This is a genomic window from Pseudomonas sp. TMW22089 (assembly GCF_022496645.1).
GTDB lineage: Bacteria > Pseudomonadota > Gammaproteobacteria > Pseudomonadales > Pseudomonadaceae > Aquipseudomonas > Aquipseudomonas paraversuta.
In genome coordinates this window covers 1-56,625 of sequence record NZ_SCFG01000020.1, presented here as the reverse complement: position 1 = coordinate 56,625, position 56,625 = coordinate 1, and the positions used below count along the sequence as shown (strand labels likewise).

Below are 56,625 nucleotides of genomic sequence, written 5' to 3'. Positions count from 1 at the left end.
CCTGACAGCGGCGTGCCGCAGCAGGTGTGCACAGGATGCAGCTGAACGTGGAATAGCCCCATCAGACGATTCCTGTTCGTCGTTTCAAGCGTGGTCCAGGGCGGGAAAAGTGCTGTTTTTTGTAGCTCTCAAAGTGCGTAGATACCTTGGCAGCTAGTGGGCTTGCCAGGCTCCATCCAGCTGAATGACGGCGCTGAATAATGAAGCAAGCAAAGGTACGTCTCGGTGCACTGGCATTGAGTTCATTGCGACTGAACAAGCTGTTGCTCCTGCTGACCGGACTTGCCCTGTTGCTGGTGGGCATGAGTTATTGGGCCGTTAACCGTTTGTTGATGGAGGAACGCGAAAAGACCGAATTCCACTTCGCACGGTTGATTGAAAGTATTCATGAACACGAAGACTTTTTACGCATTGGCGCTGAAAGTTATGACCACGCCAGTGGCAACTTTTCGATGGACAACAAGCCGCGCTCGCACATTGAATTGATGCGTCAGGACAACGAGGTTTTATTTCAAAACCGGGACACGGCCAAGTCCCTGCCGTTTACCGTCAGTCAGCGCGACACGTTCAGCCTGGATGATATGCAGGGGGTTTATTCGTTTGGCGTACAGTTGACCGATCTGTTCACGGCTTACTGGTCCGATTCTTATTATTCGGCACCGCAAGTGTTTGTCTTTTCACCCACCGCCCAGTTTTCCATTGCCGTCCCCGGTATTGATGGCACCCGCCAGTACCCGCTGTTGTTCAAGGATAATTTCTTTGCAGTGACCAAGCGTTTGTACGACGCGTTTTTGCCCCGGCGTCAGGCGCTCAACAGTGATCAAGTGTTGTGGATGAAAGCTCCGCTCGAGCTCATTCAGAAGCGCAAATACATAGTGGGCGCTATCAAGGTCAATCTTCCCCAGCGCTTTATGCAGGCGGCTAACGAGGGGAGTTCGGTGATTCTCAGCGCCTTGCTTGATGTCAGCGATGTGAGTGACCTTGAACGCTTGTTGATGCGCCCCACCAACAGTCGCCTGACCCTGATCTCCCCTGCTGGCGACGTGTTGTTGGGTGATGCTCGGAATGTCGAAGAGCTGGCGCCCGGGCTGAGTTTTACCCGTGACGGTCTGCGCTTCAAATTGACCTCAGGCGGGGCCGACCCCTGGATCGGCCTGTACGCCATCACGTATCAGAACTTCTTTGGCTATGCGAAATGGCCCTTGATGGGCGCGGCGGGCCTGTTTGGGTTGTTCGTCCTGATTGGCTGGCGCGTCAACCGCTGGTATCGGGTGCGGATCATCGAGCCTGCTCAGCGCTCCAGCCAGTCCCTGGCTGAAAGTGAAGAGTTCAATCGGGTCATGCTCGATAACGCGCCCGTTGGCCTGTGCGTGGTAGAGCGTGCAACCGGCGTCATATTGCTGGAGAACCAGCGCGCGCAGCAGTGGCAGGGCACACCTGAACTGATTGCCTTGTTGAAGCGTGATTACGCCGAACGCGAGCCGGGTGAGGTCCAGCTTGAAGTGGCCGGGCGTTATCTGCAGGCCTGTTTTGCATTCGCCCGCTACAAGGGCAGGGATGTGGTGCTGTGCGGTTTCAATGACATTACCCGGCATGTGGATGACGCCAATCTGATGGAGCAGGCAAGGCTCGCGGCCGATGAAGCCAGCAAGGCCAAGACCCTGTTTCTGGCCACCATGAGCCATGAAATCCGCACCCCTCTGTACGGGGTGCTGGGCAATCTGGAGCTACTGGAACTCACGCCTCTGAATGAGCGCCAGCACGAGTACCTGAAAACCATTCAACGCTCATCCGCCGTTCTGTTTCAGTTGATCAGCGATGTACTGGATGTATCCAAGATCGAGTCGGGGCAAATGGCGGTACAAGCCCAAGCCTTTTGCCCGCTGGATTTACTTGAAGATTGCGTACGCAGTTACTCGGCGGCAGCGAGCAATAAAGGCTTGAAGCTGTTCGCCTGTGCGGACGCAAACTTGCCGCCACTGGTATGCGGGGATGCAGTGCGTATCCGGCAAATCATTAATAACTTGCTGAGTAACGCGATCAAGTTCACCGATTCAGGCCGGGTTGTTCTCAGGCTCAAAGTGACCGGCATTGAACCGGACCATGTGTCGCTGCAGTGGCAGGTTTCTGATACCGGTATCGGTATCAGCGAGCAGCAACTGACCCGCCTGTTCAAGCCTTTTTCCCAGGTCGGTGGCAGCGAGCGGGCAGGCGGGGCAGGGCTGGGTTTGTCCATCTGCTCGCGGTTGAGTGAAATGATGGGCGCCAACTTGCGGGTGGTCAGTGAGCCGGGACTTGGTAGCAGCTTCTCATTACAGATGTCCTTGCCCGTCATTGCCGGCGCGCTGCTCAACAGTGCAGACATTGATCTGCGCAATGTGAATATCCATGTCCGTGCGCCGCTCAAGGATATCGGCCAGAGCCTGGTTGACTGGTTGTGTGCATGGGGCGCGCGGGCGCAGTTATTGCCGGTCTCGGAAGCTGAAGACCGGGATGCCATCCTGCTGGATATCGTCACGGGTTCCACGCAATCGCAACAAGCTGCGGGTGAGCGCGTCATTGCGACTGCGTCGGGCCGCAGCCAGGCGCAAAGGACGGCTCGGGGATGGGAGGTCAATGCGTATGACATCCGGGCGATTGCCAGAACCTTGATGCAGGTGGCGCAGGGAACTGCACCGCAGCTGAGCGCCAATGTGCCGCAGCCGCAGGCAAGTCTGGAGTTGAATGTGTTGGTGGCCGAGGACAATCCGGTCAACCGCGAAATCCTCAAGGAGCAGCTTGAAGCCCTGGGTGTTCGAGTGACATTGGCAGAGGATGGCGAGCAAGCCTTGGTGCGCTGGAGCGAAGGCTCGTTCGATCTGGTGATCACCGATGTGAACATGCCCAGGCTCGACGGTTATCAGTTGACCCGGCGCTTGCGTGAGCTTGATCCGGCTGTACCGATTATCGGTGTGACCGCCAATGCCATGCGTGAGGAGGGTGAACACTGTCTGGAAGTCGGGATGAATGCATGGCTGGTCAAACCCTTGAGCCTGAGCACCTTGCGCCAGACCCTGTGCGCTTATTGCCCGCAGACAACGCAGGCCCCTGCGCCCGTGCTGGAATCCGCCGCCAGGGCTGAACCCGCAGACGACCTTGAAGGCTGGATTACGCTTTCGCCGGCCATGCATCGCCTGTTTATCAGCACCCTGCAGGAGGACCTGACCCAGGCCGGGCTGGCGCTGCAGCAAGGCGACAGCGCGACACTGGTCAGTTATGTGCATCGAATCAATGGTTCATTTGCCACGGTCTGCGCGGTCAATCTGGCGGCAGCATGCAATGAGTGTGAAATCGCCTTGCTGCGTGAGTCCTTGAACCCTGAGTCAGCAGTGGCGATCAAGGCATTGCTTAACCGCCTGCACGGCGTGGTGGCGAGGATGGTTGAAGGGGAGCTGTACCCTGAAGGTTAGCGATGCAGGCTGAGAGCGGGTTCGGCCCGCTCGCTACAAACGCAGCTTGCGACGGATTCTTTCCACCCGGTCACTGTTAGGGCCCGCCAGCTCCTGGCGCTCGCGCAGGGTTGCAATGTAACTCTCGCGGGTTCGCAGGATATGGCGGCTGAGCAGGGTCGCCAGCGCGCCATGCTTGCCCGCCTCGGCGAGCTCGATCATCTGCCGGTGATCGTTGAACGAACGGTCCGGCTCATGCCGGGCGCGCCGGGCCAGATGCGTGCGCAAGGCCGCGACACGGCCCAGGTTGCGTTCGTAGGCGTCCACCAGATAACGGTTGGCGCTGAACTTGAAAAAACTCAAGTGGAACTCGGTGTCGGCAGCGCCGTAGGCCAGCCTGTCATCCTGCTCCAGCGCCATGATCATCTGTGCCAGGGCATCGCGCAGTGCCTGCAGGGTGGCCTCGGGGTTACGCTCAAGCGCACGACGCGAGGCTTCGACCTCCAGGGTCACACGGTGCTCGCAGAGCTCGACTATGTCGTCTTCGGTCGGGCTGAACACGTAGCTGCCGGATTTGGCCACCACGTTCACCAGGCCCTCGGTCTGCAACAGCGCCAGGGCTTCGCGAACCGGCGTGCGGCTGACCTCGAAGGCGGCGGCCAGACTTTCTTCGGACAGCGCCTCGCCCAGGTCGAAACGCGCCGAGACAATGGCTTCACGGATCTCATTGGCCAGACGCATGGCGAGGGACTTTTCTACGGATTTGCTCATCGGATCTACGCAGGTTTTGTTCGCCGAGCCATGGCTCAAGGCTGTGTGGGGCATCATGATAACGGAACATCAGCTTTAAACTTGTATACTAGTTGTTGTACCTTAGATTCGTCCCCCAACAATAATATGGACGTTTCAATGGCCACTTCCCAAGCGCTTCAGTCATCTTCTTTGCCCACCTTGCTCGATGCCTTGCGCGAGCTGCTCGGTGAGCGTTTAAGCACCAGCCGTGCCGAGTGCGAGCAGCACGGCCGTGGTGAGTCTTACCACCCGACCTTGCCGCCGGACGCGGTGTGCTATGCCGAGTCCACAGCCGAGGTCGCAGCCATCGTCAAGCTTTGTGCCGCGCAGCGGGTGCCGATCATCGCCTTTGGTGGCGGTACTTCACTGGAAGGGCATGTGGGCGCCACCCGGGGCGGGGTTTGTATAGACCTGAGCCGCATGCAGCGGATCATTACCGTGCGTCCTGATGATCTGGATGTGACCGTCGAAGCGGGCGTCACGCGCATGCAGCTCAATGCCGAACTGCGCACCACCGGGCTGTTCTTTCCGGTCGACCCCGGAGGCGAAAGCACCCTGGGCGGCATGGCGGCAACCCGCGCATCAGGGACCAATGCCGTGCGCTACGGCACCATGCGCGAGAACGTATTGAACCTCACCGTAGTACTCGCCGATGGCCAGGTGATAAAGACCGGTGGCCGCGCGCGCAAGTCGGCAGCAGGCTACGACCTCACCCGCTTGTTTGTCGGTTCGGAAGGCACGCTGGGGATCATCACCGAAGTCACTCTGCGGCTTTACGGCATTCCGGAAACGACGTCAGCGGCCGTCTGTACCTTCCCCACGATCGCGGCGGCGGTGAGTTCGGTGGTCTCCATCATTCAGTACGGCATCCCGGTGTCGCGCGTTGAGCTGCTGGATGCGCGCACGGTGCAGGCGGTCAATCGCTTTTCGAAGATGGCGCTGGCCGAAACGCCGACCCTGTTTTTCGAGTTCGCCGGTACCCCGGCCAGTGTGGCGGAGCAGGTAGAGCTGACTCGCGAGATTGTCCAAAGCAATGGTGCGCTGGGGTTTGAGGCAGCAGCGGATGCCGATGCGCGCAATGGCCTGTGGCGTGCCCGGCACAATGTGCACTATGCGATGCAGTCCATGCGGCCAAATGCCCGGATCTGGAGTACTGACGTGTGTGTACCGATTTCGGCGCTGACCCGATGCATTACCGAAACCGCCGAAGATGTCGCCAGGGTCTCTTTTTTCGTCGGAGTGGTGGGGCATGTGGGGGATGGCAACTTCCACCTGGGGCTGGTGGTCGATCCGGATAACGAGGCAGAAATGGCCGAGGCCGAAGCGCTCAATGAGCGTGTGGTGGAGCGCGCCATTGCATTGGAGGGTACGTGCACCGGTGAACACGGCATTGGTTCGGGGAAGATCAAGTACATGGACCTGGAGCACGGAGCGGCAGTCGGTGTCATGCGCCTGATCAAACAGGCACTGGACCCGCTCGGCCTGATGAACCCGGGCAAAGTCTTGCCTGAGGCTTGATGCTGGAATTTCAGGCCAGCCACTTCAGTGCTGTGGATGATGGTGCCGAAAGGGGAGCAGGCGTGGCGTTTTCCGGTTTGCAAGAGCGAGGGCAAAACCAATACCCCAGACACAAGAAAGCCCGCACTAGGCGGGCTTCTTGTTGGTTCGATTTCATCTTGCGATGAGCCTGAACCGGTGTTTGGTGGCTACACAGGGACTTGAACCCCGGACCCCAGCATTATGAATGCTATGCTCTAACCAACTGAGCTATGTAGCCAATGGTGCGCATTATTCCCTCGTACTGGACATGTGTCAAGCAAATATCTGAAATTTTTCTCTGTGCTATCAATTGCTTAAGGATTTCATGCCTGGAATGGAAATCTTCTGTAAAAAAATGGCACATTGACGCACCTGCAAGTGCACATTCACCTGTTGTCCGGAAACTAAAATGTCCCTTAGCAACGCTCAAACAAAAACAACCGAGTCCCCCTCTGTCCCGCAATCCAGCCCCTTAGTCATGCGCATCATCGGTGCCGTGGCGCTGGCGCATCTGATCAATGACCTGATCCAGGCGGTACTGCCGTCGATCTACCCGATGCTCAAGGCCAAATATGACCTGACATTTACCCAGATCGGTCTGATTACCCTGACGTTCCAGCTCACCGCTTCGCTGTTGCAGCCCTGGGTCGGTTATTACACCGACCGTCATCCCAATCCGCTGCTGCTGCCCGCGGGCATGGTGTGCACCCTGATCGGGATTTTGATGCTGTCCCAGGTTGGCAGTTTTCCGCTGATCCTGGTCGCAGCGGCTTTGGTCGGTGTCGGTTCGTCAACCTTCCACCCCGAAGCGTCCCGGGTAGCGCGACTGGCATCAGGCGGGCGCTATGGTCTGGCGCAATCGACTTTTCAGGTCGGCGGTAATGCCGGCTCTGCCTTCGGTCCGCTGCTGGCGGCGGCGATCATCATTCCTTTTGGTCAGGGCAATGTGGCCTGGTTCGGCCTGTTTGCGCTGTTCGCCGTAGGGCTGCTGTACGTCATCAGTCGCTGGTACCGCAATCACTTGAACCTGTTCAAGCTCAAAGCCGGTCAGAAGGCCACCCACGGCCTGTCAAAGCAGCGTGTCATCGGTGCGCTGGTGGTATTGGGTCTGCTGGTGTTCTCCAAGTACTTCTACATGGCGAGCCTGACCAGCTATTACACCTTCTTCCTGATTGAAAAGTTCGGCGTATCGATTGCCAACTCGCAGATGTATTTGTTCCTGTTTCTCGGAGCGGTTGCGGCGGGTACGTTCTTCGGCGGCCCCATTGGTGACAAGATCGGCCGCAAGGCGGTGATCTGGTTCTCGATTCTGGGTGTGGCGCCGTTCACCTTGCTGCTGCCCTATGCCGACCTGTTCTGGACCAGCGTCCTGAGCGTCATTATCGGCTTTATTCTGGCTTCGGCCTTTTCAGCCATTGTGGTGTACGCGCAGGAACTGGTGCCGGGCAACGTGGGGATGATCGCCGGCATCTTCTTCGGCCTGATGTTCGGCTTTGGCGGCATTGGTGCGGCATTGCTCGGCCATCTGGCTGACATTCACGGCATCGAATACGTTTACACGCTGTGTTCATACCTGCCGCTGTTCGGAGTGCTGGCGATCCTGTTGCCACGAACCAAAAAAGTTTGATCAGTGGCAGCCAGGGGTCATCGAGTATTTTCGATGACCCTTTTTTCGTCTGTTTGCGTGGTAAAGCCAAACGTCAGCAGGGCACTTTCAACGGTGCTCATGTGCTGTAAGCACAGTTGCCACGGTGCGGAAACCGCATCGGCCAGCTGATCTTTGGACACCGCCACCAACTCTGGCCGCTCATCATCCCTGGCGATGGATGCACATCCTGCGGCGACGTTGCTCAGCCGCTCATGCAGCGAGGCCGGTGGTGGCCCTTGCTCCTTGCGCAAGGCATCGGCAAAGGCTTCGGCGAACAGCAGGGAGCTGGCGTACAGGCGCACGGCGTGACGTTCGTAACGCCCGGCAATGTCCTTTACCTCACGGGATACAAAGCGCCCGCGCAGCGTCCAGCGCGCGGTGTTGCGAGCCATGCTGATACCGTTTTCCAGGGCAATCAGGCTGTCGTGAGCGCGAGAGAAGATCTGCACCGCACTTTGAGCCTTGGCCGCGTCCTTTGCTTCGAGGGCCTGAAGACTTTTGCTGAAGCCCGAGGCGAGTTTTTCCAGCAGGTCTTTTGCCGAGCTATCAATGATTCCGATGGGGTTGGGCGTAAGCAATATCTGGCTGAAGATCAAGCCCACGGACGCCCCGACCACCACATCCAGCATGCGCACAAAGCCTGCGCTTTCAGGGCCGACGGCCAGCATCAATACTGCAGAGACCCCGGCTTGAATCGGCACCACGGGGCCCTGGCCGTAAAGGGCTGCAATGGCGATAGCAAAGAACGTGGCAAAGCCGATTCGCAGCAAGGGGTAGGAGTCCGGCAGCCACAGGGCGGCCTCGCCCACGATAATCCCGGTGGCTACCCCCAGCATCAAACCCAAGGCTTGCTTGCCATGGCTGGGCAGGCCGGGGGCCAGGCAGACGACGGCGCTGATGGCGGCAAACACCGGGTGCACATGGCCAAAGAAATATTTGGCGAGAATCCAGGCCAGTGCAGCCGCGATGGCCGATGCCAGAGCGTCGCGCCAACCTGAGGCCCAACGTGTTTTGACTTTGTCTGCAATGGAGTCTGCATAGTTACTGAGGGATTTGGCACTGGGGATCATCGATGCTCCCGATCTTGGTGAAGGATGGCATTAACCATAGACCCTTACTGCCCGGCAGAGTGCGGGAGGGCGCCTGAACAAACCCGGGACCAAAAAAAACCGCGCCTGGGCGCGGTCTTTTTATACGTGTGGTGTTTTACACGTTGAAGCGGAAGTGCAATACGTCGCCGTCTTTAACGATGTATTCCTTGCCTTCCAGACGCCATTTACCGGCTTCTTTCGCACCGGCTTCACCGTTGAACTTGATGAAGTCGTCGTAGGCGATGACTTCGGCACGGATGAAGCCTTTTTCGAAGTCGGTATGGATCACGCCGGCAGCCTGCGGAGCGGTAGCGCCCACTTTCACGGTCCAGGCGCGTACTTCCTGTACACCGGCAGTGAAGTAGGTTTGCAGGTTAAGCATTTCGTAACCGGCACGGATCACGCGGTTCAGGCCCGGCTCTTCAAGACCCAGGGCTTCAAGGAACATGTCCTTTTCTTCGCCGTCATCGAGCTCGGCAATCTCGGCTTCGATCTTGTTGCAGACCGGAACCACGATCGCGCCTTCTTCTTCGGCAATGGCCAGCACTACGTCGAGCAACGGGTTGTTTTCGAAGCCGTCTTCAGCCACGTTGGCGATGTACATCACCGGCTTGGTGGTCAGAAGGTGGAAGCCTTTGATGATTTGTTTCTCATCGGCGTCCATGTTCTTGATCAGGCTGCGTGCCGGCTTGCCCAGGGTGAAGTGGGCAATCAGCTGCTCCAGCAGGGCTTTTTGAGCGACTGCGTCCTTGTCACCGCCTTTGGCGTTGCGCGCGACTTTCTGCAGTTGCTTTTCGCAGCTGTCGAGGTCGGCGAAGATCAGCTCAAGGTCGATGATTTCGATGTCACGCTTGGGGTCAACGCTGTTGGAAACGTGGATCACGTTTTCGTCTTCAAAACAGCGGACCACGTGAGCGATGGCATCGGTTTCACGGATGTTGGCCAAAAACTTGTTGCCCAGGCCTTCGCCTTTCGACGCGCCGGCCACCAGGCCTGCGATATCGACGAACTCCATGGTGGTGGGCAGTACGCGCTGGGGTTTGACGATGGCAGCCAGTGCCTCCAGGCGTGGGTCGGGCATCGGCACGATACCGGTGTTCGGTTCGATCGTGCAGAAGGGGAAGTTCTCGGCCGCAATACCAGACTTGGTCAGGGCGTTGAACAGGGTGGACTTGCCGACGTTAGGCAAGCCGACGATGCCGCAGTTAAATCCCATGGTGTTTCCCCTCGGATAAAGAGTCAGGCCTTCTGGCTGTGCAGGTTTTTCATCGCACGGTTCCATTCCCCGGCGAGGATATCCGGCAGCACGCCGAGGGCAAAATCGATGCTGGCGTCCAGTTTTTCCTGTTCGGCGCGAGGCGCTCGACCCAGAACAAAATTGGACACCATGCTGGCGACGCCTGGGTGGCCAATGCCGAGCCGCAGACGGTAGAAATTATTGTTGTTTCCCAGTTGCGCAATGATGTCGCGCAGTCCGTTATGACCTCCATGGCCGCCGCCCAGTTTGAGCTTGGCAACGCCGGGTGGGAGATCGAGTTCGTCGTGGGCCACCAATATGGATTCAGGCGCAATGCGGTAGAAACCGGCAAGCGCCGCAACGGCCTGGCCGCTTCGGTTCATATAGGTGGTGGGAATCAACAGACGAACATCCTGACCCTGGTGGCTGAAACGCCCGGTCAGGCCAAAATACTTGCGGTCCGCAACGAGGTTGACCCCGTTTGCCGACGCGAGACGCTCAACAAAAAGGGCCCCTGCGTTATGCCGGGTCTGTTCGTATTCGGTGCCTGGATTTCCCAGGCCAACGATCAGTTTTATGGCGGTCACGACAAGGGCCCTTCTATGGAGTTGTGGATAACATCGCCACTGACAGTCAGCGGCGAAAGCGGACAAAAAAGCGGGTTTACATGAGTAAACTTCGCGATCTTGTCCGCTTTACTCGCTGCGTGTTAGCTCGCGATGTTTCTCATAACTCCAACGACAGAGTAATGAATTACTCTGCGTCTGCTTCTGGTGCAACGCGTGGCGCGTGAACGTTGGCTACTGCCAGGTCGTTACCGTGAGCCAGAGCTACGAACTCAACGCCTTTAGGGGCGGTGATGTCAGACAGGTGAATGATCGAGCCGACTTCGGCGTTAGCCAGGTCAACTTCGATGAATTCAGGCAGGTCTTTTGGCAGGCAGCTAACTTCGATTTCAGCAACAACGTGCGAGATCTCGCCGCCTTTCTTGATCGGAGCAGCTTCACCGATGAAGTGAACCGGTACGATTGCAGTCAGCTTCTGACCAGCAATAACGCGTACGAAGTCAGCGTGCATCACGTGGCCTTTAGCCGGGTGACGCTGCAGAGCTTTGATGATTACGTTTTGCTTGACGCCGCCAACGGTCAGTTCGATAACGTGGCTGTAAGCAGCTTCGTTTTCGAGCAGTTTGGCAACTTCTTTAGCCAGCATGCTGATGGATTCAGGGGCTTTTTCGCCACCGTAAACTACAGCTGGAACCAGGCTTGCGAGACGACGCAGGCGGCGGCTCGCACCTTTCCCCAGGTCGGAACGCACTTCAGCATTCAGAGTAAAATCGTTCATGTTGTATCTCCAAAATAACCACATCCGGCCTAGCGTTTGCGACCAGCGCTATGGACGGTATGGGCAAAAAAGCCCCGCCCCAACAGGCTGCTGGGGCGGGGCGCTTTTCGTCAGCGGGATGTCAGAGAAGGGCAGGGCCCTTATCGGAACATCGCACTGATCGATTCTTCGTTGCTGATGCGGCGAACCGCTTCAGCCACAACCGGTGCGATATCCAGTTGACGGATACGCGTACAGGCTTGTGCGGCAGCGGATAGCGGAATGGTGTTAGTCACCACCAGCTCATCCAGCATGGAATTTTCGATATTCTCAATTGCCCGACCCGACAGCACAGGGTGTGTGCAGTAGGCGAACACTTTGGAAGCGCCATGCTCTTTCAAGGCTTTAGCCGCATGGCACAGAGTGCCGGCGGTATCGACCATGTCATCAACCAAAATACAGGTACGCCCTTCGACATCACCAATGATATGCATCACTTCCGAGTGATTGGCTTTCTCACGGCGTTTGTCTATGATACCCAGATCGACGCCCAGGGATTTGGCAACAGCACGTGCACGCACGACGCCGCCGATATCCGGGGACACAATCATAAGGTTTTCAAAGCGCTGATCTTCGATGTCATCCACCAGAACTGGGGAGCCATAGATGTTATCTACAGGAATATCGAAGAAACCCTGAATCTGGTCAGCATGCAAATCAACCGTGAGAACACGATCGATGCCGACTACGGTAAGCATGTCAGCGACAACTTTTGCGCTGATAGCCACACGTGCGGAACGCGGACGGCGATCCTGACGGGCATAACCAAAGTAAGGAATAACAGCAGTAATACGAGTAGCTGAGGAGCGGCGGAAGGCATCAGCCATCACGACGAGTTCCATCAGGTTATCGTTGGTCGGAGCACAAGTCGGCTGAATGATGAAAACGTCTTTACCGCGGACATTTTCATTAATCTCAGCGGTAATTTCGCCGTCAGAAAATTTTCCGACAGAGATGTCACCGAGTGGGATATGCAGCTGACGTACGACACGCCGAGCCAGATCGGGGTTAGCGTTCCCCGTAAAGACCATCATCTTGGACACGCGCAGTACCTGAAGGCTGAGGGTAACCTGGATGAGTATAAGAAATGGCAGGGGCGGCTGGATTCGAACCAACGCATGGCAGGATCAAAACCTGCTGCCTTACCGCTTGGCGACGCCCCTGTATCTGTTGCTACGAGTACCGTGTACCCGTTTCCTTTGCCAGATCTTGTAGCTTGCGATGCAACATCGAAACGTTGCTTCCTTTTGCTACAAACCCTGTAAGGGTGTCTGTCAGAAGGTGCAGCACTTTATCAGCATCTGCTTCGTTTGGGAAGGCCCCAAATATACAACTTCCAGTTCCAGTTAATTTTGCTTCGGTATATTTACCTAGCAAATTCAAAGCGTTACGTACTTCTGGATAACGCTCCTTAACTACTGCTTCGCAGTCGTTTCGGCTGTTTCCCTTGGGAACGGGGCGCACTTTAATGGGCAAAGAGTCACGTGTCAACAAAGGATCTGAAAATATTTCTGCAGTACTTACAGATACTTGCGGGACAAGTACTAAATACCAGGGTTCTTCCGGATCAACTGGTGTAAGAATTTCGCCAACACCTTCAGCGAAAGCGGCGTGGCCGCGTACGAAAACCGGGACGTCAGCCCCCAGGCTCAGGCCCAGTGCTGCAAGTCGATCGAGGCTCCAGTCCAGTTGCCAAAGATGATTGAGTCCCAGCAACGTGGTTGCCGCATTTGAACTGCCGCCTCCGATGCCGCCGCCCATGGGCAAGACTTTTTTGATCCAGATGTCTATTCCCAGGGAGCAGCCGGATTGTTCCTGAAGTTTTTTTGCCGCCTTCACGATCAGGTTTGCATCGTGCGGGACTCCGGGAAAATCGGTGTGCAGGCAGATAACGCCATCATCACGTACTGAAAACGTCATTTCATCGCCGTAGTCGAGGAATTGAAACAGCGTTTGCAGTTCGTGATAGCCATCTTCGCGACGGCCGAGAATGTGCAGCATCAAATTCAGTTTCGCCGGGGAGGGCAAAACCAGAGCATCTTTTTGCATGTCATTGACCTAACTGACGGGGTTGCCAATCTTTAACCACTAGGGTGACGTCCAGATCCGGGCCATGCAGCTTGACCCGCTCGGGCAGCCAGAAGCCGTTCTGTTCGACGTAGCTTAAATATTCGATTTTCCAGCCATCCTGCTCCAGATTCGCCAGGCGGCTATCGGCATTCAGGGTCACGCGACTTTTGCTGTCCGGTGCTGGCAAGCCGCGCACCCACCACACCAGATGTGATACCGGCAGGCTCCAGCCCAACTGTTCGCCCAGCAATTCTTCGGGCGAAGTCGCTTCATAGCGGCCCTGATTGGCGACTTCCAGACTGACCTTTCCGGGACGACCGGTCAGGCGGGCAGCGCCCCGGCCCAGCGGGCCCGACAGGCGAATATCGTAATAGTCCTGACGTTGCAGCCAGAACAGCGTGGCGCTGCCTGAATCCTTTGGTGCGCGAATTCCGACCTTGCCGTTGATTTGCCAGCCGTCGAGTTGGGTCAGTTGCTGTTTATGTTCTGACCACAGGGCCGGGCTGCCGTGGCCCTCAACCGATTCACGGGCGCCAAAACCCGCGCAGCCGGCGAGGAGGGCAATCAGGCCAAAGACAATCAGGTGACGCAGATGACGAAATAACATGATTTAAAGACTCTCCGATCCGGTCAGGCGCAACACGGTCTTGCGCAGGATTGGGCTTTCAGGATTTTCTTTAAGGAACTTGCTCCAGATCTGCTTGGCCTCGCGCTGTTTGCCATTGGCCCACAGAACTTCGCCCAGATGCGCAGCCACTTCCTGGTCCGGGAAGCGTTCGAGGGCCTGGCGCAGCAAACGTTCCGCCTCATCCAGATTACCCAGGCGGAAATTGACCCAGCCCAGGCTATCGAGCACGGCCGGGTCGTCCGGGTTCAAGTCGTAAGCTTGCTGGATCAGCACTTTGGCTTCGGCATAGCGGGTGGTTCGATCTGAAAGGGTATAACCCAGCGCGTTCAATGCCATGGCATTGTCGGGTTCGCGCTGGATGATTGCGCGCAGATCGCGCTCCATCTGTTGCAGATCGTTGCGCTTCTCGGCCAGCATGGCGCGTGAATACAGCAGGTTCAGATCATCGGGATACTGTTTGAGTGCCTGCTGCAGGACATTCCAGGCCCGATCGGTCTGATTGTTCGCGGCCAGGGTCTCTGCTTCTATCAAGTACAGCTGGATGGCGTAGTCCGGCTGCGCATCGCGGGCGGCGGCCAGTTTTTTCGAGGCTTCATCTGCGCGGCCGTGGCTGACAAGAATATCGGCCTGACGCAGTTGCGCGGGCAAATAGTCATTGCCGGGACCTACCAGGGCATATTCGGCGAGAGCGCCCTGTGGGTCATTGCGCTCTTCGGCAATGCGACCCAGGTTCAAGTGCGCAGAGTCGACATGACTGTCGCGCTCGATCAACTCTTCCAGATAGCCCTGGGCTTCATCCCAGTTTTTACCTTCGAGGGAAATCAGCGCCAGCGAGAAGCGCAGCTCATCGTCTTCAGGGTACTGCTCTGCGAGGCTGGCGAACTGCGTTTTGGCCTCGGCCATGCGGTTCTGTTCAATCAGGGTGCGCGCGTATGTCAGCCCCAAACGTTTGTCATCGGGGTACTGGCGAATGCTTTTTTTCAGCAGCGGCAGGGCTTCATCACCGCGATTGAGGCTTTGCAGCAAACGAGCCCGCAGCAACACCGGGGCGACTTCGCCATCCTGGGGCGGATTCTTTTCCAGCAACTTGAGGGCGCCTTCAGTGTCACCGTCCTGTTGCATCAGCAAGGCCTTGCCGAAAATCAGCTGGCCGTTGTCCGGGTGCTTGACCAGCAGGCGATCAAAGCTTTTCTGCAGGCCGGCACGGGTATCGGCATCTGTTTCTGAAGCCGACAGGGCCAAAAAGTCGAAGTGAGTGTCGCCTTTGGCCTGCAGGACTTTCTCCATGTACACCATGGCGTCGTCATAACGACCGTTGCGCGCCAGCTGAATGGCAGCCGCACGTTGTGCCTCAAGATCGTCCGGCGCGTTTTTAGCCCAGATCAGCGATGTATCGAGAGCGGCCTGATCGGCGCCCAGGTACTCGGCAATTCGCAAGGCGCGCTCGGCAATGCCGGGATCTTGCGTATTGATCGCCTGGGTGACGTAGTTGTCGAGAGCGATATCCAGACGATTACGTTGGCCGGCCAGCTCCGCGCTCAGCAGGCTGTACAGCGTTTCTTCGCTGAACGAGCCATAAACCGTGGGTTTTTCCGGAGTGGAAGTAGCCTCTTCAGCCGGCGATGAATCATCCGGTGACGTGGGGGCCAAAGCCTGGCAGCCACTGAGAAGGACGAGAGAGAGGAGCAACGCGGAGGATCTATTCATATAGGAGAAGGGCGACTTACCTGCGGTCCGGGCATCATGACACATGCGACAGGGCAAACCCTAACAGGTGCGACTATCGAATATCTGGGTCAATGGATGTTTGATAATTGGGCTTCAAGAGAACTTAACTATAGAGACAATAGTCAGCAATGGTTGTTCTGAATCTGGCGAAGTAGGACAATTGTCGGCTTCTCGTCATCATCAGCGATCTTGAATGGCCTTCCTCGCACTCGGTATTAACCACAAGACTGCTTCAGTAGACGTCCGCGAGCGCGTGGCTTTTACTCCAGAGCAGTTGGTTGAGGCCTTGCAGCAACTCTGCCGACACACCGACAGCCGCGAAGCTGCGATCCTCTCCACCTGCAATCGCAGCGAGCTATATATAGAACAGGACCACCTTTCGGCAGACTCGGTGCTGAAGTGGCTGGCCGACTATCACCATCTGAGCCTCGAAGAATTACGTGCCTGTGCCTATGTCCATGAAAACGATGCTGCCGTTCGTCACATGATGCGTGTGGCTTCAGGCCTGGACTCGCTGGTGTTGGGCGAACCACAAATTCTCGGCCAGATGAAATCGGCCTATGCCGTGGCGCGTGAGGCGGGCACGGTCGGGCCTTTGTTGGGGCGGCTGTTTCAAGCGACCTTCAACTCGGCCAAGCAAGTGCGCACCGACACCGCCATCGGTGAAAACCCGGTTTCGGTGGCGTTTGCCGCCGTGAGCCTGGCCAAGCAGATTTTCAGCGACCTGCAGCGCAGTCAGGCCCTGCTGATCGGCGCCGGCGAGACCATTACCCTGGTCGCCCGTCACCTGCATGAGCTGGGGGTAAAACGCATAGTCGTGGCCAACCGTACACTGGAGCGTGCCAGTACTCTGGCCGAACAGTTCGGGGCGCACGCGGTGTTGCTGTCGGACATTCCCCAGGAGCTGGTGCACAGCGATATCGTGATCAGCTCCACCGCCAGCCAATTGCCGATTCTGGGCAAAGGCGCGGTGGAAAGCGCTTTGAAACTGCGCAAGCACAAACCCATTTTCATGGTGGATATCGCCGTCCCCCGGGATATCGAGCCAGAAGTCGGCGAGTTGGACGACGTTTACCTCTACACCGTCGATGACTTGCACGAAGTGGTCGCGGAAAACCTCAAGAGTCGCCAGGGCGCAGCCCAGGCAGCGGAAGCGCTGGTCAGCATTGGTGCTGAAGACTTCATGGTGCGTTTGCGTGAGCTGGCGGCAGTGGATGTGCTCAAAGCCTATCGCCAGCAAAGCGAGCGCCTGCGTGATGAAGAACTGCAAAAGGCCCAGCGGATGCTCGCCAACGGCAGCAATCCCGAAGACGTGCTGGTACAACTGGCACGCGGCCTGACCAATAAATTGCTGCACGCACCCAGCGTGCAGCTGAAAAAGCTTTCCGCCGAAGGCCGCCTCGATGCGCTGGCCATGGCCCAAGAACTTTTTGCCCTCGGTGAGGGCTCATCGGATAGCTCTGCGGATAAAAAATAGTAATGAAAGCGTCACTGCTGAATAAGCTGGACATCCTCCAGGACCGTTTTGAAGAACTGACCGCGTTGCTTGGCGATGGCGAAGTCATCTCTGATCAGACCAAATTCCGTGCCTATTCCAAGGAATACGCGGAAGTAGAGCCCATTGTTGCAACCTACGGGCAGTGGCTGAAGGTACAGGCCGACCTTGAGGGCGCCCAGGCGTTGCTCAAGGATAACGACCCGGACATGCGCGAAATGGCGGTTGAAGAAGTCCGTGAAGCCAAAGAACGGCTGCTCGAGCTGGAACAAGACCTGCAACGCATGCTGTTGCCAAAAGACCCGAACGACGGGCGCAACGTATTCCTTGAGATTCGCGCCGGAACCGGCGGCGATGAAGCGGCCATTTTTGCCGGTGACCTGTTCCGCATGTACTCGCGTTACGCTGAGCGTCGTGGCTGGAAGCTGGAAATTCTGTCGGAAAACAGCGGCGAGCATGGCGGCTACAAAGAAGTCATTGCCCGGGTTGAAGGCGAGAATGTTTACGGCAAGCTGAAGTTCGAGTCGGGGGTACACCGCGTACAGCGGGTACCGGCGACCGAATCCCAGGGGCGGATTCATACTTCTGCGTGCACCGTGGCGGTACTGCCGGAGCCGGACGAGCAAGAAGCGATCGAGATCAACCCGTCCGACTTGCGCGTCGATACCTATCGCTCTTCGGGCGCGGGTGGTCAGCACGTTAACAAGACCGACTCGGCCATTCGCATCACGCACTTGCCATCGGGCATCGTGGTGGAGTGTCAGGAAGAGCGTTCCCAGCATAAAAACCGGGCGCGGGCGATGTCCTGGCTTTCGGCTAAATTGAATGACCAGCAAACCAGCGCCGCTGCCAATGCGATTGCCAGCGAACGAAAATCCCTGGTGGGCTCGGGGGATCGCTCCGAGCGCATCCGGACTTACAATTTTGCACAAGGGCGGGTCACCGACCACCGTGTCAATCTGACCCTATATTCCCTGGATGATGTACTGGCTGGCGGTGTTGATGCCGTTATTGAGCCGTTATTAGCGGAATTTCAGGCTGACCAACTGACGGCCCTGGGTGAGTAAATGACCATTATTGCCAGCTTGTTGCGTGCCGCAGAACTGCCAGACTCGCCAACGGCGCGCCTGGATGCGGAACTGTTACTGGCCGCAGCCCTGGGCAAGTCGCGCAGTTACCTGCACACATGGCCCGAAAAAATTGTCAGCAGCGAATCGGCTTTGACCTTTTCCGACTACCTGCTGCGTCGTCGTGCCGGTGAGCCTGTTGCCTACATTCTGGGTCAGCAGGGCTTCTGGAAGCTGGACCTTGAAGTTGCGCCCCACACGCTTATTCCCCGTCCTGATACCGAACTGCTGGTCGAAACTGCGCTGGATCTGCTACCCGCCAGCCCCGCCAGGGTTCTGGATTTAGGTACCGGCAGCGGTGCAATTGCCCTGGCCCTGGCCAGTGAACGCCCTGCGTGGCACGTCACTGCGGTCGATCGGGTACTTGAAGCCGTAGCCCTGGCCGAGCGTAACCGTCAGCGCCTACAGCTTGAAAACGTCCATGTACTGACCAGTCACTGGTTCAGTGCGTTGGCTGATCAGCGCTTCGACCTGATTATCAGCAACCCGCCTTATATTGCCGCGGGCGACGTGCACCTGGCCCAGGGCGATGTGCGTTTCGAGCCTGAAAGCGCATTGGTCGCCGGTGTCGATGGTCTGGACGACATTCGCGAAATTATCCAGGCCGCGCCACAACACCTGAATCCAGGGGGCTGGTTGATGCTCGAGCACGGGTACGATCAGGCCGACGCTGTTCGCCAGCTGTTATCGGGTGCAGGTTTTGCACAGGTCGAAAGCCGCAAGGACCTGGGCACCCACGAACGCATCACCCTGGGTCGCCTGCCGTGCTGAGCGATGAGGAACTGTTGCGCTACAGCCGACAGATCCTGCTGCAACAGGTCGATATCGAAGGTCAGCTCAAGCTGAAAAACAGCCGTGTACTGATCGTCGGTGTGGGCGGGCTGGGTTCGCCAGTGGCGCTCTATCTGGCGGCTGCCGGGGTTGGCGAGCTGCACCTGGCCGATTTTGACAGCGTCGACCTGACCAACCTGCAACGCCAGATCATTCATGACAGCGCCAGCATCGGCCAGAGCAAAGTCGATTCGGCCATGCAGCGTCTGGCCGCGATAAACCCGCAAATCAAGCTTGTTGCCCACCGTTCGGCACTGGATGCCGACACGTTGGCAGATGCCGTGTCGCAGGTTGATCTGGTACTCGATTGCTGCGACAACTTCGGCACCCGCGAAGCCGTGAACGCGGCCTGCTTCGTGGAACGCAAACCACTGGTCAGTGGTGCGGCAATTCGCCTTGAGGGGCAGTTGTCGGTGTTTGACTCCCGCCAGCCGGCGAGCCCTTGCTACCACTGTTTGTATGGTCATGGCAGCGAAGACGAACTGACCTGCAGTGAAGCCGGAGTCATAGGCCCGCTGGTAGGCTTGGTCGGCAGTCTGCAGGCCCTCGAAGCCCTGAAACTGCTGGCCGGCTTTGGTGAGCCGCTGGTAGGGCGTCTGTTGTTGATCGATGCCCTGGGCACGCGGTTTCGCGAACTGCGAGTCAAGCGCGATCCCGGGTGCAGCGTATGCGGTACGGGCCATGAATGAAGCACCGGTAGGTGTTTTCGACTCCGGTGTCGGCGGTCTGTCGGTGCTGCGGGAGATTCATGGTCTGTTGCCCAATGAGTCACTGCTATATGTGGCGGACTGCGGACACATTCCCTACGGCGAAAAAAGTCCTGAATTTATTCGCCAGCGCTGCGCCGTGATGGCGGATTTTTTTCAGCGCCAGGGGGCTAAAGCTCTGGTGCTGGCATGCAACACCGCCACCGTAGCCGGCGTTGCGCAGTTGCGTCAGTCTTACCCCGACTGGCCCATCGTCGGTATGGAGCCTGCGGTCAAACCGGCTGCTGCGGCCACACGCAGCGGGGTGGTGGGGGTACTTGCAACCACCGGTACTTTGCAAAGTGCCAAATTTGCCGCCTTGCTTGACCGCTTTGCCAGCGATGTACGGGTGATCACCCAGCCGTGTCCGGGGCTGGTAGAGCTGATTGAAACCGGTGACTTGCACAGCGACGAGCTGCGAACCCTGTTGCGTGGCTATGTCGAACCGCTGGTGGCGGCGGGTTGCGACACCATTATTCTCGGCTGCACCCATTACCCCTTCCTCAAGCCCCTGCTGAGCCAGATGCTGCCGTCTTCGATCATCCTGATCGACACCGGCGCCGCAGTGGCCCGCCAGCTCAAGCGGTTGTTGAGTGAAAGAAGCCTGCTGGCAGCGGGCCCCGCCCGGCAAACACAGTTCTGGACCAGCGCCTCGCCGGAGCACATGCAAAATATCCTGCCGCTGTTGTGGAATAAATCAGGGAGTGTGCAAAGCTTCGGTTTGTGAAAAAAGTGTGAAAAGGTTCAAGGCGGTTGAACTTTCGGGCGGTGACTGGATTCTTAGCGCTTGTCTGATGAGGCACACAACAATGATCTTTGCATACGGAAGCGGGATTTTCTTATGAAGCGATTTTTTTGCCTGGCTGCGCTGGCAGCCACTGTTCTGGGGCACAGCTACACAGCACAAGCGGCCGGTATCGAGTTTGGGGTAGGGCACACCAGTGAATCGACCATGACTTATCGGCTGGGCTTGAAGTCCGATTGGGACAAGAGCTGGCTGCAGAGTGATGTTGGTCGTCTTACAGGTTATTGGGATGGGGCTTACACCTACTGGGAAGGTGACAAGTCATCTGCGAACCACAGCTTGTCGTTCTCGCCTGTATTTGTGTACGAGTTTGCCGGTGAAACGGTCAAGCCTTATGTAGAGGCCGGCATCGGGGTCGCAGCGTTTTCCCACACTGAAGTTGAGGGCAACAAGCTGGGGACGGCTTTCCAGTTTGAAGATCGCCTGGGTTTTGGCCTGCGCTTTACCGGTGGGCATGAAGTGGGTATTCGAGCGACTCATTACTCCAATGCCGGGCTATCGAGCACCAACGACGGTATAGAGAGCTACGCCCTGCATTACACAATGCCGCTGTAACGTACGTCTTCCCCGTAGGAGCGAGATTGTCTCGCGAGCTTTTCAGCGCGATATGCCATACCGCAAAAGCTCGCGAGCAAGCTCGCTCCTACAAGGGATCAAACCGCTACCGATAGGCGGTTGTGATGCCTAGACGCTCGTTCAGGCATTCAACATCACCCATCTCGAACTCGCGGCAAATCAGCGGACGCTTTTGGTAGATGGTGCACATCATGGTGTTGCGATCCAGTCTGCCGCTGTAACGTACGCCTTCCCCGTAGGAGCGAGCTTGTCTCGCGAGCTTTTCAGCGTGATATCCAATACCGTAAAAGCTCGCGAGCAAGCTCGCTCCTACAAGGGATCAAACCGCTACCGATAGGCGGTTGTGATGCCTTGACGCTCGTTCAGGCATTCAACATCACCCATTTCGAACTCGCGGCAAATCAGCGGACGCTTTTTGTAGATGGTGCACATCATGGTGTTGCGATCCAGTCTGCCGCTGTAACGTACGCCTTCCCTGTAGGAGCGAGCTTGTCTCGCGAGCTTTTCAGCGTGATATGCCATACCGCAAAAGCTCGCGAGACAAGCTCGCTCCTGCAAGGGATCAAACCGCTACCGATAGGCGGTTGTGATGCCTTGACGTTCGTTCAGGCATTCAACATCACCCATCTCGAACTCGCGGCAAATCAGCGGACGCTTTTCTTAGATGGTGCACATCATGGTGTTGCGATCCAGTCTGCCGCTGTAACGTACGCCTTCCCCGTAGGAGCGAGCTTGTCTCGCGAGCTTTTCAGCGCGATATGTCATACCGCAAAAGCTCGCGAGCAAGCTCGCTCCTACAAGGGATCAAACCGCTACCGATAGGCGGTTGTGATGCCTTGACGTTCGTTCAGGCATTCAACATCACCCATCTCGAACTCGCGGCAAATCAGCGGACGTTTTTCGTAGATGGTGCACATCATGGTGTTGCGATCCAGTCTGCCGCTGTAACGTACGCCTTCCCCGTAGGAGCGAGCTTGTCTCGCGAGCTTTTCAGCGTGATATGCCATACCGCAAAAGCTCGCGAGACAAGCTCGCTCCTACAAGGGATCAAACCGCTACCGATAGGCGGTTGTGATGCCTTGACGCTCGTTCAGGCATTCAACATCACCCATCTCGAACTCGCGGCAAATCAGCGGACGCTTTTCGTAGATGGTGCACATCATGGTGTTGCGATCCAGCGCTGCACACCAGCCATCATCGAGGCGCAGCATGACCTCGCCGCCCCAGTCATCGGTGTCGATAAAGCGCTCGGGCACGCCGGTGTCGGTGATCAACATCACTTCCAGTTGGCAGCAGCATGCCGCGCACGTCGAACAGGTGACGGCGGGTTCGGTAATTTCGGTCAGGGGGATGTTGGTCATAGGCGCGCAGTGTAAGGCAGAGCAGCTGTCAGGTGTAAAACCGCTGACAAACCGCCATTCATCCCTGTAGGAGCAAGCTCATTCTCGCAGCGGAAGTTGGGCTGTCTGCGTGCCCGCCAGCCATTGCAGCGCCGGGAACAACCCCGCCCATAACACCGCGAGCAAGACCAGGGTCGGCCACAGTCCGAACCCGAATTGCACCGCCCCCAGCCGTTGCCCTGCGTAATACGACAATGGCCCGCCAACCGCGCCCAGCAGCACCGCCCGCCATGCCGGTCGTGCCGTCCATGCCAGGCAATGGTTCAGGGTGGTCGCCAGTAATGCCCAGAGCAGCATCAACCAGAACGGGATCAAAATCCCCTCCTGCCGGAACTCAAAAACCCCGGCATTGAGCAGCAGGCTGTCCACCAGGGTGCCGAGCAAGCAGACGCAAATGATCAAGCGCACTTCTGTCCACCGGGCACTTATCCACAGTCCGTTCACCAGTAGTACGCCCGCCGGCAGTAGTAACCACAGGCTATTGCCACCCAGCACACAGGCAAACCAGCCAAGCTGGAACATTCCGGCATTGGCCAGCAGCTTCAGATCAAGCATCAAAGCGCCCGAGCAAGGGTTGCGGCATGGCCCCGGGTTTGGCCAGCAACAATTGCGCGGTGCCGATACTGCGTTCGAGGAACCCACCTTCGCAGTAGCACAGGTAAAATTCCCACAGACGCAGGAAGTATTCGTCATAGCCCAGCTCGGTCAGACGGCCGTGGGCGCGGCGAAAGTTCTCATGCCACAGGCGCAAGGTTCTGGCGTAGTGCAGGCCAAAGTCCTCCATATGCATCAGGTTCATGTCGGTATCGCGGGTGACGATCTCGAGCATTTTCTGCACGCTGGGCAGTGCGCCGCCGGGGAAGATGTAGCGCTGGATAAAGTCCACGCCGGTTTTGGCTTGCTCGTAACGCTGGTCTCGAATGGTGATGGCTTGCAGCAACATCAACCCCTGGCTCTTTAGCAGGTGCGAACACTGTTTGAAGTAGTTGGGTAAAAAATGATGGCCGACCGCTTCGATCATCTCGATGGACACCAGTTTGTCGTACTGCCCGGTCAGATCGCGGTAATCCTCCAGCAACAAGGTCACCTGATTCTGTAGACCCAGTGCCTCGATACGCTCCCGGGTGTAATCGAATTGTTCCTTCGAGAGTGTGGTGGTGGTCACTTTACAGTGGTAATGCTGCGCGGCAAAAATTGCCATGCTGCCCCAGCCGGTGCCGATTTCCAGCAAGTGGTCTTCGGGCTTGAGGTCGAGCTTCTGGCAAATGCGTTGCAGCTTATTCAGTTGGGCCTGCTCCAGGCTGTCGTCAGGGCTGAGGAACTGCGCCGCTGAATACATCATGGTGGGGTCGAGAAACTGCTCGAACATCTCATTGCCAAGGTCGTAATGAGCCGCAATGTTTTTTTGCGAGCCTTTGCGGGTATTGCGATTGATCCAGTGCAAGCCCCGTATCAACGGGCGTCCCAGGCTGGCAAGCCCACCCTCCATGGCGTCCAGAACCTTCAGGTTGCTGACCAGTACCCGGACCACTCTGGTCAGGTCGGGCGAGCTCCAGTAGCCGTGGATAAATGCTTCGCCGGCGCCTATGGAACCGTTGCTGGCGATCATCCCCCAGACACCGGGGTCGCTGATGTGCACTTCGCCGATCAGTGTCGCGTTGCTGTCACCGAACAGATGGCGCTCGCCATTTTCAGTCAGCACCAATTGGCCGTGCTGCAGCTGGCTGAGTTGACGCATGACTCCGCGCCGCAGCAGTACGCTGGTCAGATTGTAGGTACTCAATCGTGAGGTTTTGCTCACCAGGCTAGGGCTTTTCATGACGTTTATCCTTGGGTTGCAGGGCGGCAATACGAAAGGCGCCGTCGGCGGCCTGATGGGAAAAGATCGGCGTACGTTTGAGAAACAGGCGCAAGGCTTGCCAGTAAATGGCCAGGCAAGTCTTTGCCGTCATCCATGGAAATTGCCGCAAGTAGCGATGCAAACCTGGACGGTCGAGAGCGCTGCGTTGCAGATTGAGGGTGGCATCGAACATTTTCAGCTCACCTTGCCAATCCGCCATATGCACACCGAGTCGGGCAGCGGGCGGGCTGAAACTCATGCGGTATTCCAGATCGCGGGGCAGAAAAGGCGAGACATGAAATGCCTTGGCCACGGCAAAATGCTGATGGCTGTCACCCAGGGCCGGGAGCACGTAGTGATAGTGCTCGCGCCACGGGGTATTGCTCACTTCGCACAGGATGGCAGCCAGTTGCCCGTCAGCCTCGTAGCAATAAAAGAAACTCACCGGGTTGAAACTCAAGCCCCAGCTGCGGGCCTGAGTCAGTAAGCAGATGGCACCTTGGGGCGTATGCCCGAGGGCCCGGGCGACTTCTTGGCGAACGGCATCCATCAGGCGCATGCCGGTCCTGGTGTAATCCTTCAGGTAATCGGTTTCGCGAAACGAGAAGGGTGCAAAGCGGCTTTTTCCAGCCAGTGGTGACAGCCCCAATACAGCATCCTGTTCGTCCAGGTCGAGATACAACAAGCCGATGCGGTAGCGGAATGCATGGCTGGTCGGCGCAAAACGCCGGTGGGCGATCCAGCCGCTGTACAGGGCGCTGTTCATAGCTGTTGGCCGAATGCTGAGGCGACACGCAAAGCGCTGACCACCCCGTCTTCGTGAAAGCCGTTAGCCCAGTAAGCACCGCAAAAATAGCTGTGCTGCGGCCCCAGCAATTCTTGCCAGCGCCCTTGGGCGGCTACGGCATCGAGGCTGTATTGCGGGTGGGCGTAGGTGTATCGGGCCAGCACTTGCAGCGGGTCGATGGCCTCGGTCTGGTTAAGGCTGACGCAGAATGTGGTCTCGCTCTCGATCCCCTGCAGGATGTTCATGGCGTAAGTCACGCTGGCGCGGCGTTGTCCGACATCACCCAGTCGATAGTTCCAGCTGGCCCAGGCCTGTTTTCGCTCAGGTAGCAGTCGGGTATCGGTGTGCAGGACCACGTCGTTATCGGCGTAGGGCAGGGCGCCGAGGATTTGCTGTTCGGCGACTGTCGGCCGGGCCAACAGCTTTAAGGCCTGATCGCTATGGCAGGCAAAAATCACTTTGTCGAAGCGCTCGCTGCCTGCCGGGCTGTGGATGAGTACACCCAGGTCGTCGCGTTCAACCGCCGTAACCGGGCAGTTGAGGCGAATGTGTTCGGCAAAGCCTGCGCTCAGCGGTTGTACATAGGCGCTCGAGCCACCTTCGATCACTCGCCACTGCGGGCGATTGGTGATGCTCAGCAAGCCGTGGTTCTTGAAGAAGCGGATAAACGCCTGCAGCGGAAATGCCTGCATCTCGGCCAGTGGCATGGACCAGATCGCCGCGCCCATCGGCACAATGTAGTGCTCGATAAACCGGGGGCCATAGCCACGCTGCTGCAGGTAGTCGCCCAGTCGGGTGTCGCTGGCAATGCGCTGTTGTTGCAGGTCGCGTACGGCCTGGCGATTGAAACGCAGGATATCGCGCAACATGCCCCAGAACCCGGGGGACAACAGGTTGCTGCGTTGGGCGAACAAACTGTTGAGGCTGTTGCCGTTGTATTCGAAGTTGCGTCGGGGGTCGTGCACCGAGAAGCTCATCTCAGTGGCTTTGGAGCGCACCCCCAGTCGATCGATCAGCTTGATGAAGTTGGGATAGGTCCAGTCGTTGAACACGATGAAGCCGGTATCAATTTGATAGTGACGCCCGCCGATGCCGACATCCACCGTATGGGTATGCCCCCCCACCCAGTCACTGGCCTCGAACACGCGGATATCGTGTTCTTTATGCAGTAAATAGCCACAGGTCAGGCCTGAGATGCCGCTGCCAATGATCGCGATTTTCATGATGGTGTCTCGTCAGAAGTCCGTGCCAGGCGTTTTCCAATCGCCAGTTGCAGGCGTTTTGGCAGGCTCGCCATCAGTTTGAGAGTGGCGATAAATGACCAGGGAAAAGCGATTTCCAGCGGGCGGTTTTCCAGACGCTGGCAAATATGCTGTGCGGCTTTGAGTGCAGGCCAGCGCATGGGCATGGGGAAGTCGTTTTTTGCCGTCAGCGGGGTGTCAACGAAGCCGGGGCTGACCAGGGTGACATCCATTCCCTCGTGGGCGAGATCGATGCGCAGTGACTCCAGCAAGTAGCGCAGTCCGGCTTTTGACGCGCCATACGCTTCGGCCCGGGGCAGGGGCCAGAAGGTCACGGAACTGACCACGCCCACCAGGTGCGGGCGGGTGCCTGCACGCAGTAAAGGCAGCGCACTTTCAAGGCAGTAAGCGCTGGCCAGTAAATTGGTGCGCACCACGCGCTCGATCAGGGCTGCGTCGAAGTGCCGGACGTCGACATATTCACAGGAGCCGGCATTGAGAATCACGCAGTCCAGCGCGCCCCAGGTGTGCGCGATACGCTTGCCGATTTCCCGCACTTGCAGGCTGTCGGTCAGGTCGCCGGGCACCAGCAGCACCTGCCCCGGGTAGCGTTCGGATAACGCTTGCAGGGGGGGCAGGGTGCGGGCACTCAATGCCAGGCGGGCACCGCTGTTGAGCAGTTGTTCCGCCAGGTGAGCACCAATCCCGCTGCTGGCCCCGGTAAGCCAGATACGCCGTGTCTCAGCCATCGCACACCTCGTAAAGCTGGCGCGACGGCAGATTCTTGAACGCGCAGAGGGCCCGTTCGCGACTGTGTTTCAAGTCGACAATTGGCCGCGGATAATCTGCAACCCCAAACAGGCCGCCGGCAATGGCCGGGTTATGAATCTCTTTTTTATTCAGCGTCGCAAGTTCTGGCAGCCAGTGCTTGATGAAGCGACCTTCGGGGTCGAAGCGCTCGGACTGACTCAAGGGGTTGAAAATTCTGAAGTAGGGCACCGAATCGGTCCCGGTGGATGAGCTCCACTGCCAGCCGCCGTTGTTGGCTGCCAGATCGCCATCAATCAAGTGCTGCATAAAGAAGCGCTCACCCTCGCGCCAGTCGATCAACAGGTTCTTGGTCAGGAACATTGCCACCACCATCCGCAGGCGGTTGTGCATCCAGCCGGTTGCCAGCAGTTGGCGAATGGCCGCGTCGATGATCGGGATACCGGTGCGCCCCTCTTTCCATGCTGCCAGTTCTTGTGGGGCATCACGCCAGGGCAAGAACTCGGTGTCGGCTCTGAATGCGCGATGCCGGGAAACCCGTGGGTAACCCACCAGAATATGTTTATAGAACTCGCGCCAGATCAGTTCGCTGATCCAGGTCGCGCAGCCGACACTGCCGCTTTCAAATTCGCCGTTGTTGCTGAGCAGTGCTGCATGCAGGCATTGGCGGGGTGAGATAACGCCTGCTGCCAGGTAGGGCGAAAGCTGGCTGGTGCCAGGTTTGGCGGGCAAGTCGCGCTCTTCTTTGTAGTAGTGGATTTGCTCGTCGGCGAAGCGTGCCAGGCGCTGCCGGGCTTCGTCTTCCCCGGCCGGCCAGAGTGCGCGCAGGGTTTCGTCGGGCGGCGCAAAGCCGCTAACAGATTGAGCAATCGCATCCCGGGCAATGGTCAGCTGCGCCTGGGGCCGGGGTGTGGCCACTATGGGCGGCAGTCCCGTGTGCAGGCGCTCATAGCAAACCTTGCGGAACTGGCTGAATACCTGAAAGTAGGTCCCGGTTTTGGTCAGCACACTACCGGGTTGAAACAGCAGTTGGTCGAGGTGACGATGAAAGCCGATGCCCTTGGCGTCGAGGGCACGGGCGACGGCTTGATCGCGCCGGGTTTCATGGATGCCGTATTCATCATTTACATGCACGTCCTCAATGCCCAACTGTTGGCACAGTTCAACCAGCACCGCGGGGGCCTGGTCCCAGGCGGGCGCGCTGCGAATAAGTAACGGGATATTCAGTTGCTCGAGGCTGTCGCTCAGGACGCTCAGATTACGCAGCCAAAAATCGACTTTGCACGGCGCGTCGTCATGGGCCAGCCATTGCTCGGGGCTGATGAGATACACGGCCACAGTGGGGCCGCGTTCAGCGGCGGCGCTCAGGGCGGTGTTGTCGTTTTGGCGCAAGTCGCTGCGCAGCCAGATCAGTTGCATGTTTATTCCTCTAGAACAGTCCGAGCTGGCTGAGCCGTTGATGGGCTTCAAGGGGATCGCGAGCAAGAGACAATCCTGCGATTTCAGTAGTACTTACGGCCAGCTCGGCGCTATGGATGCATACCGTCGGTCCGGCTATCAGGATCGGGCAGTCAACGCCCTTCAGTAGCTTTGGCAGTTGCTGGGGGTTAAGGGTCTGGCTCGAATAGAGGACCACGGCGGGTGATTTGAGGCGTTCCACCGCCAATGCCAGTTCACCGCCGGGCAGGGGTGCGTCGAAGACTTCAACCGGGCAGTGGCTGCTGCTGACCAGCCAGGCGGTGAGCCACAGCTGGGCTTCGAAAGGCTGGGGTGAATGGTTGATCAGCAGGATGGGCTTGCCTTTGAGTGAGCGATTGTTGTGGTAGATACGGGCGCCCAGCTTGCTGCGTAGCCAGGAGCTGAAAAACACTCGCTCCAGTTGTGCCCCGAACTGGCCCTGCCAGCGTTGTTCCAGCTCGCTCAACAGCGGGATCAGCAGCTGTTCGCACAGGGTGTGGGCCGGATACAGCGACATGACCTGATTGAAGTTGTCGTCCAGTCTGCGCCCGGCCAGCTCAGTGATCGCCAGCGTCAGGGCCTGGCTCCATGCCAGCCAGTCGTTGTCGACGGGTTCGCGGTGGCTCGGCGCCAGGTCGAGCAGTGGCTTGACCTGGCTGACCGACACCCCGCGATTGAGCCAGGTCAGAATGTGCTGGATTCGCTGGATATGGGCGGCTGAGAACAGGCGATGACCTTTGGCGGTGCGGTGCGGGACGATCAGGCCATAACGCCGCTCCCAGGCGCGCAGGGTCACGGCATTGACCCCCGTGATGCGCGCCACTTCGCGTATCGGCAGCCAGCCTTCGGCCAGGGCCTGGTTGTAGTCGGGTGCGGCAGAGCTGGTCTGCGAAAGGTCCTGATTCATGGTCAGATCGCATTGCGCAGGCTGAGGTTTTCCGGGTGCGGTTGCAGGTACACCTGCCGCGAGATATAGGGATCCGGATGCTGGCGAAAATGATGCTTGAGCAGTGTCAGCGGCACCACCAGCGGCACAATGCCGTGCAGGTACTGGCCAATCAGGTACTGCATTTCTTGCTTGTCTTCGCGGCTGAGGGACTGTTTGAGATAGCCGCTGATGTGTTGCAGCACATTGGTGTGAGTGCGGCGCGTGGCGCATTTTTTCAGGGCTTTCATCAACTCGCTGAAATACTGCGGGGCAATTTCGCGAGGGTCGCCCTTGCCCAGGCTCCCCAGCATGTTGCCCAGAGTTTTGTACTGTTCGGGGTGGTGGGCCATAAGCTGGTATTTATAGCGGGCATGAAACTCGGTCAGGGAGCGGCGGGTGATGCCGTCTCCGAGCAACTGTTGCCAGGCGCTATAGGCGTAAACCCGGGTCAGAAAGTTTTCACGCAATACCGGGTCGTTGAGGCGGCCTTCTTCTTCAACCGGCAAGTCCGGGTGCGCGGCGCAAAACGCTTGTGCGTAAATACCCCGTCCTCTCAACTCTGCGGGGCGTCCACCGTCCTGATAGACCTTGACTCGCTCGAGTCCGCAAGACGGCGACTTTTGCATAAAGATGTAGCCGCAAATGTCTGTGTGCGCTGCGGCCATGGCCACAGCGTAATCGTGCAGTGGCCGGGTTACGTCCATAGCGCTGTCGACACTGCCTACGGCTTGGGGTTGGGCAGGGTCGCCGATCAGGCGAATGGGCTGGCGCGGAATGCCCAGCCCGATGGCGACTTCGGGGCACAGCGGGACGAACTCGAAATACTCACTCAGGGCCTGGCTGCACAGTTGCGAAGCCTTATGCCCGCCGTTGAAGCGAACTTCGGCGCCCAGCAGGCAGGCACTGATGGCGATTTTCGGTTTGTCGCGGGCTGAGACGGCGCTGACCATGGGATGAACCTCCAGGAATTACTTGTACATCTTTGTAGCGATGTACAACCTGGTTTCATCTTAGGCTTTGCCTTGTACAAGTCAATTATCTTGTACAAGTATTTGGGGCTTCTACAGGAGCGAGCCGTTTTTAAAAGATCGCCAGCAAGCTCGCTCTTACAGAGGCTATACGCCAGCCCTGGGCTTTATTCGAGGTGCTCGATCAAGCGCCGGGCTGCCTCCTGGCCACTGAGCCACGCGCCTTCGACCCGGCCTGACAGGCACCAGTCGCCACAGGCATAAAGCCCCAGATCGGCATCGGTCAGTGCTCCCCATTCATGGGCGGTGGAAGGCCGGGCATAGAGCCAGCGGTGGGCCAGACTGAAGATCGGCGCAGGCATGGGGAAGTGCATCAGTTCGGCAAAGGCACCGTGCAAGTGCTCGATGACTGCTTCTTTGGACAGATCCAGGTTTTGCCTGCTCCAGGCGCTGGTGGCATGCAGCACCCAGGTGTCGGGCTTGTGCTCACGCCCCGGTTTACTGCTGTTGCGGGCTAGCCAGTCCAGCGGGCTGTCTTGCACGAAGCAGCCATCCATTTTGGTTTCCAGGGGCGTATCGAAAGCCAGGGCGACGGCCCAGGTCGGGTCCATTTTCACTCCGGCCGCGGTGCTTGCCAGTTTGGGCGCACAAGCAAGCAAGGCGGTTGCCTGAGGTGCCGGCGTTGCCACTATCACATGGCTGTAGGGGCCGTGACTGACCTCGTCGGCATCCAGCAGGTGCCAGTGTTTTTCACCGCGTATCAAGTCAGTAATACGGCATGCAAAGTTAACCTTGAAATGGCCGAGCATGCCGCGGGTAATCGCGCTCATGCGCGGGCTGCCTACCCAGCGGGTCTGTTCGTCCGGTGACGGTGTGAGCTGGCCGTTCTTGTGGTTGTACAGATGAGGTTCCCATTCAGCAGCCCAGCCCAGGGCTTGCCACTGCTGGACCTCATCGACAAAGCGGCGATCGCGGGCAGTGAAATACTGGGCTCCAAGATCCAGTGATCCCGCATCACTGCGCTTGCTCGACATGCGTCCGCCGCTGCCGCGGCTTTTATCGAACAGATGCACAGTGTGCCCGGCCTTGTGCAGTGCCCTTGCGGCAGACAATCCGGCGATGCCGGCCCCGATAATTGCGATAGGTACAGTCATATTGGCCTCAATCCCTATTTGCCCAGTCAGCTGCACAAACTACGATGCCGCCAATATCTGTACAAATTAATTTATTAGTATAAGTTTTAGTGCGCTTGCCGGGCCAGCCTAGCCTATTCTTTATGAAGCCAGCGGCCCGAAGAAATGGGAATTTCTTTAAAAATAGACCAGTGCACCCGATAAAACTCCCAGCGAGGATCAACTCATGCACATTTTGCTGACCGGCGGTACAGGCTTGATCGGGCGCCAGCTTTGCCGTCACTGGCTGGCGCAAGGTCATCGCCTGAGCGTGTGGAGTCGTCGCCCTGATCGCGTGAGCGAATTGTGCGGTGCCGGCGTAAGAGGCGTCGCCACACTTGAAGAACTTGGCCAGGAGCCGATTGATGCGCTGATCAACCTTGCCGGCGCGCCGATTGCCGATCGGCCATGGACACGCAAGCGCAAGGCGTTGTTGTGGGGCAGCCGGATTACGCTGACGGAAACCCTGGTGACCTGGCTGGCCAGCCGCGAACAAAAACCGTCGGTGCTGGTGTCCGGTTCGGCAGTGGGCTGGTATGGCGATGGGGGTGAGCGCGAGTTGACCGAAGAGTCGCCTCCGGTGAGCGAAGACTTCGCCAGCCATTTGTGTATTGCCTGGGAGGAAACCGCGCAACGCGCACAGGCCTTGGGCATTCGTGTGGTGCTGGTGCGTACCGGCCTGGTGCTGGCGGCCGAGGGCGGCTTTTTGTCGCGCCTGTTATTGCCTTTCAAACTGGCGTTGGGCGGGCCGATAGGTAATGGTCGGCAATGGATGCCATGGATTCATATCAATGACCAAATTGCCCTGATTGATTTTCTTGTGCATGAGAATGCCGCGTCGGGTCCTTATAATGCCTGCGCGCCGCATCCGGTACGCAACCTTGAGTTCGCCAAAACCCTGGGCAGCGTGTTGCACCGTCCGGCGTTCATTCCCGTTCCCGCCTTTGCCTTGCGCGTTGGTCTGGGCGAATTGTCACAGTTATTGCTGGGCGGCCAACGGGCCACGCCGGCCAAATTGCTGGCAGCCGGTTTCACTTTTCAGTTCACCGATTTGCGTGCGGCCCTGGATGATCTGTCCGCCCGCCTCTGAAATAGGATGTTGCATGACCGAGCACGCACTATTACTGGTTAACCTGGGTTCGCCCGCGTCTACTTCGGTAGCCGATGTACGCAGCTACCTGAACCAGTTTCTGATGGACCCGTATGTGATCGACATGCCGTGGCCATTGCGCCGCCTGATCGTGTCACTGATTCTGGTCAAGCGCCCCGAACAATCGGCCCATGCCTATGCCTCCATCTGGTGGGATGAAGGCTCGCCGCTGGTGGTGCTCAGCCGTCGCCTGCAGCAGGCGATGAGCAAGGAGTGGACCAAGGGGCCGGTAGAACTGGCAATGCGCTATGGCGAACCGTCCATTGAAACCGTGCTCACACGTCTGGCGGCCAAGGGCATTCACAAGGTCACCCTGGCACCGTTGTATCCACAGTTTGCCGACAGTACGGTCACCACCGTGATTGCAGAAGCCAAGCGGGTGATCAAAGCCGCAAAGCTGGGCATTCAACTCTCCATCGTGCAGCCGTTTTACGATCAGCCCGAATACCTAGACGCATTGGTGGCGAGTACCCGGCCGCATCTGGAGCAGGATTACGATCATTTACTGCTCAGTTTTCACGGTTTGCCCGAGCGCCATCTGCATAAACTCGATCCGACCGGTAATCACTGCTTCAAAAATGCTGACTGCTGCCAGAATGCTTCGCCGGCAGTATTGGCAACCTGCTACCGGGCGCAGTGCTTGCGTACGGCCCAGGAGTTTGCCGATCGCGCGGGGTTGCCGGCGGGCAAATGGTCGGTGGCGTTCCAGTCCCGACTGGGCCGGGCCAAGTGGATCGAACCCTATACCGAGGCACGGCTGGACGCTCTGGCCAAAGACGGAGTGAAGAAGATTCTGGTCATGTGCCCGGCGTTTGTGGCGGATTGCATTGAAACGCTGGAAGAAATCGGCGATCGCGGTCGCGAGCAGTTTATTGCGGCGGGGGGCGAGGAGCTGGTGCTGGTACCGTGCCTGAATGACAACCCTGAGTGGGCGGCAGCGTTGAATACCTTGTGTGAGCGGGCGCCGCTGGCGCTGTAAAACTCCGCTTGCAGATACCTTGTGGAAGCCTGGCAGGCCAGGCTTCCACAGGATCCTGGGGGACTTGCCGATTTAGATAACCGGCCCGTCACCTTTCTTGTGTTTCCAGCTGTCATTGCCCGGCAACAACAGATTCAGCGCAATGGCGACGATGGCACACAGGGCGATGCCCTTGAGGCCGAAGTCTTCCGGGCCCATGCCGGTGCCAATCAGCACTCCGCCGATACCGAACACCAGGGTCACCGAAACAATCACCAGGTTGCGGGCTTCGCTCAGATCGACCTGATGGCGAATCAGGGTGTTCATCCCGACCGCAGCAATTGAACCGAACAACAGGCATAGAATCCCGCCCATCACCGGCACTGGAATGCTTTGCAGCAGTGCGCCGAACTTGCCGACAAATGCCAGGCTAATGGCGAAAATCGCCGCCCAGGTCATTATTTTCGGGTTGTAGTTCTTGGTCAGCATCACTGCGCCTGTCACTTCGGCGTAGGTGGTGTTGGGCGGACCGCCAAGCAGGCCGGCAGCGGTGGTGGCGATGCCGTCACCGAACAGGGTGCGATGCAGGCCGGGCTTTTTCAGATAGTCGCGGCCGGTCACGCTGCCCACGGCAATCACTCCGCCGATGTGTTCAATGGCCGGGGCCAGGGCCACGGGGACGATAAACAGAATCGCCTGCCAGTTGAACTCGGGAGCAGTGAAGTGCGGCAGGGCAAACCATGGGGCGGCGGCAATCTTGGCCGTGTCCACTACGCCAAAGTAAAACGCCATCGAGAATCCCACCAGCACGCCGGCAATGATCGGCACCAGGCGGAAAATGCCTTTACCGAACACGGCTACGATCAGGGTGGTCAGCAGGGCTGGCATCGAGATCAGCATGGCGGTCTGGTAGTGGATCAGCTCGGTGCCATCTTCAGCGCGGCCCATGGCCATGTGCGCTGCAATCGGGGCCATTGCCAGACCAATCGAGATGATCACCGGACCAATCACTACGGGAGGCAGCAGGCGGTCAATAAAACCGGTGCCTTTGAGCTTTACCGCGAAACCGAGGAAGGTGTACACGAAGCCTGCTGCCATCACGCCGCCCATGGTCGCGGCAAGGCCGAACTGGCCTTTGGCGAGAATGATCGGGGTAATGAACGCAAAGCTTGAAGCCAGAAAAACCGGCACCTGGCGCCGGGTCACGATCTGGAACAACAGAGTCCCGAGACCCGCGGTGAACAGCGCGACGTTAGGGTCGAGGCCGGTAATCAAAGGCATCAGGACCAACGCGCCAAAGGCCACGAAGAGCATCTGCGCGCCAGATATGATCTGGCGCCAGAGCGGGTCGTTGAACTCGTCCTGCATGTTATGCGTCCTTTTGCTTGGTGCCGAAGATCTTGTCGCCAGCATCGCCCAGGCCAGGAATGATGTAACCGTGTTCGTTCAGACGCTCATCGATGGAGGCGGTGTAGATGACGACGTCCGGGTGAGCGGCTTCTACAGTGGCAATGCCTTCTGGCGCGGCAACCAGCACCATGGCGCGGATTTCTTTGCAGCCGGCTTTCTTCAGCAGATCAATGGTGGCAACCATGGATGCACCGGTGGCCAGCATCGGGTCGATGATCATCGCCAGACGTTCGTTGATTTCCGGTACCAGTTTTTCCAGGTAGGTGTGGGCCTGAAGGGTTTCTTCGTTACGGGCTACACCGACTGCGCTGACTTTGGCGCCCGGAATCAGGCTCAGTACACCTTCGAGCATGCCAATGCCGGCACGCAGGATCGGGACGACGGTAATTTTCTTGCCGGCGATTTTTTCAACTTTAACAGTGCCGCACCAGCCTTCAATCTCGTAGGTTTCGAGGGTCAGGTCTTTGGTGGCTTCATAGGTCAGCAACGCGCCTACTTCCTGAGCAAGCTCGCGGAAGTTCTTCGTGCTAATGTCTGCGCGGCGCATAAGGCCGAGCTTGTGACGAATCAGCGGGTGGCGTATCTCGCGAATGGGCATGGGGGAAAGGCTCCGTGGGCAGGCAAAAAAAGCGGCCTAGATTAATCTAATACGGGGTGATGTCCTACTAAACATTACTGCACGTTAGTCCATAAATACTTGATCTGAGCCATGCGGGTGCGTACCTTTGCCCGCTTTTCTTGCACAACCCCCCTGGAGAGCGTCATGTCTGCTGATCTCGAGCATATCCGTCAAATCATGCGAGAGGCTGACTGCCTGTACACCGAAGCTGAAGTCGAGGCAGCCATTGCCCGCGTTGGCGCGCAAATCACGGCCGAAATGGCCGAGACCAATCCAGTAGTATTTTGTGTGATGAATGGCGGCCTGATTTTTGCGGGCAAGTTGCTCACCCACCTGAAGTTCCCGCTTGAAGCGTCTTACCTGCACGCGACGCGCTATCGCAATGAGACCACTGGCGGCGATCTGTTCTGGAAGGCCAAGCCAGAAGTGTCGTTCATTGACCGTCATGTTCTGATCATTGATGACATCCTCGATGAAGGTCACACCCTGAGTGCCATCGTCGAGTTCTGCAAACACGCAGGTGCCCGTCAGGTGCACACGGCGGTGCTGATCGACAAGGACCATCAGCGCAAGGCGCGTCCGGACCTGAAAGCCAATTACGCGGGTCTGCCGTGCATTGACCGCTACCTCTTCGGTTATGGCATGGACTACAAGGGATACTGGCGCAATGCCGCCGGGATTTATGCCGTCAAAGACATGTAATAAAGGACGTTGAAACCATGACCCGCCCCAGCTTTCTCGATCAATCGCTCTTCAACGACCTGGCAGAGAAAGCTGCCGGCAACCCCCGTGGTCGCCAGCATCACAACTTGCATCAGATGGAAGAGGCCTGCCATCGCATGGTGGTGGGGCTGCAACCCTCAACCTATGTACCGCCGCACCGTCACCTGGGCAGCGACAAGGCTGAGACCCTGCTGGTACTCAAGGGCACGCTTGGCGTCCTGATTTTCGATGAAGAAGGTCGGGTGCTCGACAAGCGCGTATTGCAAGCCGGAGGCGGGAGTCTGGGGGTCGATCTGCCAGCAGGTATTTTTCATGGGCTGGTGGTGCTTGAGGACGACAGCCTGATGTTCGAGTGCAAAGCCGGGCCTTATCGGCCGGTTGGAGACGGCGAACTGGCACCCTGGGCTCCTCGCGAGGGTGAGCCTGCAGTGGCCGAGTATCATTGCTGGATGCGTGCGCAATTTGATTAAACTGCGGGTTGACGCTGGCTAACTAAACGTCTGATTCCGCATACGATCTTCCTCCCGATCGCCATCAGGCTGACTCGATATGCTGGCTATTTTCCTTCAGACACTCTCTATCACGGCTCCCGTGTTTGCCATGCTGTTTCTGGGCGTTGTGCTCAAGCGCGTGGGCTGGATCAATGACAATTTTATCCACACTGCGTCGGCACTGGTGTTCAACGTCACCATGCCGGCGTTGTTGTTTCTGGGTATTTTGCATGCCGATCTCAGGGCCGCCTTGCAGCCCAAGGTACTCGGCTATTTCACCGTAGCGACGCTGGTCAGTTTTGCCCTGGCCTGGGGCTGGTCGATCTGGCGTTGCCCTCGTGCTGAGCGTGGTATCTACACTCAGGGCGCGTTTCGCGGCAACAACGCGGTCATCGGCCTGGCCCTGGCGGCCAGCATGTATGGCGATTACGGTATCTCCCTGGGGGCAGTGCTCGCGGCCCTGGTGATTCTGCTCTACAACACCTTGTCGACCATCGTGCTGGCGGTGTACAGCCCGGTGATCAAGTCCGATCCCTGGAGCATCTGTAAAAGCGTGTTCAAGAACCCGCTGATCATCAGCGTGCTGGTGGCAGCCCCATTTGCCGCGTTCAAGATCGGCCTGCCCCATTGGCTGCTGACCTCGGGTGAGTATCTGGCGTCGATGACCTTGCCGCTGGCGCTTATATGTATCGGCGGCACGCTGTCGTTGGCGAGTTTGCGTAAAAGTGGTGACCTGGCGCTGAGTGCAAGCCTGGTGAAAATGGTCAGCCTGCCATTACTGACCACGCTGGGCGCCTGGCTTTGTGGTTTCCGGGGGGCCGAGCTGGGGACTTTGTTTCTGTACTTTGCCAGCCCCACAGCTGCCGCCAGCTATGTCATGGCCCGGGCGGCCAACGGCAATCATGAACTGGCAGCCGCGATTATCGTGATCACCACCCTGATGGCTGCGATCACCACCAATATCGGGATCTTTGTGTTGCAGTGGGGCGGCTGGATCTAGCCAGCCCCGGGTGGTCACAGCGTGGCTCAGTGTTGTCGACGCCAGGCGCGCAAGGTGCTGAGCAGCAGAAACACCAGCAGCGCCGGCAAGACATAAAACAGCATCAGGTGCTCGAGCCTGCCGGCCAGGGGCATGCCGGTAGTAAAGGACACCACGTGCAGTCCGTAAGCCAGGTACAGCGCCAGAAGCAATATGCCTTCGCCGCGGGTGACGCGGTATCCGGTATAGAACACGGGCAGGCACAGTGCCGCGACGCCCAGCATGACCGGCAGGTCGAACGTCAGGGCATTGGGCGAGACCGACAGGGGCTCCGGTGCCACAAGCGCCGTGAGGCCGAGCACACCCAGCAGGTTGAAGACATTACTGCCGATCACGTTGCCGACGGCAATCTCGCGCTGGCCGCGCAGGGCTGCGATCAGCGAGGTGGCCAGTTGTGGCAGCGAGGTGCTGACAGCAATGATGGTCAGGCCGATGATGCGTTCGGACAGTCCCCACTCGGTGGCAATGTCGACCGCTGCGCCCAGCAGCAGGTGCCCGGCCAGACCCAGCAAGACCAGGGCGGCAAGCATTTGCAGGCCGTTGCGCAGGCTTGAAGTGCGGGGCAGGTCGTGGCTGGCGTGATGATGGCCGCTGTGGCGTGACTGGCGCAGCAGCAGACCGAAATAGACCAGCAGGCCGCAGAGCAATATGACGCCATCCAGGCGGTCGAGTTGCCTGTTCAGGGCCAGGGCGAACACCAGACCGCTGGCCAGGATCATCAGTGGAATGTCCAGGCGCACCAGCTGGCGTGACACGCGCAGTGGAATAATCAGTGCCGAGAGGCCGAGAGTGACCAGAATATTGAAGATATTGCTGCCGATGACGCTGCCGACGGCAATGTCCGGGGTGTCATTGAGCGCGGCTTGCAGGCTGACCGTCATTTGCGGCGCGCTGCTGCCCAGGGCGACCACCGTCAAGCCGATCAGCAATGGGCGCACTTTCAGATTGGCGGCTATACGCATGGCGCAGCGCACCAGCAGTTCGGCGCCAGCAATCAGTAATACAAGGCCGCAGAGCAGTTGCAGCAAGCTCCACGGTGATAATGCGTTCAACCCTAAAATGTCCGGCACTCCTCAATTAATCGTTCAAGCCCTGAACCCTGACTTTGGCTGTACCACTGCTCAGCATACCCAACTGTTTTGCCGCCTGGCGTGAAAGATCGATCAGCCGGCCCCGGGTATGGGGTCCGCGATCATTGATGCGCACGATGACAGACTTGTTGTTGCCAAGGTTGGTGACCAGTACCCGGGTGCCGAATCGCAGGCCGGGGTGGGCGGCGGTGAGACCATGCTGGTTGAAGGGCTCGCCGCTGGCGGTCAGTTTGCCGTGATGGCGGGCGCCGTAATAGGAGGCAATGCCGGTTTTGTCATAGCCGCGGGGGTCTATGTCATGGCTGGCACAGCCGGCGAGCAAGCTGAGCAGGGCGCAGGCGCCGAGTAGCCGCTTCATGGGGGAATCCTTTTATTGCGGGGTGTGTGGGGTTACCCAAATCCTGTGGGGGGCTGGCTTGCCAGCAATGACATCGTCTCCGTTCAATGGACCAGTCGCTTTGCCTGAATCGCTGGCAAGCCAGCTCCCGCGGGAGATCCGGGGTCAACAGATCTCCCGCGGGATTGTTGCTTAGCCTTCGAGCTTGCTTTTGAGCAGTTCGTTGACCTGTTGCGGGTTGGCTTTGCCTTTGGAAGCTTTCATCGCCTGGCCCACGAAAAAGCCGAACATCTTGCCGCGTTTGGCCTCATCGGCCGCGCGGTATTGTTCGACCTGTTCTGCGTTGGCCGCCAGCACGTCGTCCAGCACCTTCTCGATCGCGCCGCTGTCGGTCACTTGCTTGAGACCGCGCTTGTCGATCACTTCGTCGGCGCTGCCTTCACCATTGGCCATGGCTTCGAACACCACCTTGGCGATTTTTCCGGAGATGGTGTTGTCGGTGATGCGCAGCAACATGCCACCCAGTTGCTCGGCGCTGACTGGCGACTGGTCGATATCCAGGCTTTGCTTGTTGAGCAGGCTGCCCAGTTCAACCATGACCCAGTTGGCCGCCAGTTTGGCGTCGCCGGCGATGTTTACCACTTTCTCGAAGTAGTCGGCCTGTTCACGGCTCGAAGCCAGAACGCTGGCGTCATAAGCGGAAAGGCCGAACTGCGACTGGAAGCGCTCGCGCTTTTGCGGTGGCAGCTCCGGCAAGGTGGCGCGCACGTCTTCGATGAACGAATCTTCGATGACCACCGGCAGCAGGTCCGGATCGGGGAAGTAACGGTAGTCGTTGGCTTCCTCCTTGCTGCGCATGGCGCGGGTTTCGTCCTTGTTCGGGTCATACAGACGCGTTTGCTGAATCACCTTGCCGCCGTCTTCGATCAGCTCGATCTGACGTCGTACTTCGCTGTTGATGGCTTTTTCGATAAAGCGGAACGAGTTGACGTTTTTGATCTCGCAGCGGGTACCGAACTCAGCCTGGCCAACCGGGCGAATCGACACGTTGCAGTCGCAACGCAGCGAGCCTTCGGCCATGTTGCCGTCGCAGATGCCCAGGTAGCGCACCAGGGCGTGCATCGCCTTGACGTAGGCTACGGCTTCCTTGGCGCTACGCATGTCCGGCTCGGAAACGATTTCGAGCAGGGGCGTACCGGCACGGTTCAGGTCGATGCCGGTGGAGCCGCTGAAGTCTTCGTGCAGGCTTTTGCCCGCGTCTTCTTCCAGGTGCGCGCGGGTGATGCCGACACGTTTGACGGTGCCGTCTTCCAGAGTGATGTCCAGATGGCCCATGCCGACGATCGGCAACTCCATCTGGCTGATCTGGTAGCCCTTGGGCAGGTCGGGGTAGAAGTAGTTTTTGCGGGCAAACACGTTGTGCTGAACGATTTCGGCATCAACCGCCAGGCCAAACATGACGGCCATGCGCACGGCTTCCTGGTTCAGCACCGGCAATACGCCAGGCATGCCCAGATCAACCAGGCTGGCCTGGGTGTTCGGTTCGGCACCAAAGGTGGTGGCGCTACCGGAGAAAATCTTCGATTGGGTGGCGAGCTGAGAATGAATTTCCAGCCCGATCACAACTTCCCATTGCATGTGTTTCTCCTCAGAAGCCGGCAGGTGAGCGCAGATGCCAGTCGGTATTCAACTGGTACTGGTGCGCGACGTTGAGCAAGCGACCTTCCTGGAAGTAGGGCGCAAGCAACTGCACGCCGACTGGCAGGCCATCGACAAAACCGGCCGGCATCGACAGGCCCGGCAGGCCCGCGAGGTTGGCGGTGATGGTGTACACGTCTTCCAGGTAGGCAGAAACCGGGTCGCTGTTTTTAGCGCCGATTTTCCAGGCCGGGTTAGGTGTGGTCGGGCCGAGGATGATGTCGACTTCATTGAATGCAGTCATGAAGTCGTTTTTGATCAGGCGACGGATTTTCTGCGCTTGCAGGTAGTAAGCGTCGTAGTAGCCAGCCGACAGGGCGTAGGCACCTACCAGGATCCGGCGCTGTACTTCCGGGCCAAAGCCTTCGGCGCGTGAACGCTTGTACAGGTCGGTGAGGTCTTTCGGGTCTTCGCAGCGGTGGCCGAAGCGCACGCCGTCAAAACGCGACAGGTTGGAAGAGGCCTCGGCAGGGGCGATCACGTAGTACGCAGGAATGGCGTGCTGCATGTTGGGCAGGCTGATGTGCTTGATCACGGCACCCAGTTTTTCGAGCTCTTTGATGCTGGTGTGGATCAGCTGCGCGATACGCGGGTCCAGGCCTTCGCTGAAATACTCTTTCGGCACGCCGATGCGCAGGCCCTGCAGCGAACCGTTGAGGCTGGCGCTGTAGTCCGGCACGGGTTCGTCGATGCTGGTGGAGTCCTGCGGATCAAAACCGGCCATGCCCTGCAACAGGATGGCGCAGTCTTCTGCAGTGCGGGCCAGCGGGCCGCCCTGGTCGAGACTGGAGGCGTAGGCGATCATGCCCCAGCGCGAAACCCGTCCGTAGGTAGGTTTCAGGCCGGTGAGGTTGGTCAGGGCGGCCGGCTGGCGGATCGAACCGCCGGTATCTGTGCCCGTTGCAGCAGGCAGCAGACGAGCCGCAACGGCCGCAGCCGAACCTCCCGACGAGCCCCCTGGCACGTGCTCCAGATTCCACGGGTTTTTCACCGCGCCGTAGTAGCTCGACTCGTTGGCCGACCCCATGGCGAATTCGTCCATGTTGGTCTTGCCCAGGCTCACCGCGCCTGCAGCGGCCAGTTTGGCGACCACGGTGGCGTCATACGGGGCCTTGAAGTTGTCGAGCATCTTCGAGCCGCAGCTGGTGCGTACGCCCAGGGTGCAGAACAGGTCCTTGTGACCGATCGGTGCGCCCAGCAGTGCGCCGGTTTCACCGTTGGCGCGACGTGCGTCAGCGGCCTTGGCCTGCTCGAGGGCGAGGTCTTCGGTGAGGGTGATGAAGCTGTTGAGCTGAGGATCGAGCTGGGCGATACGCGCCAGCAAGGTCTTGGTCAGCTCTTCGGAAGAAAACTTTTTATCGGCGAGTCCGCGGGCGATCTCGGCCAGAGTCAATTGATGCATGCAGGCTCTTTCCCTTTACTCGATGACTTTCGGAACCAGATAAAGGCCATTTTCGACCGCTGGTGCGATGGACTGGTAAGCCTCGCGATGATTGCTTTCAGTCACGACGTCTGCGCGCAGGCGCTGGCTGGCTTCCAGGGGGTGTGCCAGAGGCTCGATACCGGTGGTGTCGACAGCCTGCATCTGATCAATCAGCCCCAGAATGCTATTCAGGGCTTCGGTGGTGCGTGGGATATCAGCATCATTGAGACCCAGACGGGCCAAATGAGCGATTTTTTCCACGTCGGAGCGTTCAAGCGCCATGGGATTCTCCAGTGGAAAACAGGACGGATGCTATCCGTGTGTTAGATTGTCGGAACACTACCGCATTTCTACGGTCATATGGCCGCGATTGTGGGGGTTGGTGCTCTGAAAAGCTGCCAATTTAACATATTGGCGCCTTGCCCAAAATCCCTGTCGTTGTTAGAGTTTGCCGCACTTTTTTACCCACGCGTTGCCTAGGGTCCCTTTCCCATGTTCAAGAAACTGCGTGGCATGTTTTCCAGCGATCTTTCCATCGACCTGGGCACTGCCAACACCCTGATTTACGTGCGTGAGCGCGGTATTGTCCTGAATGAGCCATCGGTTGTGGCTATTCGGACGCACGGTAACCAGAAAAGTGTCGTTGCTGTCGGCACCGAGGCCAAGCGCATGCTGGGCCGTACACCGGGTAATATTGCAGCCATTCGTCCGATGAAAGATGGCGTTATTGCCGACTTCAGCGTTTGCGAAAAAATGCTGCAGTACTTTATCAACAAGGTGCACGAAAACAGCTTTCTGCAGCCAAGCCCCCGGGTTCTGATTTGCGTACCTTGCAAATCGACTCAGGTAGAGCGTCGCGCCATCCGCGAATCGGCACTCGGTGCCGGTGCCCGTGAAGTGTTCCTGATCGAAGAGCCGATGGCAGCTGCTATCGGTGCCGGCTTGCCGGTTGAGGAAGCACGCGGCTCGATGGTTGTCGATATCGGTGGTGGTACCACTGAAATCGCGCTGATCTCCCTGAACGGTGTGGTTTACGCCGAATCCGTACGGGTTGGCGGCGACCGCTTCGACGAAGCGATCATCACTTATGTGCGCCGTAACTACGGCAGCCTGATCGGTGAATCGACGGCCGAGCGCATCAAGACCGAAATCGGTACAGCTTTCCCGGGCGGTGAAGTGCGTGAAGTAGATGTGCGTGGCCGTAACCTGGCGGAAGGTGTACCGCGTGCCTTCACCCTGAACTCCAACGAAGTGCTTGAGGCTCTGCAAGAGTCGCTGGCAACCATCGTTCAGGCCGTGAAAAGTGCACTGGAACAGTCCCCGCCAGAGCTGGCTTCGGACATCGCCGAGCGCGGTCTGGTACTGACCGGTGGTGGCGCCTTGCTGCGTGACCTCGACAAGTTGCTGGCCCAGGAAACCGGTCTGCCGGTAATCGTTGCCGAAGACCCGCTGACCTGCGTTGCACGTGGTGGTGGCCGTGCGTTGGAAATGATGGATAAACACACGATGGACTTGCTTTCCAGCGAATAAGATCGCGTGGTGCAGTCCCATGGTTATCACCAGAAGGTAGCACTTTGCAGTGCTGCCTTTTGGCGTTTATCTTCTGTCAATCTTCATCCAGGCCGTTTTGAAGCCGTATGAATAAATTGAACACTTGCCTGGGAGGAGCGGCTTATTAAACCGCTCTTCGCCAAAGGCCCCTCATTGGGCGTGCGCTTGTTGGTGCTGGTCGTGCTATCGGTCGCGCTAATGGTAGTGGATGCCCGCTTCACATTGCTCAAACCCGTGCGCAGTCAGATGTCGCTGGTGCTGATGCAGTCCTACTGGATCACCGATTTGCCGCAGCGCTTGTGGCAGGGTGTGGCCAGTCAGTTCGGCAGTCGTACCGAACTGGTCGCGGATAACGAGAAACTCAAGACCGAAAACCTTCTGCTTCAGGGGCGCATGCAAAAGCTGGCCGCCCTGACCGAGCAGAACGTCCGCCTGCGCGAGTTGTTGAACTCTTCTGCGCTGGTTAACGAGAAGGTTGAGGTGGCCGAGTTGATCGGCATGGACCCGAACCCCTTTACCCATCGCATCATCATCAACAAGGGTGAGCGCGACGGCGTCGTGCTGGGCCAGCCGGTACTCGATGCTCGCGGCCTGATGGGGCAAGTGGTCGAGTTGATGCCCTACACCTCGCGGGTTTTGCTGCTGACCGATACCACCCACAGTATTCCGGTGCAGGTGAACCGTAACGGTTTGCGTGCCATCGCCAGCGGTACGGGCAATCCCGAGCGTCTGGAATTGCGCCATGTGGCCGATACTGCGGATATCAAAGTGGGCGATTTGCTGGTCAGCTCGGGCCTGGGGCAGCGTTTCCCGGCCGGCTATCCCGTGGCAACCGTCAAAGAAGTGATTCACGACTCGGGTCAGCCGTTCGCCATTGTGCGTGCCGTTCCGACCGCCGCCCTGAACCGCAGCCGCTATTTGCTGCTGGTATTCAGCGACAGTCGCACCCCCGAAGAGCGGGCCAACGATGCCGCCAAGGCCCAGGAGGCCGAGCAAAACGGTGAGGCGCCGCAGATCATTCCGGCAACCGTGCCCAAACCGGCAGCCCCTGTGGTTGTACCTGCGCCAGCGCCAGCGCCTGCTCCGGTTGCTACCCCGGTTGCGCCTGCGGTCAAAGCCGTGAAAAAACCTGTTCCAGCGCCAACCCCCGCCGCGGCCACCCCGCCAGCAGCTGCGCCGGCCACGACTCGGGAGAGGCAATAATGGCGAGTACTCGTTCGAATAATGGCTGGATCATCTGGCTAACGTTCGCCATCGGCCTGTTACTCAGCATTTCACCGATGCCGCAGTTCATGGAAATCCTGCGCCCGCTCTGGCTGGCGTTGCTGCTGGCTTTCTGGACCCTCTACATGCCGCATAAAGTGGGCATGGTCACGGCCTGGTGCCTGGGGTTGGCCGAAGATGTGCTGTACGGCACGTTGCTGGGGCAGAACGCGCTGATTTTGACCCTCATCACCTTCCTCGTACTGTCGCTGCAGCAGCGTCTGCGGATGTTCCCCATGTGGCAGCAGAGTCTGGTGATCCTGGTTATTTTCGGTCTGGCCCAACTGGCCCAGTTATGGCTAAGTGCTTTGACCGGCAACCGTCAGCCGACCCTGGCCCTGATTCTGCCTGCGCTGGTCAGCGCACTGCTCTGGCCATGGGTCAGTTACGGGCTTCGCGGGTTGCGCCGACGCTTCAAAATCAATTAACAGGAGCGCGAGCCATTTCCTGGTTTGTGCACTTTGACAGGGAGATGTCACGATGCTTTCGCTTTATCTGGCTTCCGGTTCGCCACGTCGACGTGAGTTACTGACTCAAATCGGCGTGCCGTTCAACACCATCAGTGCTGCCATTGATGAAACCCCTCTTGCGAATGAGTCCCCTGCGGCCTATGTCGAGCGCCTGGCGCACGAAAAGGCCAGGGCGGGATGCGATCGGCTGCTCAAATCCATACTCAGTAGCACTTTTTGTGTGTTGGGCGCCGACACTGCTGTGGTACTTGATGGCCAGATACTCGGCAAGCCGGTCGATGAGGTCGATGCCATGGCTATGCTCATGGCGCTATCCGGCCGCGAGCATGAAGTGCTGACGGCCATTGCGATTATGGATGCCGAGCGCTGCGAAACCCGCGTGATACGCAGCCGGGTCAGCTTTCGAAACATCAGCAAACAAGAAGCCAGACTGTATTGGGCCAGCGGTGAACCTCAGGATAAAGCAGGCGGTTACGCCATCCAGGGGTTGGCCGCAGTCTTTGTTTCAGGCCTCAATGGCAGTTATTCGGGCGTAGTGGGGTTGCCTGTGTGCGAAACCGCAGAACTGCTGGGGCATTTCGGCATACCCTGTTGGCAAAACCTTAACGTGCACTGAATTGTGCACCTACGAGACGTGGCACTAATGTGATGACGCCTGAACGAGACCCAGCCATGAGTGAAGAGATCCTGATCAACATCACGCCGATGGAATCGCGCGTGGCGGTGGTAGAGAACGGTGTTCTGCAAGAGGTGCATGTCGAGCGTACCCAGCGCCGGGGCATTGTTGGCAATATTTATAAAGGCAAGGTGGTCAGGGTTTTGCCCGGCATGCAGGCTGCCTTTGTCGATATCGGTCTGGATCGTGCTGCTTTTATTCACGCTTCTGAAATTTCCCTGCGCGAAGGCCAGGCCGTTGAAAGCATCAGCGCCCTGGTGCATGAAGGCCAGAGCCTGGTGGTGCAAGTCACCAAAGACCCGATTGCCTCCAAGGGCGCGCGTCTGACCACTCAGTTATCCATCCCTTCACGCTATCTGGTGTACATGCCGCGCACGGCCCATGTCGGTATTTCGTTGAAAATCGAAGACGAAGCCGAGCGTGAGCGCCTTAAACAGGTGGTCAGCGATTGCGTGGCCAAAGAGGGGATCAAGGAAGCCGGTGGTTTTATCCTGCGCACGGCGGCCGAGGGTGCCGGGGCAGATGAAATCCTGATGGATATTCGTTATTTGCGGCGGCTGTGGGACCAGATCGGAGCACAGATCAAAACCGTCGGTGCCCCGACCGTGATCTATGAAGACCTGGGCCTGGCGTTGCGCACACTGCGTGACCTGGTCAGCCCCAAGATTGAAAAAATCCGCATTGATTCCCGCGAGACCTTTCAACGGACCACGCAGTTTGTTGCTGAACTGATGCCGGAAATTGCCGATCGCCTCGAGCACTATCCGGGCGAGCGTCCGATTTTTGATTTGTATGGCGTCGAAGACGAGATCCAGAAAGCACTGGATCGCAAGGTACCGCTCAAGTCCGGCGGTTATCTGGTGGTTGACCCGGCAGAAGCGATGACCACCATCGACGTCAACACGGGTGCGTTTGTGGGGCACCGCAATCTCGAAGAAACCATCTTCAAGACCAATCTGGAAGCTGCCACCGCCATTGCCCGGCAACTGCGCCTGCGCAACCTGGGCGGTATCATCATTATCGACTTCATCGACATGGAAGATGAAGAGCACCAGCGTCAGGTATTGCGCACCCTCGAAAAACAACTCGAGCGTGATCACGCCAAGACCAACATCATCGGCATTACCGAGCTGGGTCTGGTGCAGATGACCCGCAAGCGCACCCGCGAAAGCCTTGAGCAGGTACTGTGCGAGCCCTGCGTGTGCTGTCAGGGGCGCGGCAAGCTGAAAACCGCAGAAACTATCTGCTACGAAATTTTCCGTGAAATTCTGCGCGAAGCTCGTGCTTATCAGGCTGTTGGCTATCGTGTATTGGCTAACCAGAAAGTTGTCGACCGCTTGCTGGATGAAGAATCGGGCAACGTCGCGGAGCTGGAAGGATTTATCGGGCGTACGATCCGTTTTCAGGTCGAAACCATGTATTCCCAGGAACAATACGACGTGGTGCTGCTCTGAAGTATCCTGCATGCCGCATTAAAAAGGGGCTAACTCCTGCCCCTTTGATCATCATTGAAGGGGCCGCCTGACATGGAGCGTCTGACACGCTTTTTTGCCGCGTTGACCCGCTGGGGATTAGGGGCCTGTGCCCTGATTTTGGTACTCACGGCTTTGTACGTCAGCCTGGGCCGCGAGCTCACGCCGCTGATCGCCGAATATCGCCTGGAAGTCCAGAACAAAGCCCGTGAAGCCTTGGGCGTGCCCTTGACCATTGGCAGCCTTGAAGGGCGCTGGGATGGCATGGGGCCGGTGCTGCTGGCCCACGATGTCATGGTCGGCGAGGGCAACAGTGCCCTGCGTCTGGATCAGGTACAGGTGGTTCCCGATGTCTGGGCCAGCCTGCTGAACCGCGACATTCGCCTCGCCCATGTGCAACTCGATGGCCTGCAACTGAGCTTGCGTCAGGACCAGGCCGGTCATTGGGCGCTTGAAGGTTTTGCGCTCCAGGACGATCAGCCGCTGGACCCGGAGCAATTGCTCAATCAACTGCAGCAGGTTGCCCGGGTGTCCCTGCTCGATAGCCAGGTAACTTTGGAACCCTGGAAGCACGCCCCGCTGACCCTGACTTATGTGGGGCTTACCCTTGATGCGGGCGCCTCTGATCAGCGTCTCGATACCCGCTTCACCCTGCCTGACGGCCAGCCTGTGGCGATGAGTCTCAAAACTCAAATCCAGGCCGGTCACTGGCGTGACGGTGCAGCCCAGGCTTATCTGAGCCTGCCACAAAGTGATTGGGCCAAATGGCTGCCAGCCAGCCTGATCAATCCGTGGAAAGTGTCTGAGCTAAAAGCCGGTGGCGAATTCTGGTTTAACTGGAGCAAGGGCTCGGTGCAAAGTGCCGTTGCGCGCTTGAACGCGCCATCCATGCGCGGTGCTTATGCAGAGCGCAAGCCTGAGGCGATTGAGGACCTGGCAATGCGTGCCTGGATTCAGCGCGCAGATCAGGGCTACAAGGTGGTGCTGGACTCGCTGGCGATGAATGTGGGCAAGAGCCGCTGGGAAACCCGCATGCAACTGCAACAGTTCGCGGCCACTGATAAAGAACTGGAGCGCTGGCATCTACAGGCCGATCATCTGGACCTGACCCCGATCACCCCGTTGATGGACTCCCTCGCGCCGGTGCCAGAGGCCGCCGCTGAAGTCATCGACCAGCTGAAAGTGACGGGCACATTACGTAATGTGCTGGTCGACTACCGGCCCGCTGCGACCGATGAGCAAAAGCTCAGTTTCGCGGCCAACTTGCAGCAAGTGGGCTTCAACGCCACCCACGGTGCTCCGGCGGCACGTAATGTCAGCGGATTGATCAGCGGCGACCTGGGCAAGGGCGAGCTGCGACTGGACAGCAAAGACTTCTCGCTGCACCTGGAGCCGATTTTTGCCAGGCCCTGGCAATACCTGCAGGCCAACGCCTTGCTCACGTGGAAGCTGGATGAAAACAGCTTCACCCTGATAGCACCTGCCATCAAAGTGCTGGGGGAGGAAGGCAAGATTGCCGCTGACTTCCTGATCCGTATTCATATGGATCACTCTGAAGAAGACTATATGGACCTGCGGGTCGGCCTGACCGATGGTGATGGGCGCTTCACTCCAAAATACCTGCCTGAGGTATTGAGCCCGGCGCTCACCGAATGGCTGAGTACGGCCATCATCAAGGGCTCGGTTGACGAAGGTTTCTTCCAGTATCAGGGCTCGCTCAGTCACGATGCGGTGGCCGCCGCGCGCAACATCAGCCTGTTCTTCAAGGTTCATGGCGCCGAGCTGGATTTCCAGCCCGGCTGGCCCCATGTGCGCAATGTGTCGGGTGATGTATTCATCGAAGACAGCGGCGTACGCATCATGGCCAGCAAGGGCCAGTTGCTCGACACCCAGGTGCGCAATGTCGCGGTCAGTATTCCCCACGTGCCGACTGGCAAGGTCAGCCACCTGTACCTGGACGGTGACTTCGACGGTGGCCTGGGCGACGGTTTGAAAATCCTCCAGGAGGCGCCGATAGGCACGGCAGAAACCTTTGCCGGCTGGCAAGGCGAAGGCTCGCTCAAAGGCCGGGTCAACCTTGATATCCCGCTGGAGAAAGGTGTCGAACCGAAAATTCTGGTGGACTTCAAAACCGACAAGGCGCGTTTGAAACTGAGCAATCCCGAACTTGAATTGACCCAGCTCAAGGGCGACTTCCGTTTTGACAGCGCCAAAGGTTTGAGTGGTAAAGGTATCAGTGCCAGGGCTTTTGATCGTCCGGTCACCGCGCAGATATTCGCCGATGGCAAACCTGGCAGGCTGAGTACCCGGGTTGTTGCCAGTGGTCAGGTCGGGGTCAAGAAACTCACCGACTGGCTCAAGTTCTATCAGCCGATTCCGGTCTCCGGGGATTTGCCTTATCAACTGCAACTCACCCTGGATGGTGCGGACAGCCAGTTGCGGGTCAGCTCCAGCCTCAAGGGGGCGGTGGTTGACCTGCCTGCACCCTTCGGTCTGGCCGCCAACCAGACCCGCAACAGCGTATTTCGCATGACCTTGCAGGGCGCCGAGCGCCGTTACTGGTTTGACTACGGTGATCTGGCAAACCTGACCTTCGCTGCGCCTGACGGCAAATTCGAAGACGGTCGTGGCGAGTTGTTTCTGGGGGCTGGCGATCCCGTGTTGCCACCCGGTAAAGGGTTGCGTATTCGCGGCGTGCTGTCGGAACTGGATGTTGCTCCCTGGCAGGCACTGGTCGAGCGTTATGCGGGCAAGGACCCCGGAGGCAGCGCCAAGCAGATGCTCAGCAGTGCGGATTTCAAAGTCGGCAAGCTGAACGCGTTTGGTACGCAACTGGATCAGGTCAGTCTGCAAATGAAGCGCAGCGCGGCGTCCTGGGGCTTACAGATCAATAGCAAACAGGCCACCGGCGCAGTGACCTTGCCCGATGCCAAAAATGCCCCGATCGTGATCACTATGCAGACCATTCGCCTGCCGGCGCCTGATCCCAAGGCGGTGACTGACGACAATGCTCCGGACCCGCTGGCTTCGGTTGATCCACGCAAAATACCGGCGCTGGACATCATCATTCGCCAGCTTTATCAGGGGTCTGACTTGTTGGGTGCCTGGTCGCTGAATGTGCGGCCGAACAACCGCGGCATCAGCCTCAACAATCTGAACCTGGGGCTCAAGGGCTTGCTGCTCGAAGGCTCCGGCGGTTGGGAAGGGGGAGCCGGTGCCAGCAACAGTTGGTACAAAGGCCGTATCGGCGGACGCAACCTGGCCGATGTCCTGAAGAACTGGGGCTTTGCGCCGAGTGTGACCAGTAACAATTTCCATGTGGATGTCGATGGGCGCTGGCCCGGTTCTCCGGCCTGGATCGGCCTCAAGCGCTTCTCGGGCACTCTGGATGCCTCGCTGAACAAAGGTCAGTTTGTCGAGGTCGATGGCAGCGCTCAGGTGCTGCGTATCTTTGGCCTGCTGAACTTCAATGCCATCGGCCGCCGCTTGCGTCTGGACTTCTCGGATCTGTTTGGCAAGGGTCTGAGCTATGACCGGGTCAAAGGCGTGCTGAATGCCACAAATGGCGTTTACAGCACCTCCAGACCGGTCCTGATGACCGGGCCGTCGACTAACCTTGAACTCAGCGGCACGTTGAATATGATCACCGATCAGGTCAACGCCAAGTTGCTGGTCACGCTGCCTGTGACCAACAATCTGCCCCTTGCGGCGCTGTTGGTGGGCGGGCCTGCGGCAGGCGGAGCAATGTTCTTGCTCAACAAGTTGATCGGTGATCAGGTGTCGCGCTTCGCCAGCGTGCAATACAGCATCCAGGGCCCGTGGGCCGATCCGAAGATCACCTTCGACAAGCCTTTTGAGAAAAACTAGGAGTAGCATGGCGTCAGACATTTCAAGGAGTGCGCCATGTCGTTTGCAGTGATTCAGATGGTCAGCCAGAGCGATGTGCTGGCCAATCTGGCCCAGGCCCGCCGCCTGTTGGAGCAGGCCGCCGGGCGTGGCGCGCGGCTGGTGGTATTGCCCGAAAATTTCGCGGCAATGGGTCGCCGGGATATCGCCGATATCGGCCGCGCCGAGGCCATGGGGCAGGGACCGATCCTGCCATGGTTGAAACAGGCCGCCCGAGACCTCAACTTATGGATAGTGGCGGGTACTTTGCCGCTGCCGCCCGAAGGGCAACCGGATGCCAAGGTCAATGCCTGTTCATTGTTGATCAACGCCGATGGCGAGCAGGCCGCGCGATACGACAAACTGCACCTGTTTGATGTGGACGTGTCTGACAGTCGTGGCCGTTACCGTGAATCCGATGACTATGCGCCCGGGGGACAGGTAGTGGTGGCAGATACCCCGGTTGGCAAACTGGGCCTGAGCGTATGTTACGACCTGCGTTTTCCGGAGCTGTATAGCGAACTGCGGGCTGCCGGGGCTGAATTGATTACCGCGCCTTCGGCCTTTACCGCCGTTACCGGGCAAGCACACTGGGACATACTGATCCGTGCCCGGGCGATAGAAACCCAATGCTACCTGTTGGCTGCAGCCCAGGGTGGCGTGCATCCCGGGCCGCGTGAAACCTGGGGGCATGCTGCAATTATCGACCCTTGGGGGCGCGTGCTGGCAGAGCAGGCCCAGGGCGAAGGGGTGCTGCTGGCCGAGCGCGACAATGCCGAGCAGGCGGCCATCAGGGCGCGCATGCCGGTGGTGAATCATCGACGATTTTTTTCCCGGGGCGCTCAGGAGCAGGTTTAGAGGCGTTTCGGTCAGATGCATTTTTTGTGGGAGCTGGCTTGCCAGTGATAGCAGCACGGACAGAGACAGATCAACTCGTCTGCATCGCCGGCAAGCCAGCTCCCGCAGTAATTTTCAGGCCCGTGGGTTCAGCACTCAAAGATGCTGAAGCAGGGGCCAAGACGGAGTGAATATGAGCGACTTGTTGACCTCAGTCAGCGAACATCTGCTGGCACCGGGCGGTGTCACCATTGAAAGCCTGCAAAGTGTTTTGGGTGATCTGGCCGGGCCGGGCATCGACGCAGCAGATCTGTATTTCCAGGGCCAGATATCCGAGTCCTGGGCGCTGGAAGACGGCATCGTCAAGGAAGGCAGCTTCAGCCTTGATCAAGGTGTCGGCGTGCGCGCCCAGTCTGGCGAGAAAACCGGATTTTCCTACAGTAACGCCATCACCCTGGAAGCACTGGGCCTGGCTGCACGTGCTGCGCGCTCGATCTCGCGCGCGGGGCAAAACGGCACCGTTCAGGCTTTCACCACCCAGGACGTGGCGCAGTTGTATGCGCCCGACAACCCGCTGGAAGTGATCAGCCGCGCAGAAAAGGTCGAGTTGCTCAAGCGTATCGATGCTGCTACCCGGGCCCTTGATCCGCGTATTCAGCAGGTCACCGTGAGCATGGCCGGGGTCTGGGAGCGGATCCTGGTGGCATCCACCGACGGCGGTCTGGCTGCGGATGTGCGGCCTTTGGTGCGCTTCAATGTGAGTGTCATCGTTGAGCAAAATGGCCGTCGCGAGCGCGGCGGTCATGGCGGTGGCGGGCGTACCGATTACCGCTACTTCCTCACTGAAGACCGTGCCATGGGCTATGCCCGTGAGGCGCTGCGCCAGGCACTGGTCAATCTTGAGGCCGTACCGGCTCCAGCGGGCACCATGCCGGTGGTACTGGGTTCCGGCTGGTCCGGCGTGTTGCTGCACGAAGCAGTCGGTCATGGCCTGGAAGGCGATTTCAACCGCAAGGGCAGTTCGGCCTACAGCGGGCGCATGGGCGAGATGGTTGCCTCCAAGCTGTGCACCATCGTTGATGACGGCACCCTGGCCGGTCGTCGTGGCTCGCTGAGCGTGGATGACGAAGGCACCCCGACCGAGTGCACCACGCTGATCGAAAATGGCGTACTCAAGGGTTACATGCAGGACAAGCTCAATGCCCGACTGATGGGTGTGGCCCGCACCGGCAATGGCCGTCGCGAGTCCTACGCGCATCTGCCGATGCCGCGCATGACCAACACCTACATGCTGGGTGGCGAAAGTGATCCGGCCGAAATCATTGCTTCGGTGAAGAAAGGCATCTACTGCGCCAATCTGGGCGGCGGACAGGTGGATATCACCAGCGGCAAGTTCGTGTTCTCCACCAGTGAGGCGTACATGATCGAAGACGGCAAAATCACTTACCCGATCAAAGGCGCGACCCTGATTGGCAACGGGCCGGAAGCGATGAGCAAGGTGTCGATGGTCGGTAACGATCTGACGCTGGACAGCGGCGTGGGCACGTGTGGCAAGGATGGGCAGTCGGTGCCGGTGGGTGTGGGTCAGCCAACCTTGAAGATTGACGCGATCACCGTAGGCGGTACAGGCGGGTGATAAAGACTGGGTGGACTGCAATGCAGCCCACCCATTGGTCGGGGATCAACGCAGACCGCGTTGAACCTCGTCCAGGTCACGAATGTACTTGAACAATTTGCGGCTTGCGGCCGGCGCCTTGTTATGGGCAAGTTCGTGTTGAGCCTGACGCACGAGCGAACGCAATTGCTGGCGGTCGGTCTCGGGGAAATCGGCAACGAACTTTTCAAGTACGTCGTCGGAGCCCGCAATCAAGCGGTCACGCCAGCGTTCGAGTCCGTGGAAACGTTCGTTGTATTGGCGCGAAGAGGCATCTACTTGATCAATCAATGCAAGGATTTCGTCGATCGGTTGATCACGCATCAGCTTGCCGATGAACATCATATGGCGCTTGCGCGCAATATTGGCCGTGTGTTTTGGAGCATCTGCCAGAGCCTTGCGCAAGGCGTCGGTCAAAGGCAGTTTTTTCAGCAAATCAGGCTTGAGTGTCGTGAGACGCTCGCCCAGATCAACCAGAGCATGCAGCTCTTTCTTGACCTGTGTTTTGCTTTTTTCGCCGTCGAAGGCGTCGTCGTAAGAATCAACCATGGTGGCAGTCCGCAAAGAAACGCCGCCATGATAACCAGTCGGGGGCCGCTTGTCCGGCCCGGTCGCTCGGCGGCCCTGCCGAAAACAGAATTTGAGTGGAGAAAACCATGAGTGCAGTACAAAGCGTCGGCCCGCAGGCCTTGCCGGCACTGCAGGAGCAAGTAGAGCAAATCATTGCTGAAGCCAGGCGTCAGGGGGCCAGCGCCTGTGAAGTGGCAGTGTCACTGGAGCAGGGGCTGTCGACTTCTGTACGTCAGCGCGAAGTTGAAACCGTTGAGTTCAACCGCGACCAGGGATTTGGCATCACGCTCTATGTGGGTCAGCGCAAGGGGTCGGCCAGCACTTCGGCCACCGGTCCCGATGCCATCCGCGAAACCGTTGCGGCGGCTCTGGCAATCGCCAAACACACTTCTGAAGATGAAAGCTCGGGCTTGGCCGACGCCAGCCTGATGGCGCGCGACCTGAAAGACTTTGATGTCTTCCACACCTGGGATATCACCCCGGAACAAGCCATCGAAAAAGCGCTGGCTTGTGAAGCCGCGGCATTCGAGGCCGACAGCCGCATCAAAAACGCCGACGGCACCACCCTGAGCACCCACCAGGGCTGCCGGGTGTATGGCAACAGCAACGGTTTTATCGGTGGCTCGACTTCGACCCGCCACAGCCTGAGCTGCGTGATGATTGCCGAAGGCGACGGCCAGATGCAGCGTGACTACTGGTATGACGTTAATTGCCAGGGTGAGTTGTTGATGGATGCAGCAACCATCGGCAAGCGCGCAGCAGAGCGGGCGGCCCGGCGACTGGGTTCGCGTCCGGTGCCCACCTGCGAAGTGCCGGTGCTGTTCTCGGCCGAACTGGCCGGCGGCTTGTTTGGCAGCTTCCTAGGGGCGATCTCGGGGGGCAACCTGTACCGCAAGTCATCCTTCCTGCTGGACGCGATGGGCCAGCAGATCTTCCCTGAATGGCTGACCCTGGATGAGCGCCCGCATTTGATGCGTGCCATGGGCAGTTCGTCGTTCGATAACGATGGCCTGGCCACCTACGCCAAACCGTTCATCAAAGACGGCGAGCTGGTGTCCTACATCCTCAGCACCTATTCCGGACGCAAGCTGGGCCTGCCAAGCACCGCCAACGCGGGCGGCGTGCACAACCTGTTCGTGACCCATGGCGATGAAGACCAGGCCGCGTTGATCCGGCGCATGGGGCGCGGTTTGTTCGTCACCGAGCTGATGGGCAGCGGGCTTAACATGGTGACGGGGGATTACTCCCGTGGCGCCGCAGGTTTCTGGGTCGAGAATGGCGAGATCCAGTTCCCGGTTCAGGAAGTGACCATCGCCGGCAACATGCGTGACATGTTCAAGCAGATCGTTGCCGTAGGTAATGACCTGGAGTTGCGCAGCAACATCCGCACCGGCTCCGTGTTGATTGAACGGATGACGGTGGCTGGCAGCTAATTCCTCCCGGCGTACACCAGGGCGTATCACCTGTCGGGGGGATACGCCTTTTTTGTGTCTGCTGTCCCGTCCTGAATAAGGTTTACACCTTCTGATCTATTTTCAGGAGGGCGTAATGGAGACAAGTAAAAGGCGTAGTCAGCGAGACTACACGCTGACCTTTAAATTGTCGGTCGTCGACCAAGTCGA

General features: G+C 58.5%; 50 protein-coding genes, 2 tRNA genes and 4 pseudogenes. 23 read left to right on the top strand and 33 right to left on the bottom strand.

Annotated elements, in window-relative coordinates; genetic code table 11:
• The first annotated feature begins 200 nt into the window (after window positions 1-200).
• Window positions 201-3,449, top strand: a complete 3,249-nt coding sequence (locus EQV90_RS16840) for a hybrid sensor histidine kinase/response regulator (RefSeq protein ID WP_240878441.1) — start codon at window positions 201-203, stop codon at window positions 3,447-3,449.
• Window positions 3,450-3,482: 33 nt separating this feature from the next.
• Here the strand turns inward: EQV90_RS16840 and EQV90_RS16835 are convergent, their stop codons facing one another.
• On the bottom strand, window positions 3,483-4,256 hold the full coding sequence (locus tag EQV90_RS16835; RefSeq protein ID WP_100917177.1) for a GntR family transcriptional regulator: 774 nt from the start codon (window positions 4,254-4,256) through the stop codon (window positions 3,483-3,485).
• A gap of 81 nt (window positions 4,257-4,337) precedes the next feature.
• Here EQV90_RS16835 and EQV90_RS16830 point away from each other — a divergent pair, with 81 nt between their 5' ends.
• Window positions 4,338-5,738 (top strand): FAD-linked oxidase C-terminal domain-containing protein, encoded by a 1,401-nt coding sequence (locus EQV90_RS16830; RefSeq protein WP_160628417.1) that lies wholly within the window; start codon window positions 4,338-4,340, stop codon window positions 5,736-5,738.
• A 182-nt stretch (window positions 5,739-5,920) separates the two neighbouring features.
• Here EQV90_RS16830 and EQV90_RS16825 read toward each other — a convergent pair.
• Window positions 5,921-5,997: transfer RNA gene (locus EQV90_RS16825), tRNA-Met, on the bottom strand.
• 171 nt (window positions 5,998-6,168) lie between these two features.
• Here EQV90_RS16825 and EQV90_RS16820 point away from each other — a divergent pair.
• Window positions 6,169-7,386: an MFS transporter gene (locus tag EQV90_RS16820; RefSeq protein WP_029612974.1), complete on the top strand. Its 1,218-nt coding sequence runs from the start codon at window positions 6,169-6,171 to the stop codon at window positions 7,384-7,386.
• Window positions 7,387-7,403: 17 nt separating this feature from the next.
• On the opposite strand, the gene EQV90_RS16815 is transcribed toward EQV90_RS16820, so the two are convergent.
• The 9 genes from EQV90_RS16815 to EQV90_RS16775 all read right to left on the bottom strand — a co-directional run bounded on the left by EQV90_RS16815 (window position 7,404) and on the right by EQV90_RS16775 (window position 15,523).
• Window positions 7,404-8,477 carry an FUSC family protein gene (locus tag EQV90_RS16815; RefSeq protein WP_003439782.1) on the bottom strand — a complete coding sequence of 358 codons (1,074 nt, stop codon included), beginning with the start codon at window positions 8,475-8,477 and terminating at the stop codon, window positions 7,404-7,406.
• A gap of 136 nt (window positions 8,478-8,613) precedes the next feature.
• Window positions 8,614-9,714 (bottom strand): redox-regulated ATPase YchF, encoded by a 1,101-nt coding sequence (ychF, locus tag EQV90_RS16810; RefSeq protein WP_003439789.1) that lies wholly within the window; start codon window positions 9,712-9,714, stop codon window positions 8,614-8,616.
• Between the two features lie 23 nt (window positions 9,715-9,737).
• On the bottom strand, window positions 9,738-10,322 hold the full coding sequence (pth, locus tag EQV90_RS16805; protein ID WP_003439790.1) for an aminoacyl-tRNA hydrolase: 585 nt from the start codon (window positions 10,320-10,322) through the stop codon (window positions 9,738-9,740).
• A gap of 166 nt (window positions 10,323-10,488) precedes the next feature.
• On the bottom strand, window positions 10,489-11,079 hold the full coding sequence (locus EQV90_RS16800) for a 50S ribosomal protein L25/general stress protein Ctc (protein ID WP_003439792.1): 591 nt from the start codon (window positions 11,077-11,079) through the stop codon (window positions 10,489-10,491).
• A 140-nt stretch (window positions 11,080-11,219) separates the two neighbouring features.
• Window positions 11,220-12,161 carry a ribose-phosphate pyrophosphokinase gene (locus EQV90_RS16795; RefSeq protein ID WP_003439794.1) on the bottom strand — a complete coding sequence of 314 codons (942 nt, stop codon included), beginning with the start codon at window positions 12,159-12,161 and terminating at the stop codon, window positions 11,220-11,222.
• Between the two features lie 45 nt (window positions 12,162-12,206).
• A tRNA-Gln gene (locus EQV90_RS16790) sits at window positions 12,207-12,281 on the bottom strand.
• A 10-nt stretch (window positions 12,282-12,291) separates the two neighbouring features.
• Window positions 12,292-13,167 (bottom strand): 4-(cytidine 5'-diphospho)-2-C-methyl-D-erythritol kinase, encoded by an 876-nt coding sequence (gene ispE, locus EQV90_RS16785; RefSeq protein WP_240878440.1) that lies wholly within the window; start codon window positions 13,165-13,167, stop codon window positions 12,292-12,294.
• Window position 13,168: 1 nt separating this feature from the next.
• The gene (gene lolB, locus EQV90_RS16780) at window positions 13,169-13,795 is read right to left on the bottom strand and encodes a lipoprotein insertase outer membrane protein LolB (RefSeq protein WP_010657323.1); all 627 of its coding nucleotides are present in this window, start codon (window positions 13,793-13,795) and stop codon (window positions 13,169-13,171) included.
• 3 nt (window positions 13,796-13,798) lie between these two features.
• Window positions 13,799-15,523 carry a tetratricopeptide repeat protein gene (locus EQV90_RS16775; protein ID WP_127196070.1) on the bottom strand — a complete coding sequence of 575 codons (1,725 nt, stop codon included), beginning with the start codon at window positions 15,521-15,523 and terminating at the stop codon, window positions 13,799-13,801.
• A 214-nt stretch (window positions 15,524-15,737) separates the two neighbouring features.
• On the opposite strand from EQV90_RS16775, the gene hemA reads away from it, so the two are divergent.
• The 6 genes from hemA to EQV90_RS16745 all read left to right on the top strand — a co-directional run bounded on the left by hemA (window position 15,738) and on the right by EQV90_RS16745 (window position 21,103).
• Window positions 15,738-17,021, top strand: a complete 1,284-nt coding sequence (gene hemA, locus EQV90_RS16770) for a glutamyl-tRNA reductase (RefSeq protein ID WP_240878439.1) — start codon at window positions 15,738-15,740, stop codon at window positions 17,019-17,021.
• A gap of 2 nt (window positions 17,022-17,023) precedes the next feature.
• On the top strand, window positions 17,024-18,106 hold the full coding sequence (prfA, locus tag EQV90_RS16765) for a peptide chain release factor 1 (protein ID WP_003439803.1): 1,083 nt from the start codon (window positions 17,024-17,026) through the stop codon (window positions 18,104-18,106).
• Complete coding sequence (prmC, locus tag EQV90_RS16760) at window positions 18,107-18,937, top strand: peptide chain release factor N(5)-glutamine methyltransferase (RefSeq protein ID WP_240878438.1); 831 nt, start codon at window positions 18,107-18,109, stop codon at window positions 18,935-18,937.
• The gene (locus tag EQV90_RS16755; protein WP_202211018.1) at window positions 18,931-19,686 is read left to right on the top strand and encodes a molybdopterin-synthase adenylyltransferase MoeB; all 756 of its coding nucleotides are present in this window, start codon (window positions 18,931-18,933) and stop codon (window positions 19,684-19,686) included. The genes prmC and EQV90_RS16755 overlap by 7 nt, the downstream gene beginning before the upstream one ends.
• On the top strand, window positions 19,679-20,470 hold the full coding sequence (gene murI, locus EQV90_RS16750; protein WP_240878437.1) for a glutamate racemase: 792 nt from the start codon (window positions 19,679-19,681) through the stop codon (window positions 20,468-20,470). Before EQV90_RS16755 ends, murI begins: the two co-directional genes overlap by 8 nt.
• Before the next feature lie 114 nt (window positions 20,471-20,584).
• Complete coding sequence (locus tag EQV90_RS16745) at window positions 20,585-21,103, top strand: acyloxyacyl hydrolase (protein WP_003439807.1); 519 nt, start codon at window positions 20,585-20,587, stop codon at window positions 21,101-21,103.
• A 106-nt stretch (window positions 21,104-21,209) separates the two neighbouring features.
• Here the strand turns inward: EQV90_RS16745 and EQV90_RS16740 are convergent.
• The 14 genes and pseudogenes from EQV90_RS16740 to EQV90_RS16675 all read right to left on the bottom strand — a co-directional run.
• Window positions 21,210-21,332, bottom strand: a pseudogene (locus EQV90_RS16740) (YkgJ family cysteine cluster protein); the annotation flags it as partial.
• Between the two features lie 119 nt (window positions 21,333-21,451).
• Window positions 21,452-21,574, bottom strand: a pseudogene (locus tag EQV90_RS16735) (YkgJ family cysteine cluster protein); the annotation flags it as partial.
• Between the two features lie 120 nt (window positions 21,575-21,694).
• A pseudogene (locus EQV90_RS16730) lies at window positions 21,695-21,817 on the bottom strand (YkgJ family cysteine cluster protein); the annotation flags it as partial.
• Between the two features lie 119 nt (window positions 21,818-21,936).
• A pseudogene (locus EQV90_RS16725) lies at window positions 21,937-22,059 on the bottom strand (YkgJ family cysteine cluster protein); the annotation flags it as partial.
• A gap of 120 nt (window positions 22,060-22,179) precedes the next feature.
• Window positions 22,180-22,485 (bottom strand): YkgJ family cysteine cluster protein, encoded by a 306-nt coding sequence (locus EQV90_RS16720; protein ID WP_003439808.1) that lies wholly within the window; start codon window positions 22,483-22,485, stop codon window positions 22,180-22,182.
• 78 nt (window positions 22,486-22,563) lie between these two features.
• Window positions 22,564-23,079 (bottom strand): DUF2878 domain-containing protein, encoded by a 516-nt coding sequence (locus EQV90_RS16715; protein ID WP_240878436.1) that lies wholly within the window; start codon window positions 23,077-23,079, stop codon window positions 22,564-22,566.
• Entirely contained in the window at window positions 23,072-24,343 is a 1,272-nt protein-coding gene (locus tag EQV90_RS16710; RefSeq protein ID WP_003439811.1) for a cyclopropane-fatty-acyl-phospholipid synthase family protein, read from the bottom strand. The genes EQV90_RS16715 and EQV90_RS16710 overlap by 8 nt, the downstream gene beginning before the upstream one ends.
• The gene (locus tag EQV90_RS16705; protein WP_240878435.1) at window positions 24,330-25,130 is read right to left on the bottom strand and encodes a DUF1365 domain-containing protein; all 801 of its coding nucleotides are present in this window, start codon (window positions 25,128-25,130) and stop codon (window positions 24,330-24,332) included. Before EQV90_RS16705 ends, EQV90_RS16710 begins: the two co-directional genes overlap by 14 nt.
• On the bottom strand, window positions 25,127-26,374 hold the full coding sequence (locus EQV90_RS16700; RefSeq protein WP_160628407.1) for an FAD-dependent oxidoreductase: 1,248 nt from the start codon (window positions 26,372-26,374) through the stop codon (window positions 25,127-25,129). Before EQV90_RS16700 ends, EQV90_RS16705 begins: the two co-directional genes overlap by 4 nt.
• Complete coding sequence (locus EQV90_RS16695) at window positions 26,371-27,141, bottom strand: SDR family NAD(P)-dependent oxidoreductase (protein WP_003439816.1); 771 nt, start codon at window positions 27,139-27,141, stop codon at window positions 26,371-26,373. The genes EQV90_RS16700 and EQV90_RS16695 overlap by 4 nt, the downstream gene beginning before the upstream one ends.
• Entirely contained in the window at window positions 27,134-28,579 is a 1,446-nt protein-coding gene (gene phrB / locus EQV90_RS16690; RefSeq protein ID WP_240878434.1) for a deoxyribodipyrimidine photo-lyase, read from the bottom strand. Before phrB ends, EQV90_RS16695 begins: the two co-directional genes overlap by 8 nt.
• Window positions 28,580-28,589: 10 nt before the next feature.
• Window positions 28,590-29,525, bottom strand: a complete 936-nt coding sequence (locus tag EQV90_RS16685; RefSeq protein ID WP_127196066.1) for a MerR family transcriptional regulator — start codon at window positions 29,523-29,525, stop codon at window positions 28,590-28,592.
• A gap of 2 nt (window positions 29,526-29,527) precedes the next feature.
• Window positions 29,528-30,496, bottom strand: coding sequence for a DUF523 and DUF1722 domain-containing protein (locus EQV90_RS16680; RefSeq protein ID WP_003439822.1), 969 nt, complete (start codon window positions 30,494-30,496; stop codon window positions 29,528-29,530).
• 185 nt (window positions 30,497-30,681) lie between these two features.
• Window positions 30,682-31,668, bottom strand: coding sequence for an FAD-dependent oxidoreductase (locus tag EQV90_RS16675; protein WP_010656038.1), 987 nt, complete (start codon window positions 31,666-31,668; stop codon window positions 30,682-30,684).
• 205 nt (window positions 31,669-31,873) lie between these two features.
• Between EQV90_RS16675 and EQV90_RS16670 the strand changes: the two genes are divergently transcribed.
• Window positions 31,874-32,776 (top strand): TIGR01777 family oxidoreductase, encoded by a 903-nt coding sequence (locus EQV90_RS16670; protein WP_003439826.1) that lies wholly within the window; start codon window positions 31,874-31,876, stop codon window positions 32,774-32,776.
• A gap of 13 nt (window positions 32,777-32,789) precedes the next feature.
• Window positions 32,790-33,815 carry a ferrochelatase gene (gene hemH, locus EQV90_RS16665; protein WP_003439827.1) on the top strand — a complete coding sequence of 342 codons (1,026 nt, stop codon included), beginning with the start codon at window positions 32,790-32,792 and terminating at the stop codon, window positions 33,813-33,815.
• Window positions 33,816-33,887: 72 nt separating this feature from the next.
• Here the strand turns inward: hemH and EQV90_RS16660 are convergent, their stop codons facing one another.
• Complete coding sequence (locus tag EQV90_RS16660) at window positions 33,888-35,162, bottom strand: uracil-xanthine permease family protein (protein WP_003439829.1); 1,275 nt, start codon at window positions 35,160-35,162, stop codon at window positions 33,888-33,890.
• 1 nt (window position 35,163) lies between these two features.
• Complete coding sequence (upp, locus tag EQV90_RS16655; protein ID WP_003439846.1) at window positions 35,164-35,802, bottom strand: uracil phosphoribosyltransferase; 639 nt, start codon at window positions 35,800-35,802, stop codon at window positions 35,164-35,166.
• Window positions 35,803-35,967: 165 nt separating this feature from the next.
• Between upp and EQV90_RS16650 the strand changes: the two genes are divergently transcribed.
• The 3 genes from EQV90_RS16650 (at window position 35,968) to EQV90_RS16640 (ending at window position 38,037) form a co-directional block, all read left to right on the top strand.
• Window positions 35,968-36,525 (top strand): hypoxanthine-guanine phosphoribosyltransferase, encoded by a 558-nt coding sequence (locus EQV90_RS16650; RefSeq protein WP_003439847.1) that lies wholly within the window; start codon window positions 35,968-35,970, stop codon window positions 36,523-36,525.
• A 17-nt stretch (window positions 36,526-36,542) separates the two neighbouring features.
• The gene (locus EQV90_RS16645; RefSeq protein WP_127196065.1) at window positions 36,543-37,016 is read left to right on the top strand and encodes a WbuC family cupin fold metalloprotein; all 474 of its coding nucleotides are present in this window, start codon (window positions 36,543-36,545) and stop codon (window positions 37,014-37,016) included.
• Between the two features lie 79 nt (window positions 37,017-37,095).
• On the top strand, window positions 37,096-38,037 hold the full coding sequence (locus EQV90_RS16640) for an AEC family transporter (RefSeq protein WP_003439849.1): 942 nt from the start codon (window positions 37,096-37,098) through the stop codon (window positions 38,035-38,037).
• Between the two features lie 26 nt (window positions 38,038-38,063).
• On the opposite strand, the gene EQV90_RS16635 is transcribed toward EQV90_RS16640, so the two are convergent.
• The 5 genes from EQV90_RS16635 to gatC all read right to left on the bottom strand — a co-directional run bounded on the left by EQV90_RS16635 (window position 38,064) and on the right by gatC (window position 42,907).
• Window positions 38,064-39,104: a calcium/sodium antiporter gene (locus EQV90_RS16635; RefSeq protein WP_003439850.1), complete on the bottom strand. Its 1,041-nt coding sequence runs from the start codon at window positions 39,102-39,104 to the stop codon at window positions 38,064-38,066.
• 49 nt (window positions 39,105-39,153) lie between these two features.
• Window positions 39,154-39,525, bottom strand: a complete 372-nt coding sequence (locus EQV90_RS16630) for a septal ring lytic transglycosylase RlpA family protein (protein WP_240878433.1) — start codon at window positions 39,523-39,525, stop codon at window positions 39,154-39,156.
• 171 nt (window positions 39,526-39,696) lie between these two features.
• Window positions 39,697-41,142, bottom strand: coding sequence for an Asp-tRNA(Asn)/Glu-tRNA(Gln) amidotransferase subunit GatB (gene gatB, locus EQV90_RS16625; protein ID WP_003439852.1), 1,446 nt, complete (start codon window positions 41,140-41,142; stop codon window positions 39,697-39,699).
• 10 nt (window positions 41,143-41,152) lie between these two features.
• Entirely contained in the window at window positions 41,153-42,604 is a 1,452-nt protein-coding gene (gatA, locus tag EQV90_RS16620) for an Asp-tRNA(Asn)/Glu-tRNA(Gln) amidotransferase subunit GatA (RefSeq protein ID WP_003439853.1), read from the bottom strand.
• A 15-nt stretch (window positions 42,605-42,619) separates the two neighbouring features.
• Entirely contained in the window at window positions 42,620-42,907 is a 288-nt protein-coding gene (gatC, locus tag EQV90_RS16615; RefSeq protein WP_003439854.1) for an Asp-tRNA(Asn)/Glu-tRNA(Gln) amidotransferase subunit GatC, read from the bottom strand.
• A gap of 210 nt (window positions 42,908-43,117) precedes the next feature.
• On the opposite strand from gatC, the gene mreB reads away from it, so the two are divergent.
• The 8 genes from mreB to tldD all read left to right on the top strand — a co-directional run bounded on the left by mreB (window position 43,118) and on the right by tldD (window position 54,415).
• A complete protein-coding gene (gene mreB, locus EQV90_RS16610; RefSeq protein ID WP_003439856.1) occupies window positions 43,118-44,155 on the top strand; it encodes a rod shape-determining protein MreB in 1,038 nt (345 codons plus the stop codon).
• Between the two features lie 144 nt (window positions 44,156-44,299).
• A complete protein-coding gene (gene mreC / locus EQV90_RS16605) occupies window positions 44,300-45,379 on the top strand; it encodes a rod shape-determining protein MreC (RefSeq protein WP_314418264.1) in 1,080 nt (359 codons plus the stop codon).
• Complete coding sequence (gene mreD, locus EQV90_RS16600) at window positions 45,379-45,867, top strand: rod shape-determining protein MreD (RefSeq protein ID WP_003439859.1); 489 nt, start codon at window positions 45,379-45,381, stop codon at window positions 45,865-45,867. The genes mreC and mreD overlap by 1 nt, the downstream gene beginning before the upstream one ends.
• 52 nt (window positions 45,868-45,919) lie before the next feature.
• On the top strand, window positions 45,920-46,525 hold the full coding sequence (locus tag EQV90_RS16595) for a Maf family protein (RefSeq protein WP_003439861.1): 606 nt from the start codon (window positions 45,920-45,922) through the stop codon (window positions 46,523-46,525).
• 56 nt (window positions 46,526-46,581) lie between these two features.
• A complete protein-coding gene (rng, locus tag EQV90_RS16590; RefSeq protein ID WP_060781831.1) occupies window positions 46,582-48,039 on the top strand; it encodes a ribonuclease G in 1,458 nt (485 codons plus the stop codon).
• A 72-nt stretch (window positions 48,040-48,111) separates the two neighbouring features.
• Window positions 48,112-51,924, top strand: a complete 3,813-nt coding sequence (locus EQV90_RS16585) for a YhdP family protein (protein ID WP_240878431.1) — start codon at window positions 48,112-48,114, stop codon at window positions 51,922-51,924.
• A gap of 36 nt (window positions 51,925-51,960) precedes the next feature.
• Window positions 51,961-52,800, top strand: a complete 840-nt coding sequence (locus EQV90_RS16580) for a carbon-nitrogen hydrolase family protein (RefSeq protein ID WP_240878430.1) — start codon at window positions 51,961-51,963, stop codon at window positions 52,798-52,800.
• Window positions 52,801-52,972: 172 nt separating this feature from the next.
• Entirely contained in the window at window positions 52,973-54,415 is a 1,443-nt protein-coding gene (gene tldD / locus EQV90_RS16575; RefSeq protein ID WP_003439875.1) for a metalloprotease TldD, read from the top strand.
• A 45-nt stretch (window positions 54,416-54,460) separates the two neighbouring features.
• Here tldD and yjgA read toward each other — a convergent pair whose 3' ends face one another.
• Window positions 54,461-54,982, bottom strand: coding sequence for a ribosome biogenesis factor YjgA (gene yjgA / locus EQV90_RS16570; protein WP_003439877.1), 522 nt, complete (start codon window positions 54,980-54,982; stop codon window positions 54,461-54,463).
• A 107-nt stretch (window positions 54,983-55,089) separates the two neighbouring features.
• On the opposite strand from yjgA, the gene pmbA reads away from it, so the two are divergent.
• Window positions 55,090-56,436 (top strand): metalloprotease PmbA, encoded by a 1,347-nt coding sequence (gene pmbA, locus EQV90_RS16565; protein ID WP_240878429.1) that lies wholly within the window; start codon window positions 55,090-55,092, stop codon window positions 56,434-56,436.
• Window positions 56,437-56,625 lie beyond the last annotated feature (189 nt).

What these genes read in the sequence shown, in the direction of transcription:
- EQV90_RS16585 (WP_240878431.1), top strand. Translation starts at nt 48,112, where the DNA reads ATGGAGCGTCTGACACGCTTTTTTGCCGCGTTGACCCGCTGGGGATTA.
- EQV90_RS16835 (WP_100917177.1), bottom strand. Translation starts at nt 4,256, where the DNA reads ATGATGCCCCACACAGCCTTGAGCCATGGCTCGGCGAACAAAACCTGC.
- EQV90_RS16715 (WP_240878436.1), bottom strand. Translation starts at nt 23,079, where the DNA reads ATGCTTGATCTGAAGCTGCTGGCCAATGCCGGAATGTTCCAGCTTGGC.
- yjgA (WP_003439877.1), bottom strand. Translation starts at nt 54,982, where the DNA reads ATGGTTGATTCTTACGACGACGCCTTCGACGGCGAAAAAAGCAAAACA.
- prfA (WP_003439803.1), top strand. Translation starts at nt 17,024, where the DNA reads ATGAAAGCGTCACTGCTGAATAAGCTGGACATCCTCCAGGACCGTTTT.
- EQV90_RS16645 (WP_127196065.1), top strand. Translation starts at nt 36,543, where the DNA reads ATGACCCGCCCCAGCTTTCTCGATCAATCGCTCTTCAACGACCTGGCA.
- EQV90_RS16840 (WP_240878441.1), top strand. Translation starts at nt 201, where the DNA reads ATGAAGCAAGCAAAGGTACGTCTCGGTGCACTGGCATTGAGTTCATTG.
- EQV90_RS16830 (WP_160628417.1), top strand. Translation starts at nt 4,338, where the DNA reads ATGGCCACTTCCCAAGCGCTTCAGTCATCTTCTTTGCCCACCTTGCTC.
- gatC (WP_003439854.1), bottom strand. Translation starts at nt 42,907, where the DNA reads ATGGCGCTTGAACGCTCCGACGTGGAAAAAATCGCTCATTTGGCCCGT.
- gatB (WP_003439852.1), bottom strand. Translation starts at nt 41,142, where the DNA reads ATGCAATGGGAAGTTGTGATCGGGCTGGAAATTCATTCTCAGCTCGCC.
- pmbA (WP_240878429.1), top strand. Translation starts at nt 55,090, where the DNA reads ATGAGTGCAGTACAAAGCGTCGGCCCGCAGGCCTTGCCGGCACTGCAG.
- mreB (WP_003439856.1), top strand. Translation starts at nt 43,118, where the DNA reads ATGTTCAAGAAACTGCGTGGCATGTTTTCCAGCGATCTTTCCATCGAC.
- EQV90_RS16720 (WP_003439808.1), bottom strand. Translation starts at nt 22,485, where the DNA reads ATGACCAACATCCCCCTGACCGAAATTACCGAACCCGCCGTCACCTGT.
- EQV90_RS16820 (WP_029612974.1), top strand. Translation starts at nt 6,169, where the DNA reads ATGTCCCTTAGCAACGCTCAAACAAAAACAACCGAGTCCCCCTCTGTC.
- upp (WP_003439846.1), bottom strand. Translation starts at nt 35,802, where the DNA reads ATGCCCATTCGCGAGATACGCCACCCGCTGATTCGTCACAAGCTCGGC.
- EQV90_RS16595 (WP_003439861.1), top strand. Translation starts at nt 45,920, where the DNA reads ATGCTTTCGCTTTATCTGGCTTCCGGTTCGCCACGTCGACGTGAGTTA.
- murI (WP_240878437.1), top strand. Translation starts at nt 19,679, where the DNA reads ATGAATGAAGCACCGGTAGGTGTTTTCGACTCCGGTGTCGGCGGTCTG.
- mreD (WP_003439859.1), top strand. Translation starts at nt 45,379, where the DNA reads ATGGCGAGTACTCGTTCGAATAATGGCTGGATCATCTGGCTAACGTTC.
- EQV90_RS16685 (WP_127196066.1), bottom strand. Translation starts at nt 29,525, where the DNA reads ATGAATCAGGACCTTTCGCAGACCAGCTCTGCCGCACCCGACTACAAC.
- EQV90_RS16680 (WP_003439822.1), bottom strand. Translation starts at nt 30,496, where the DNA reads ATGGTCAGCGCCGTCTCAGCCCGCGACAAACCGAAAATCGCCATCAGT.
- EQV90_RS16700 (WP_160628407.1), bottom strand. Translation starts at nt 26,374, where the DNA reads ATGAAAATCGCGATCATTGGCAGCGGCATCTCAGGCCTGACCTGTGGC.
- EQV90_RS16775 (WP_127196070.1), bottom strand. Translation starts at nt 15,523, where the DNA reads ATGAATAGATCCTCCGCGTTGCTCCTCTCTCTCGTCCTTCTCAGTGGC.
- EQV90_RS16815 (WP_003439782.1), bottom strand. Translation starts at nt 8,477, where the DNA reads ATGATCCCCAGTGCCAAATCCCTCAGTAACTATGCAGACTCCATTGCA.
- EQV90_RS16710 (WP_003439811.1), bottom strand. Translation starts at nt 24,343, where the DNA reads ATGAAAAGCCCTAGCCTGGTGAGCAAAACCTCACGATTGAGTACCTAC.
- ispE (WP_240878440.1), bottom strand. Translation starts at nt 13,167, where the DNA reads ATGCAAAAAGATGCTCTGGTTTTGCCCTCCCCGGCGAAACTGAATTTG.
- EQV90_RS16695 (WP_003439816.1), bottom strand. Translation starts at nt 27,141, where the DNA reads ATGGCTGAGACACGGCGTATCTGGCTTACCGGGGCCAGCAGCGGGATT.
- EQV90_RS16660 (WP_003439829.1), bottom strand. Translation starts at nt 35,162, where the DNA reads ATGCAGGACGAGTTCAACGACCCGCTCTGGCGCCAGATCATATCTGGC.
- EQV90_RS16675 (WP_010656038.1), bottom strand. Translation starts at nt 31,668, where the DNA reads ATGACTGTACCTATCGCAATTATCGGGGCCGGCATCGCCGGATTGTCT.
- EQV90_RS16650 (WP_003439847.1), top strand. Translation starts at nt 35,968, where the DNA reads ATGTCTGCTGATCTCGAGCATATCCGTCAAATCATGCGAGAGGCTGAC.
- EQV90_RS16705 (WP_240878435.1), bottom strand. Translation starts at nt 25,130, where the DNA reads ATGAACAGCGCCCTGTACAGCGGCTGGATCGCCCACCGGCGTTTTGCG.
- tldD (WP_003439875.1), top strand. Translation starts at nt 52,973, where the DNA reads ATGAGCGACTTGTTGACCTCAGTCAGCGAACATCTGCTGGCACCGGGC.
- EQV90_RS16580 (WP_240878430.1), top strand. Translation starts at nt 51,961, where the DNA reads ATGTCGTTTGCAGTGATTCAGATGGTCAGCCAGAGCGATGTGCTGGCC.
- ychF (WP_003439789.1), bottom strand. Translation starts at nt 9,714, where the DNA reads ATGGGATTTAACTGCGGCATCGTCGGCTTGCCTAACGTCGGCAAGTCC.
- EQV90_RS16630 (WP_240878433.1), bottom strand. Translation starts at nt 39,525, where the DNA reads ATGAAGCGGCTACTCGGCGCCTGCGCCCTGCTCAGCTTGCTCGCCGGC.
- EQV90_RS16640 (WP_003439849.1), top strand. Translation starts at nt 37,096, where the DNA reads ATGCTGGCTATTTTCCTTCAGACACTCTCTATCACGGCTCCCGTGTTT.
- hemH (WP_003439827.1), top strand. Translation starts at nt 32,790, where the DNA reads ATGACCGAGCACGCACTATTACTGGTTAACCTGGGTTCGCCCGCGTCT.
- lolB (WP_010657323.1), bottom strand. Translation starts at nt 13,795, where the DNA reads ATGTTATTTCGTCATCTGCGTCACCTGATTGTCTTTGGCCTGATTGCC.
- prmC (WP_240878438.1), top strand. Translation starts at nt 18,107, where the DNA reads ATGACCATTATTGCCAGCTTGTTGCGTGCCGCAGAACTGCCAGACTCG.
- EQV90_RS16745 (WP_003439807.1), top strand. Translation starts at nt 20,585, where the DNA reads ATGAAGCGATTTTTTTGCCTGGCTGCGCTGGCAGCCACTGTTCTGGGG.
- gatA (WP_003439853.1), bottom strand. Translation starts at nt 42,604, where the DNA reads ATGCATCAATTGACTCTGGCCGAGATCGCCCGCGGACTCGCCGATAAA.
- phrB (WP_240878434.1), bottom strand. Translation starts at nt 28,579, where the DNA reads ATGCAACTGATCTGGCTGCGCAGCGACTTGCGCCAAAACGACAACACC.
- EQV90_RS16800 (WP_003439792.1), bottom strand. Translation starts at nt 11,079, where the DNA reads ATGAACGATTTTACTCTGAATGCTGAAGTGCGTTCCGACCTGGGGAAA.
- rng (WP_060781831.1), top strand. Translation starts at nt 46,582, where the DNA reads ATGAGTGAAGAGATCCTGATCAACATCACGCCGATGGAATCGCGCGTG.
- hemA (WP_240878439.1), top strand. Translation starts at nt 15,738, where the DNA reads ATGGCCTTCCTCGCACTCGGTATTAACCACAAGACTGCTTCAGTAGAC.
- EQV90_RS16670 (WP_003439826.1), top strand. Translation starts at nt 31,874, where the DNA reads ATGCACATTTTGCTGACCGGCGGTACAGGCTTGATCGGGCGCCAGCTT.